Source organism: Maribacter sp. (genome assembly GCF_039974175.1).
GTDB lineage: Bacteria > Bacteroidota > Bacteroidia > Flavobacteriales > Flavobacteriaceae > Maribacter_C.
In genome coordinates this window covers 1-57,671 of record NZ_JBDWJN010000008.1, presented here as the reverse complement: position 1 = coordinate 57,671, position 57,671 = coordinate 1, and the positions used below count along the sequence as shown (strand labels likewise).

The following is a 57,671-nucleotide window of genomic DNA, read 5'->3' as shown; positions in this document are numbered from 1 at the left end:
GAATCGTTTATTCATGCAGGCGCTAACAATGAAGTGAAAGTAAAGGTGCGATCTATACATTCAGCACATATTGCTGGTGATACTATTTTAAAAACCTTACAAGGGCTAGACGGTATTCTAGTTGCGCCGGGTTTTGGTGAACGTGGCATTGAAGGCAAGATAAGGGCCGTTAAATACGCAAGGGAAAATAATATTCCATTCTTGGGAATATGTTTGGGAATGCAAATGGCTGTTATCGAATATGCTCGACACGTATTAGGCCTGAAGGGGGCCAATTCAACCGAAATGGATGAAAACACAGCTCATCCCGTAATTAATTTGATGGAGGATCAAAAAACGATCGTAAACAAAGGGGGAACGATGCGACTAGGAGCATGGGATTGCGAATTGGTAAGTGGAAGTCTTGCCGCACAGATCTACGGAGGTACGGTTGACATCTCTGAACGTCACCGCCATCGCTACGAATTTAATAATGCTTATAAGCAGCAATTGGAAAGTGCAGGACTGAAAGCTACGGGAATAAATAAAGAAACCGGATTAGTGGAAATCGTAGAATTGGTCGATCATCCCTGGTTTATCGGAGTGCAATATCATCCCGAATACAAGAGTACCGTTGCCAATCCACATCCCCTTTTTGTTGGCTTTGTGCAAGCAGCTCTACGACATAAAATGCAACAAACGAATGCCAGTTTGGCATAAACTGCACAATTGGGCATATATTTGCGGATGCTGAACTAGTTTCAGAATAAAAATCAAACTTTTACCAAATCACCTTATTTAAATGGAAGAAAAGAAACTGGATATAAATTCTATAATCGGCTTCGTACTTATATTTGCGATACTCATTTTTATGTTTTGGCAGAACAAGCCAACACCTGAAGAGTTAGAAGCGGAAAAGGCAAAACAAGAACAGGTTGACGCACAACAAAAGGCTGAAGAAAATACCATCAAAGAGAATGTGTCAGCTGCAGCCGCTACTATAAATCTTCGCGATTCAAGCGCAGTTGCGGCCTATAAAAGTAACATTGGCGCCTTTGGTTTTACAACCCCTAACGAGGCTACTACCAAACTGGAAAATGATTTGGTGTATTTAGAGATTAGTAATAAAGGGGGGCAAATCATCGAAGCCCGAATGAAGCAATTTCATACCTATGACTCCATACCCGTATATCTAGTTAAGGATGGAAATGCGGTTTTCGGATTGAATTTTTCAACTTCAGACAATAGAGTGTTACAAACGCAAGATTTGTATTTTGAACCTTCTTTGTCACAAAGTGGCGAAAATCAAGTTCTGTCGATGAAGGCAAAAGTGGCTTCCGACAGGTTTTTGGAGTACCGCTACGAAATGAAACCAGATGATTATTTGGTTGATTTTACCATACGCTCACAAGGATTGAATGGCGTTATTAATGCTGCCCAACCGATGAAGTTAGAATGGAAACTTAAGGGTATCCGTCATAACAAGAGTGTACAGTATGAGAACAGGTACACCGAAATGATGTATAACTATGAAGATGGAAAAATAGATTACTTATCTGCAGCTAGCTCAGATGAAGAAACAGAAGAGGATGTAAAATGGCTGTCGTACAAACAACACTTCTTCACTTCAATCTTGGCCACTAAGAAAAATTTTAAGACCGTAGATATCAGCTCCGAAAACCTAGTGGAAGATGAAGGTAAATCTGTGCTGTTTACCAAGAATTTTGAGGCTTCAATTCCCATAGCAATGGAAGGAGGCGAAATTTCAGAAAATTTGAATTGGTATTATGGTCCTGCCGATATTGATGTATTGAAGAAGTACGAAGAATATGGTCTAGATGATACCATATACTTCGGATGGGGGATTTTTGGATGGATAAATAGGTATGTATTTACGCCTTTCTATTCTTTTCTAAGTTCTTTTTTACCTTACGGAATTGCCATTGTTATTATGACTATACTCGTGCGTTTAGCGATGTCGCCAGTCACTTATAAATCGTATTTATCTCAGGCAAAGATGAAGGTCTTAAAACCAGAGATTGCAGAATTGGGTGAGAAGTATAAAGACAATGCTATGAAAAAGCAGCAAGAAACCATGAAGTTGTACGGCAAGGCAGGAGTAAGCCCTATGAGCGGTTGTGTACCTGCATTTCTGCAGATGCCGATTTTCTACGCCTTGTTTATGTTCTTTCCAACTTCTTTTGCGTTGCGACAGAAATCGTTCTTATGGGCAGAAGATTTATCTTCATACGACAGTATAGCGCAATTGCCCTTTGAGATTCCATTTTATGGTGACCACGTTAGTTTGTTTCCGATCTTGGCTTCAGTGGCTATTTTCTTTTACATGATGATGACAACGGGGCAGAATATGCCAACACAACCCGGTATGCCCAATATGAAGTTCATTATGTATTTAATGCCGCTGATGATGTTGTTCTTCTTTAACAATTATGCAAGTGGCTTGAGTTTATACTACTTCGTATCGAACCTAATTACTATTGGAATTATGTTGGTTATCAAGAACTTCATTCTAGATAATGAAAAGATTCATGCACAAATTCAAGAGAATAAAAAGAAACCCAAGAAGGAAAATAAATTCCAAAGGAAGATGCGAGAAATGATGGAGCAGGCAGAAGAGCAGAAGAAAGCCGGGAAGCGATAAATCTTTCTAACCTAAGCCTTTGCGGAGCGTTTTACGCGACGAAGAAAGGTAGTTATTTAAGGGATTATTTTTCTGAAACGAGATTGCTGCCTTCGCGGAAGTGACAAAAAATGATAAAAAAAGCCCCAACATTTCTGTTGGGGCTTTTAGCATTAAGTAGGTTAAGTTTGGTAAGATCTGGGACTTCAAAGATGCAGTATTACTTCGCTAAAAAAAAAACTTAGTTGTCAAGTCTGCTTTTTTGTATGCTAACCGTTGGTATCGTGATGTTTGAAATTTGATGTGTCTGATTATATCGATGAAATGCATAAAAAAACTTCCAGATTGTAAACCTAGAAGTCTTGATAAATTCTTTCGGAGCAAATTCTAGTTCGTAGTATCAGGAAGCAAAACATTGTTAGCAATACCATGAATTACGCCATTTATTGCTTGAATGTCAACTATTACAACAAGGGCACCTTCATTACCTGAGCCATCAGTGATCTCTAAATTGCCATCTATAGACTGAATAGTTATTTGATCTCCCTCCAATGTAGTGACCATTTCACCAGCAACGATATCGGCAGAAGGTACATTGTCATTCAAAACATGATGTTCAAGCACAGCCGCTAAAAGGTTTTCTTCAATGTCACTCACAAAATTCCAATCAGTATTGGTTGCCAACAGGTTGTCAAAGGCCTGCTCAATAGGAATAAACACCGTATACGGTCCGCTCATGCTATCCTTAACGTCGTTAGGTAGATCAGAAGCAACGGCCGCTGCATCTAATGCGGTGCCGAAAACCTCAAAATTATCATCAGAGGAAATGAAGGTGTCAAGTGTAGGCAATCCGATGACTTGATTCACAACATGAATAATTCCATTTTGTGCAACCACATCAGTTTGGCTTATCGTGGAGATTCCATTAAACTCGATTCCATTTACTGCATCGAAGTACAATGACAATTTTGACCCAGAAGGCCCATCGGCCAATGTCTGCAAATAGTTGCGCTGTAAATTAATTAATGGTGCCGAATCAACTCTTCCACTGACTACATGATTTAATAAAATTTGTTTTAAAGTTTCAACAGGTACAGCCTCTAAATTTGCAAAACCGTTTGCAGATAAAAAACTTGAAAAAGCAGCATCTGTTGGAGCCAACACGGTGTAAGGCCCTGCACCCTTTAAAGTATTTGTTAAGTCGGCCCTCTGTAATGCAGCGACCAAAGACGACAAACCGGCGTTAGTAGCTACCTCGACAATATCCGTCTCTGGTATGGGAATGGTTTCCGATCCGTCATCAAGATTACAGGAGATTGTAAAAAGACCCGTAATGATCAGGATTAAAAAACCTTTTAGTGGCAAGAACTTTTTCATAATTATCAATTTATCTTTCAAAGTTAAACAATTCGCACAGGCAGAACCCTACCTTAGGTAGATGTTCAAAATCACTTAGGGTTGCTTATGGTTTGCTCTCCTTTCTTTAGAAGGAAATCATAGTAGGGGCTTAGGGCTTTAATTTTGTACTTTTGTAGCCCAATTTTAAAATGAAATGAAAAAAGTGGTTGTCGGACTTTCCGGCGGAGTAGATTCTAGTGTAACTGCATACCTTTTGAAAGAACAAGGGTACGAGGTTATTGGCCTTTTTATGAAGAATTGGCACGATGATTCTGTGACTATTTCTGAAGAATGTCCTTGGTTGGAGGATAGCAATGATGCTTTGATCGTAGCTGAAAAACTAGGAATTCCATTTCAAACTGTTGATTTGAGCAAGGAGTACAAAGAGCGAATTGTAGACTATATGTTCAAGGAATACGAGATGGGGCGAACACCAAACCCTGATGTGCTTTGCAATCGCGAAATTAAATTTGACGTATTTCTTAAAATAGCGCTTCAGCTTGGTGCTGATTACGTCGCTACAGGGCATTATTGTCGAAAAGGCATAATTAAGAATGCTGATGGGAGTGAAACTTATCAGTTGCTTGCTGGGGCCGATTCGAACAAAGATCAGTCTTATTTCTTGTGTCAACTCTCGCAAGAGCAGTTGTCTAAAACACTATTTCCTATTGGCGAATTGCAAAAACCTGAAGTTCGACAGATTGCCGCGGCCAATGGCTTGATTACAGCAGATAAAAAAGATTCTCAGGGATTATGTTTTATTGGGAAGGTACGTTTGCCCGAATTCCTTCAGCAAAAGTTACAACCTAAGAAAGGTATTATTATTGAAGTTCCTGCAGAGATGGCACAATTTAATCGTGCTGAAGTGAAATTTGAAACTAAGGCAGAAGAATTGGCTTATACTTCTGAAAAACCTGTTTATCAAGTTGATGATGGCAAGGTCGTGGGTGAACATCAGGGTGCACATTATTTTACCAATGGTCAGCGAAAAGGCTTGGATGTAGGTGGCACAAAGGAACCCTTGTTTGTCATAGCAACTGACGTGGAAGAAAATGTTATTTATACCGGACAGGGAAAGAATCACCCTGGTCTCTATCGTAGAACCCTTTTTGTAACCGAAACGGAACTTCATTGGGTTCGCCCTGATTTGGCCTTAAAAGTTGATGAAACTATGGAGGTAATGGCAAGAATTCGTTATCGTCAAGCGTTAGAAAAGGCTACTTTATATAGGGTTGAAGGTGGGCTTTATGTCGATTTCGAAGAAAAACAATCTGCGATTACCGAAGGGCAGTTTGTAGCCTGGTATCACGAAGATGAGTTAATCGGTTCTGGAGTAATTTCTTAATCTTCTGTCGGTTGGTGCCTCGTTGAGAACAATAGTATATAGGCAACTTCTTTCAACTCCGCTCGCGTTGAATGCAAAATTTATAGGAATGCAAAACAAAATAACAGCACTATTTAAAATTGAATACCCTATCATTCAGGCAGGTATGATTTGGGCCAGCGGTTGGCGATTAGCATCTGCCGTTTCTAACGCTGGTGGTTTAGGTATAATTGGCGCGGGAAGTATGTACCCTGAAGTACTTCGTGAACACATTCAAAAGTGTCAACAAGCTACTCAAAAACCCTTTGGGGTGAACGTACCCATGCTCTATCCTGATCTGAATGAGATTATGGAAATAATTGTTGAAACCGGGGTGAAAATTGTTTTTACATCTGCTGGAAATCCGAAGACATGGACCTCCTACTTTAAAGAAAAAGGAATTACCGTTATACATGTAGTAAGTAGCTTAAAGTTTGCTTTGAAGTCTCAGGAAGCAGGCGTAGATGCGATCGTTGCAGAAGGTTTTGAAGCAGGCGGTCATAACGGACGAGACGAAAGCACCACCTTAACCCTTATTCCGTTGGTAAAAGAGCAAATTACCATTCCAATTATTGCTGCTGGTGGTATTGCCACGGGAAGGGCGATGTTAGCAGCGATGATTTTAGGCGCCGATGGAGTGCAGGTAGGCAGCCGTTTCGTTGCGAGTGAGGAAGCTTCTTCGCACCAACTATTCAAGCAAAAAGTTGTTGAAGCGGGCGAAGGAGATACGCATTTAACCTTAAAGGAATTAGCTCCGGTGCGACTTATTAAAAACAAATTTTATAAGGATATTCAAAAAGTTTATGCCAAAGGAGCCTCTATATCAGAATTAAAGGAAGTACTCGGAAGAGCAAGGGCCAAACGCGGTATGTTCGAAGGTGATATGGAAGAGGGTGAGTTGGAAATCGGTCAAGTCTCCGCCTTGATAAACGATATCAAACCTGCCGCACAAATCATCGAGGTTATGATGCATGAGTTTACAGAGGCAAAGCTAGAGGTTGCCAACTATTAATTTAGCGTCAAAGGTTCCACCACCTTCAAACTTGAAAGGTATTCTATCAAATCGCGGAGCTCTCGTTTACTTATGAGTTTTCCTGCTGCTGGCATAGCTGAGATACTATTTTCCCTTTTTTGAATTCTTGAATGGGCAATTTCCAAAGGTTCCGCATCAGATGTTCTTAAAATTAATTCGTGTTCTGTTTCTTTTTCCAAAATCCCGGTTGCGATTTGACCATCTTTTAAAGTTACCGTTACCGTGCCATAGCCAGGAGCCAAGCGTTTACTTGGTTCTATGAGTGACTCAAGAATCTGTTCTCTAGTTAAGATGTTGGCAATATTGTCTAAGGGTGGGCCAACTTGTCCGCCAGCACCTCCCACGGCATGACAACGAACACATTGGGCTGCAGCATTGCTATTAAAGACAGATCTTCCTCCCCACCAACTACCGCCATTAAGCGTTTCTTTAAATGAATCAGTAGTGTGACCACCACTTTTCAATACACTTAATTGGGCAATTAGGTAAGCAGAGCCAGAAGCCTCAGTAGCCTCAATGAGATCTAGTATTACTCCCCCATTCAACTGATTTTTTCCGGCGCGCTGAATGAGGTTTTGCAAAACATTTTCACTCTTCTCGCTTGGCATTTCTGCTAAGACACCCAAAATTCTTTGTTGTTCACGTACAGAACCTGTTCTAAAAATTGGATTGACCACAGCGGGAAGATCTTCCTTGCTCATATCCAATTCAGCTATCAAGCCGACCGCCGCTTCTCGTACTATTTGTTCTTTATCGCCCATACCCGTTTTCATCGCCCTTTCTATATTTTCAAATTTTAGTTTTCCCAAAGCTGTTAACATGGCCGCCCTAGTTTCGGGATGTTTACTTTTCGAAAAAACAGTGAAAACATCTTTATTGTTATCTTGAATACCTAGATTCTCTAAGGTTTTTGCTACTCCAATCAGAATTTCAGGACTTGTATCGGATAAAAACATCGGAATATCTTGTTGCAATTCTTTTCTCAAGAGACTAGCATCGCGTTTCACTTCACCGCGTAATCGACCATCTACGCGGTCTAGTACTGAAGGAGATTCCCATGTTCCTAACGCAGCTAGAGCTTCACCCCGAAGTACACTTGAGAAAGCGGTATTTTTGGCGAAGGCTATAAGGTTTCTCATTTCCTTATCTCCACCAACTCGAAGTGCCGCATTTATGCTACGTCGGAGCAGTGGCTCCGATTTGAATTTTTCTTGTGTCAGAAGTTCCGCCAAAGCAGGAAGTGCTTCTTCAATAGACCAGTCATCATTAATAGCCCGAGCGGCTTCGGTAACGATATACTCATCAACATCCTTTAAGAAGAGGGCTACTTGCTCATTTTGCAGTCTTCTTAAAACGAGTACCGCAGCAATTCGCAAACTGCGGTTCGGACTATCAACCAAGGCCGTAATGGGTTCGACCTTACCGATTCTTGAAAGTGCTAAAACAGCGGCATGGCGCAAATAGACGTCTTTGTCTGCATTGAAAGCCAACATATCTAATAAGGGCTGCACCGCGGCTTCGTGTTTTATTCTTCCCAAAGCTTGGGCAGCAAAGAACTTTACCCGGTCGTTCTCATGCCCTAGCAAAGGAATGTATTTTAGAGCTGCTTCAGCATAGTTTATATCTCCCAGAACTTTTAGTGCTTGCGCAATGATTTCAGGATCATCATTCGATAATAGCGATACAAGAGGGTCTGCCTTATCCTTGTTATTTGCTGCAATTTGACCAATGCCCCATATTGCATGAATTTTTGCAAATTGATCATCACTTTCTTCTAAAACCGATTTCAATTTGCGATAGCCCCAAAACGTACTCTTGGCCAAGGCAAATTGTGCCTTTTGACGAATTCGCATATCAGGGTAGGATAGGAGTGCTACCAATTCGTCATTTGCTTGATCATCATAATCTAAGGTCATTAGGCGTTCGGTTTCTTCCCGTTCCTTTTTTAGGTCATTTTTGCTTTCAGCAACATCTAGTTTCCAGATTCTGCCATAGTTTTTGGTACCCCAACCATTGATCCAGTCTGCCAGATATAGCGCCCCGTCAGGACCAAATTTGATTCCTGTTGGCAATACACCACTTAGCATGTCGATATCAGTATTTAGTTCAAAAGATGCTCCCTTAGGTTTTAGGTCAAAAGACCAGATATGTGATCTACTTGGATCGCCTACAAACTCAACCAAAAAGAAACGATTTAGCCAGTCTTTGCCTAGAGCGGTTCCTGGATTATAAACCATACCCGTTGGTCCGTTATGAAAATTTTGAATGGGTGGAATGATATATGCTGCCTGACCTTCCCATCGTGGTTTATACAATTCCTCGTCCATCCAAACCTTATAACCGTTGTTCTTCGGATCGGTGTATTTCCCATACTGCCAATTGGAACGCCATCCGGCATCTGAACCTTCTACGATATGAACCAAACGTTCACTCTCGCCTCTATGGTCGCCATCGTTATCAGAAGAAATAATATTTCCATAGGCATCGAAGACGAATTCATGGGTATTGCGAAGGCCTCTGGCATAAACCTCAAAATCACTCCCGTCAGGATTGCTGCGAACAATCATCCCTTGGTTGGGCAAGTGATGCTTTTCTCCTGTTACGGTAGTAAGACTGCCACCTATATCGCCAATACCATAATAGATTTTACCATCTGGGCCTTCAACTGCACCCGACATCCCATGGGCACCAAAACCGATATGCACGGCGAAGCCATGTGCAATGGAAGTTTTCTCGTCTAATACGTCATCTTCGTTAGTATCAGTAAGTCGCCACATGTCTGGTCCAACACCAACAAACACATCTTCATCGCGAACCAGCAAAGCTCCCGCAACATCAGTAATCTCTTCGTTGAAATCTTCTAAAATACGTTTGGAGACATCAGCCATACCATCGTAGTTGGTATCCTCAATCATCCAAACTTCATCTTTTTCTACAGCCAAATCTTTCCAGTCATGGCTACCATCGCCATTCAGGTCAGGAAACCATTCGTTTTCTGCGCTAAGTTCAGGGGCAAAGGTTTTTCGTAAAAAAGCGCGACGGTCTTCCACAGATTGTAAAGAAATAGAGGAGGTCATCCAATGTTGGTATCCACGTATATCAAATTCGGAATTTTTTTGGCGATTGGTGCGGGTGAGATATACTCTTCCTTTGGTATCGATATCCATTGCAATGGGATCTGGAGCCAAGGAATCGGACGCCCAAAGACGCAACTCCAAGCCATCTGCCATTTTAGCCACAATACTCTCACGAACTTCTTTGGCCTTGGCCAATCCCGAAATAGAATCTTCACGAACGGTTAATGGAATTTCTTTTGGTTTGCTGCTTTTTGAATCACAGGAAACCAAAAGGATCAAGATTGCCAAAAAAGAAAGAGAATTACGTACTACAGCATTTAGTTTCATAAGAGGGTAGAGTGCGATTGATATAGTAGAATGGATGCGTTTGTATGGCTATGCGTCTAGGATCTTTTCGGCCTGTTCAAGTTCATCATTATGAACAAAAACTTCAGCCTCACCGAGCATTGATGACGCGAAACCCGCTAAACGTGCCGATTCAGCCTCATCTTTAACAACAGCTACTATACCGATATCTTTCAGACGGCTTACAATACTTTGAGCCTCTGCCGTATTTCCAAAAAATATTCGTGTATAATTCCTATCCATGACCAAATGGTTTTTTAGTTTTACTTACCTAAAATACGAATTTGTTTTCAGATTTTGTTACATCTCAGCCATCCCTTTTACATGTGCATTAAAACGTTTTAAAGTTGAAGAAAGAACACCGATTTGCTCTTGTGCTTCTTTCCAGTCTTTTTGTTCTACCGCTTCGCGTACACTTGGTAAGGTTTTTACACCATATCCGGTGTAGAAACCAGGGGCATAAATTTGATGTTTGTACCAAGAACGTCTAGGTAGACCTTGTGCTGACGTCAGTGCTTGTTCGGCATGTATTAATTTGTCATTCAGCGCGTTGCGTTGGGCCTCGGAAAGTTTGGAAACATCAATTTTTGAAATGGCATCTATGGTCTTTTTTAGGGAGGTCATTTCATTTTGCAAAGGCGTAAAATCTAGATACGGTATGGTTTCTTTTTTCTCAGGTTTTAAAAAGGGTTTTTTCGGATCGGCAGCCAGTGCGTACATATTTTTATCAACCAGCCTATTGTGCTTTTCAACCTCCTTGCGCATTTTTTCTGTTTCCTTCATAATCTCGTCTAGATAACCTGAAACAGTTTTGTGCCATTGTTTGAATTCAAACGGAAGCATGTCAGCATTTGCCAACCGCAAGGTAATCCTCCCTGCTGTGTTTGCAAGGGCCACCCCGTAAGCAAAATCTGGATCTTTGAATCTCTTGTAATGGTCATAAGTATCATAAATGGTATGGTACTCACCGCCCCCATTTTCTCCCCCAAATCCTAAATTTAGAGAGGCTATACCTGCATGTTGAATAAAGGGAGTATAATCGGAGCCTGAACCCAACGCATACAACTCAAAGTCTTCAGTGCCACCACGCACCATATCTACGGCGATTCTTCTTTCTTTTATAGACACCCCTTTTTGCGGGTCGGTAACGGCACCAGCAACTTCACCAACCATGGCCTGTAAGCTATGCGAACCTCCAGCACCTAAGAATCCACGTCCGTTGCCATCGGTGTTGATGTATGCCACTACTTTTTGTTGTAGTTCGGTTTTGTGATCTTCTACCCATTCTGTCGAACCGATGAGTCCTGGTTCTTCGGCATCCCATGCGCAATAGACCAAAGTGCGTTTCGGTTTATTTCCCTTTTTAGCTAGGGCGCCAACGGCTCGCGCTTCTTCCATTAAAGCTACCATTCCGCTGATAGGATCATTAGCGCCATGTACCCAAGCATCATGATGATTGCCACGCATTACCCATTGATCTGGAAAGTCAGTTCCCTTCATTGTGGCAATTACGTTATGAGCGGGTTTCAACTGCCAATCAAATTCCAATTTCAAATGTACTTTTGCGGGCCCTGGGCCAATATGATACGTAATGGGCAATCCACCCCGCCATGATTGAGGTGCTACTGCTCCGTCTAAGGCAGCTAGCAAAGGTTGTGCATCTTCATAGGAAATTGGTAAGACCGGAATCTTGGTAATTGTCGGAGCATCTTTTCTATCCAAACGTTTGGCATCTTTGGTGGCTCCGTAACCCGGAGTTAATACATCACCAGGATAGGTCGGCATGTCCATTACGGAACCTCGCTGCACTCCTGTTTTATTTTTATACGCTCCCTTAGGGTAAACATCTCCGCGACCGTACCCATCATCTGCTGGATCTGAATAGATGATACATCCTATAGCCCCTTTTTCTGCTGCTAATTTGGGTTTGATTCCGCGCCATGAACCCTGGTATTTGGCAATGACAATTTTTCCTTTTACATCGATTCCCAATTTATCGAGTTCTTCATAATCTCTTGGAATTCCGTAGTTCACAAAAACCAATTCCGCTTCTACATCCCCATCCGTGGAAAAAGCATTGTAACTTGGTAGCAGCGCATCACCCTGCGCAGTGTATGCGTCACCTTCAACGGGTACCGCGGTTAATTTTGCAGTGTAGGAAGTCGGCCCAGTTAACTCTAACAAACGTACTTTCGGATAAGGGAATAAAATGTGATACGTTGCAATCTTAGCATCGTAACCCCAAGACTTGAATTTTTTTTGAATCCATTTTGCATTTTTCTCCCCGTACTCCGTACCTACCCAATGCGGTTCAGCAGCCATTAGTTGCATCCATTCATCAAGATTGCCGGCATCGAGTTGCGCTTCAAATGCGGCTTCTAGCTGTTGTTGTTTTTTGGTGTTCTCACTAGTAAAGCCCAAAATAGATTCTTGAGCGTTTAGAAAACCTATAGCAAGGCAAAGTACAAGGGTGAAAATTCGCGTTCTCATATTGGTCGGATTTTAGAAAACTGAAAGTACGATATTTTTTTATTTCAAATCGTAGGTCAAAAATTGAAGTCCACCATCAAATGATGCGCTTGCGACTAAGGTACCTACTAGTGAAGTTTTTGAATTTCCAAAGAGTCGAACGCCTTCGCCAAGCAATATCGGATTTAGCTTTAATTTCAGTTGGTCAATAAGTTTATTATCAAGAAGCCAACCCGCAAATTCACCACCACCACACAGATATACATCTGTTGGAGAGGAGGCTACTATTTCTTTGATACGTTCAACAGTCATCTCTTCAATGTGCACGTTTTTCGCTAGGTCTTTTATTTGAAGCGTTTCTGAAAAGATATAGTGCTCCATATGAGGATATGCCGGTTGCCCGGGTTCAAGTCCGTATTCATATCCGAATTCATAAGTTTTGCGACCCATGATTACGGTCTTGTAGTTTAGTAAATCGGCTTGATATTTTTCCACTGCTTCTCCCTGAAAGGGAAATTTGCTGATATCGCCGTCAACACCTGAAATAAAACCATCTAAGGAAGTTGCTACATAGTAAATGACTTTGTTCATGCTTACTTTTTTAAAAAGTTGATATCATTAGTTAAGCGCTCAATTTCTTCATCCTTTGTGCCATCATAAACCCCTCTGATTTGCTTTTGCCTATCAACCAAAATGAAATTTGGTGTATGTATAAAATCTTGAATCCCACCGTCGCCCTCGTTTACCACCGCAAAATAGCTTTTGCGTGCCAAGTTGTATATATGCTTTTTTTCTCCAGTTGTAATATTCCATTTGCCATCGATGACGCTATGTTTTTCAGCATAGGCTTTTAAAATAGGGATACTATCTAATTCTGGGGTAACCGATATGGAAAGAAACATTACTTCAGCATCGTCGCGAAATATCTTTTGTAGTTGCTCCATATTGTTAGACATGATGGGGCATATGCTCGGACAGCGAGTAAAGAAAAAGTCAGTTACATAGATTTTGTTTGCGTAGTCTTTTTGGGTTATGGTCTTCCCATTTTGATTTAGTAGTTCAAAATCTGCAACCCTATGATTCTCAATCACGTTCTGAACACTAGCATCAACCAATTCAGGGTTGAAATCTGAAGGGTTATAAACGCGTAGTTCTGACTTTGAATGGAATATCAAAAGATAGGCAAAAATCAACCCTGTTATCAACAGTAGGGTTACTATATGTGATTTCCAGTGCTTTATGAATTGACTCATGTTTATTAAGATTATAAGACAGAGGTGCTGATGTCAACATCTGAATGCTGCCAGGCCTTTTCGAATTCTTGCTTGATTGCCTCGGCTTCTTGTAGTTTACCTTGTGCTTTTAAGCTATTGTGAAGGCCCATTAGAGACCATCCATTTTGACGTAATACATCTAAATCTTCCTTGAATATTTTTTCGGCCTCTTCGAATTTTTCAGCTTTCATTAATACAGCACCTAAATTCTGCCGTGTTGGAATATGCCACGCAGCAGGTTCTGTATAAGTGAGACCATCCTCAAAAACAACGGCCCTTTCGAGATGTGCTATGGCCTTAGGTATGTCGCCCTTAAGTGCAGCCAATTCACCGGCTACTATTTCATAGGCAATATTGGCCGAATGAATGGAAGCATTGTTTGCCGTAGCAACTAGGGTTTCGAGCTCCGGGTCATTTTTAAGGGTTGCGATGGCATCCAATTCTTCTTGTGCATCCTTAATATTTCCTTTTCTAATAAAAGCTATACCACGTGCATAATGGTGAATTAGGCTTAGGTGTTTTATGTCTGGACTGGGAGCGGGAATAGTTAGAATTTGATTCCATTTACCAAATCGGGTATATGCCAATAAGGGTGTTGCGGCAAAATCCTGTAAAAAAGGAAGGGTTACTAACTCTCCTGTTGGTACTTTCTCGGCAGTCTTCTTGGCAGCATCAATAGCAGTTTCGCTTGCCCCTAACAAACTCGCCGAAGACCAAAGAAAATGAATGTTGTGCGGGTAATAGGCGAGCGGATAAAGACCTTGAGAAAAGCATTGTGCTATATAATCCTCATCTGCGAGAATCGCAGCCTGGTTTACTTTAACGGCATCTAAATACCTACCCACGCGAATATAAATATGCGAAGGCATATGTACAATATGACCTGCCCCTGGCATTAACGAAGCTAACTTATCGGCACTTTTTACACCCATATCTGGATAAGGTAACTCCACCATGTGTATATAGTAATGATGTCCGCCCGGATTTTCAGGTTCAAGTGTCATAGCGATTTCTAGAGCAGCTTTTGCTTCTTTTATATTTGGGGAAGGATTGCCGTCCTTGTCCCAATAATTCCAGGGTACGGTATTCATAACAGAAGCCGCATATAGTATCTGAATATTCGCATCTTCAGGATACTTTTTAACCACTTTGGCCATTGCCTTCATGTATGCCATATTAAGCTCGGCCACATCGGTGGTCAAGTCTTCGCTGTATCTGGCTGACAGTGCTTCTATAAGCGCCCGTTCTTTTGCAGTTGTTTTGGTAGCTAGATTGCGGGCTTTTGCCATCGCCTCATTGATCTTGTTCTTGCGCTCATCGTCTGGTAAAGGGTCATTGATATTTGGACCCAGCGCAAAAGCCTGACCCCAATAAGCCATGGCCGAATTAGGGTCTAGTCTGGCTGCCTCCATAAAAGAACGATGGCCTTCAGCATGATTAAAGGCATATGATAATTTTACGCCCTGATCAAAGAAAGCTTGTGCCCTTTCGTTCTTTGAAGAAATGGGAAAATGAAGGTTACCCAAATTATTGAATAGTGGCGAAATTTGTTGGGTACTGTCAACAATATCCAACATAAATTTGGTAGGGGTGCATTTGACAAAACTAAAGGAAGCGTTTTGATAATTGCTGTTACGATTTCCATTAGAATCGCTATTCATAAAATGCAATAGCATCAAAAAGGAAGTTCCTAATACGATTAGACCGATTTTTGCTTTCATTGTGTTCAATTTTAAGATTGTAGTATAAACTTTTTGGCTTCGACAACTTCAGGGCGTGTGCTATTCGAATTTTTGGTTAATTCAATAAGTTGATTGAAATAGTGAATCGCTTTCTCTTGATTACCCAATTGTTTTGCAGCTATAGCGGCACCGTAAATTCCATTGAAGCGATTCGGACGTCTTTGAAGATTTAGTTCATAAGCCAATAGGGCCTCCTGGGGCTTCTTAAGCGTTAACAGCATATCAGCATAAAGCTCATCTGCAGGAACTACTTCACCCGGAGTAACGGGATGTTTAGACGTTTTACTTTCCATATCAACAGCCATTTCCATAGATGCCAATGCTTCTTTTTTATTTCCTTTTGCCAATGCCAACCAAGCTTCAGTCATTTTGATTTGTACACCTACCTGATTCGCTTTATAGGCGTCATTCATTTCAATTAATTTTTCTTGAAATGATTTTAAAATGTTCAATTCGTTTTCAGCGGTTTGGAAGTCTTTGGTATGAATGGAACCCATAGCCCGGGTGAAGTGTAAGGTAGCTTTTTCCCATGCAAATGATTCCCAAGCCAAACCTAAATTATTGGGTAATTCAATAGTAGCTGCTTGCTTCCAATTTTTGTTTTCCATTGCAATGCGAGCAGGTATGGCTGCGGCGGTATAGGCTATTTTGAAATTAGGAGGGAAGACTTTTTTAAACGATTTTAAATATTGGTGTTGCTCAATAGCTTTTACATTATCACCAGTTTGAAGATACGAATAAACAAGATATCCCATAGCATGAACCTCTTCGTCCCAATGCGCTCCAGGAGCAATGCTCTCCGCATAACAAATGGCAGAGGCAGCAGAATTGATGTTGGTCTGAATAGACTCTTCCCAGAGTCCCAAGCGGGTAAAAATATGGGAAGGCATATGTTGCGCATGAGCAGAGCTTGGAGCAATTTCGGCGTACCTTCTTGCCGTGGTTAAACCTAGTTCTGCGAGTTCTGGGTAATCATAGGAATGAATGATATAATGTGCAATTCCGGGGTGATTGGGTTCTTTTTCAAATAAAGCTTCTAAGATTTTGCCTGCTTCTCGCTGTACTTTATAAGTTTTATCTGTGGGTACTGCTGATGCTCGAAGTGCAAGGGCATAAAAAACCCCTACTTCTGTATCGTTGGAATTAGCAGCATACATTTCTTTCATTTTTTGGGCATAGCGCTCCTTTCTAGTTTGATTATCCACTGTCTCCCAGTCTTGATAAAATGCCCCAATTGCCTCCAAATAGTGTTCAGCTTTTTTTGATTTTGGAAGTTTCGCGGCAACTTCTAGTAATTTGCTACCCTTTTCTAGAACGTTATTGGGAGGTGGTGCCCACAAACCATGATAAATGCTCATTGCCACTCCCCAGTAAGCCATGGCACATTCTGAGTCTTGGTCAATAACTTGAACAAATGCTTTTTCGGCTTCAGTATACTCGAAAGAATGCAATAAGGCAATACCGAGATTGAACGTATCTCTTGTTTCGTAAGAACAGGATTCTGAAAAGCTGACATCTCCAAATTGGCCATTTCCGCACAGTTGTAAATCACCTCTTAGCAGGTTCAAAGATGCTAGCGCAGGGTTTTGTTTCTGGTCTTTGCATCCCAAAGAAAATAGGAGAACTAACAAGAATATTCCGTTTATTTTTGATTGCATAGTATTGGGTTATTATGGTTGAATACTTTTTTATAGACTTTTGTTGGAGTACCACCAAATTAAAGCCGGTACGGCCAAATTAAATTTTACTACCGGGGGCTTGACAAAGAATTCTTTTCTGGTGCAATTGCTAAGCGATTCTTAGAGTCAAATAGAAGGGGAAACTGCTGGTAAAGAGGTTGTTGTCTGGTTTAATCACGCGAAATTACACTCTTATTCTCAAATACAACGATAATCTGTGTGAAAGGGACAAAAGAAAGGACAATCTGTGCGATTATCTGTGTAATTGGTAGCCTTCAATAGTCCTCTAGTTTCTTTAACTTCCTACTGAGTATGCTATTCGGCTATGCTAACCAAGGCGTCAACCAGTGCATCTATTTGCTTCTTGCCAATGAAAATGGCAAAAGAAAGGCGTACGGCATTCAGACCAAACTTGCTCATCGGACGACTATCAATGCCATACTCATCAAAAAGACGATGCTTTACTTCCTGAACATCTTTGCCTAATACCTCGACGACTTGTATGCCCGCGGAAAGTGAATCAGGTTCTGGAGTCTTGAGCATCAGCTTTGAGTTGTCTCTAATTTTATTCCTAAAATAATGTTTCAATTCATAGGTACGGTCATGTATTTTTTGGGCTCCTATGGCATTTCGATAGTCAAGTGCCGCTCCCAAACCCAAGACTTCGGGTAGGTTTCTTGTATTGTAATTCTCTAATCTGCGAATACTAGTGTCTTCATAACCACGGGCCACAACGAGTGGTTTTAGGTGCTTTTGACTTTCTTGCTTGGCGTAAAAAATACCCACACCTTTAGGAGAAAACAACCATTTGTGAGCACTAACGGTATAAAAATCACAACCGATATCTTTCAAATCGATATTAAACATGCCTGTGCCTTGGGCACCATCGACGGCAACAAGAATCCCCTTTTCATGAGCCATTTTGGAAACTTCCTTGATAGGGAGTATCATCCCATTAGTATTGACCAAATGGCAAATGGAGATCACCCTAGTTTTTTCGGTGATCGCTTTTCGGTAGATTTCTACGACTTCTTCAACACTTTTGGGCAAAATGGGTAGGGTAGGAGTGATTATTTTTATCCCTTTCGATTCTTGCCAATATTTCCATGGATTTAATGCACTGGTATGTTCGTGGTCCGCAGAAATAATCTCATCTCCAGGCTGCAAATCCATACTGCTGGCAATGAGATTCATGCCTTCAGTAGTGTTATGAATCAATGCGATTTCTTCTTTGGTAACTGAAAATAGGTCTGCCGTTTTTTGTCGAACTTCCTCAATTTCATTTTTCCAACCACCCCACATATATTTTGACGGAAAATCGTCTAAGGTATTCTGAAAGTTTATGGTAGCCTCACGAATTGGTTTGGGGCAAGCCCCAAGCGAACCATTGTTAAAATAGGTCAAGCCTTCAGCAAAATGGAATTGCGATTGTACCTTTTGCCATAGGGCTTCAGCTGTTTCGGTAGTTTTTAAATCGCTCAGCGCATTCTGAAAAAGTTGCACTTCTTGCGCCCATATTTTTGCGGGAGTTAATAAGGCACCAGCTGCTCCAATGCTTAGTCTTTTAAGAAATTTTCTTCGGTTGTCGGTCATGTTTTAAAGATACCGAAAAGTGATAACTTTACTTCCTAACCGTATTGATTTTTATCAGATTCGAATGCCCCTTGGCAAGCATTCGCGTTCGATCAGCATTCCAAACTTCACAATTGGTATTCACAATTTGATTCCCGTTTTTGGTGATCGAAGCAACCGCAATAATCGTTTCTCCTGCCTTGGCAGAGGCAAAATAATCTACAGCCAGGTTTACTGTTGTATAGGGGTTTGATTTTCCCAAAGACCAGACCGCCGCTCCTACAGCATCATCAATTATGGCTGCTGTTGTACCTCCATGTAATATACCTAGGGGATTGGTCATTTCTTCGCGTATCACATAAGAGAATTCGAGTTTGCCCGCCTCAGCGCTCAAAAGGGTCGGATTGAGCCAGACGGTTAACGGGCAAATAGATTCGGAAGAATCTTTTCCGACCAAAGACTCAAAAAAGGCAAGAGATTTGTTCATTTTTCTTTAATTTACTGTTGTTTGTCGACGCATAATAGTCATCGGTAAAAGTAGTTTTTTTCAATGGATGAGTTCGCTATATTTACAAATACAATCTATAGAACAAATTTATGAAAGCCAAATTCGTTTTTACCCTTACTAGTCTTTTGTTGACCTCTATTTTCATTGTTGCACAAGATACAAAAGCCCTAGAAGGTACATGGAATCTTACCATCACGGAAGATGGAAAGGAAGAGCCTTCGTGGCTACAAATCAGTCATTCTGGAAACAGCACATTGGTCGGCCGCTTTTGTTATAAATTTGGAAGTGCCAGACCTGTAGCAGAGGTAAAAGTTACCGATGGAAAATTCAGTTTTGCTATTCCTGCACAATGGGAACCCAAAGGCTTTGATATGCAAATTTTAGGAATGCGTGATGGCGACGGACTCAAAGGAACGCTCATTTATACTGATGGCAAAACTCATTCTTGGGTAGCCACCCGTGCACCAAAATTGCCGTACACCAATAACCCCAAGTGGGGTAAAGAAAGGAAACTCTTCAACGAAAAGGATTTGACTGGGTGGACCGCCATGGGCGAAAACCAATGGGTAGTTGAAAACGGGGTTTTAAAGAGTATGAAATCAGGAAGTAATTTGGTTACCGATGAAAAATTTACCGATTTTAAACTTCATGTAGAATTTAAGTATCCCAAGGATAGCAATAGCGGAATTTATCTCCGTGGTCGTTATGAAGTGCAGGTGGCAGACAATGCAGGTTTGGAACCCTCAAGTGTTCTTTTCGGAGGCATCTACGGCCTGCTTACACCCAATGAAATGGTTGCCAAACCTGCGGGTGAATGGCAAGAATACGATATTACCTTAATCGGGCGACGGGTAACTATTGTTGCCAATGGAAAAACCATAATCAGTAATCAGAATATTCCCGGTATGACCGGTGGGGCTCTTGATAATGATGAAGCTGCTCCCGGACCACTTTTAATTCAGGGTGATCACGGGCCTGTTGAATTGCGCAATATTGTGATTACCCCAGTCGTCAAATAATACGATCACAGACTAATTGAGGTAGTCTTGTACATTTACCATTTCGTATTTGGGACTTCTCCGCATAAATTCTCCCAAAAATGCTGTATGACTCCCTCCCGATAGTATGAATACCCGATCTTGAGCTGTCATTGGCAAGCGATTAAGGTTAGAGTAGATACGTAAGTTCCTTTGATAGTACTTTGCGGCCTCATCAGCACCTTCAAAATTATTTTCGGTGCCGGCGAAGGCCAGCATATCAGCGTTAACAGCTATCAAAAAATCTAAAAATTTCGGACTATTGTACAGTTGCAATTTCTCTAGCAGTGATAATTCATCATGGTTGAGGTTGATTTCTGGATGAAAACCAAATGGGTTTTTATAATAATTGTTGTAAGTAACCGAATCTACAGCATTTTCAATTTCTTGACCAATCCTATAGTTGTACTCCATTTTATGGTCTATACCGAATATGGATTTTAATTTACTCAAGCGCCCTACTTCGAAAGCTACCATACCCACCTCTCCATAGTAGGTAGAAACTTTTGATGGGTTGCTTATATACTCTTGATACCTGTGGTGAAGTTCTTCATTCTTGTCCCAGGGCACTTCGACACAGATTATAGTCGGTTTGAATGCAGCGATCATTGCGGCAATTTTTTTGGCGTCTCTTTGGTTTTTTTGATCGTTTTCATCAAAGTCAACGCTGTTTGCATCAGAGGTGGAACCCATATGAAAAGTAGCAAAATTTAGTACTTGCACTTTTCCTACTGCGCTACTAGTGTTTGTAGACAACTTGGGGGTTTCACTTTCAACTGTTTCTATTTCATGCGACGCGGTTTCTTTGCAGCCTAGGTTGACAAGAAGAAATAGCAGTAGTGTATATATTTTCATAAAATCATCTTTGTCTTAATAGACGCAAGATTTTTGTCTTTTGTTACTGATTTGCTTCTATTTTAAAAATCGGGCATGATTTATCACTTTACATGAGTTCTATCGTATCTCGCTTTAGGGTGTAATTAAGATACTATCCTTTTATAGTTGGAAAAGGTATATAGGTATCGTCACCCGGAACTTTAGGGAATCGCTTAGCCTCCCAATCATTTTTGGCCTGTCTCAATCGTTCCTTGCTATACGACACAAAGTTCCAGCTCAAGAAGCGCTCTTCTGGTAAGGGCTTGCCCCCAAAAAGCATGAGTTGTGTGTCATCTGATAGGCTTATTTCACAAGCATCATCTGTTTTGCTTATGAGCATTTGTCCTGCATTTATGGTTTCCCCATCATGCGAAATACTTCCCTTGACAATAACAAAGGCTACTTCGCCCTCTAGCTGGCCATGCAATTGTAGTGTTCTTTCTTCTGCTGCATACACGTCTACCATAAATAATGGCGAAAACCCTTGCAGTGGTGATTTTTTACCGAAGGCATTTCCAGCGGCCAGTTTGAATGAAATACCTTCCGATTGCCATACAGGTATTTCATCGGCGGTAAAATAATCGAATTGTGGTTCCATTTCTTCTAACTCCTTGGGTAGTGCAACCCAGATCTGATACCCGTGTATTAAGTGTGTTTTACCATCGCGCCGAAAAATGGGTGTGCGTTCTGTATGGGTAACCGCCTTCCCCGAGGTCATAAAACCAACGTCACCTGGGTATATTATTTGGTCACTACCTATGCTGTCTTTATGATGTATTTCTCCCTCGAAAAGATAGGTTAGGGTGCTTAGACCAATATGTGGATGCTGATCAACATCCATATATTGACCGGCAACTAAGTTAGTTGGCCCCATGTGATCGATAAAGGTAAATGGACCCACTTGTCTCTTTTTGCGAAATGGTAGCAAGCGTCCTACGATAAAATTACCAATATCTGATTGCCTTTCATTTACCAGAAGTTTGTTATTCATAGCTGTATAGCATTTGGGATTTCAACGCAGATTTATGATTAAAGATAGTGAAATATGGTTTCGAAAAATTTTGCTTCAACCCTCGAAAATGGAGTAAGGTAAATAGGTCAAACACAATTTTATGCCTTTTTCACTTCATTTATGACAAAATTGAATCGGATTTAAAGCCGTTGCAATCGAACTTAATCGCTGAAGGTTATACCAACTACTTCCATCTATGTAATCGGTTTATGCTGCTGGTCATGAGGGCTATTGCTGAGAAGCAACATCACCATGCTACACCAAGTACACTTTAATCAAACCAATTGAATTCTTCAAAAAGATCAAATGCTGCATTTACCTTAGCTCTAGATTTCCCCAGGGGTCGGTTAAATAAGCCTACATAAAGTAAATCTTTAGATGGAAAATAATAGTAGAAAGCATTAAAACCTCCTTGAGAGCCAGTATGATAAATCATATCAATGTTGAACTTTGAATCATTCTTTGGTGAAATAAACCAACCATAACCAAGTTTCGGGTCGTTAGTATCATTCCAGTTTTTGGGTTTGTAAATTGTTCTCGATTCCTGAATCAAAGCCTTGCTCAAGAATGTATGTTCTTGAAGTGCCTTTTCATATGTAGCCAAATCCTTGGTGGTACTCCAGACCCCACCATTACCAGCAGCTGCGAAGGTTGGAACTTCCCCATAATCACTTTCTATATACTTGCCGTTTTTGAATTCGTACCCATGTGCAACACCCTTTTCAGGATAAGATCCATCGGTAATCTTACTATTTTTCATGCCAGCGGGTTCAAATATGTTGCTAACAATAAACTTCTGCCATTTGTCATTGGTCAACTTTTCAATAATAAGTGCTAAGCCATTATAGGCAGGGTTTGAGTATTCAAATTTTTCTCCTGGCTCAAAGTGAAGTTTATGTACACGTTTTAAAGGTTCAAAATTTCCAGCGTCTTTCGCAGTCAAAAAGTACTCAAATTTTTCGTTTACCCGCCGTAAATCTGGTAAACCTGAACTGTGAGACAAAAGATGTTTTATTCTAATATCATCGATAATATGAGGGGAATCAAAATCATCGAAAAATTCAGTTATTTTGTTTTCTACAGATAGCTGTTGTCGTTCTTGTAAAATTAAGATACCATTAGAAACGAATGTTTTGGAAATCGATCCAGTGTTAAATAAGGTGCTCTCGGTGACCTTTTCATTGGTGTCGAGATTAGCAATTCCAAAATGCTGTTCATAAATTACCCGTTCTCCTTTTTTAATTAATATAGAACCGCCTGGTTCCGAATCTTTAAACGCTGTACTAAATAGATCATGGAGTTTGGATTCCATATCATTTTCAAGCGTTTGAGCGCATAGGTTTATACAACTAAGTATTAGTACTAAAATCAAATAATAATTCATCATGGTTTTAGAAACTGTTGATTGAACAGAAAGGTACGTTTTTTACTGGAGATGCCACCCTGTAGAAGTGCAGTATTAAAACCTTGCCCAAGACAATAATTTCATAAATTATCTGTTTGGTAATAAGCGCGTTAGCCAAAAAAGACGGGCTGACCCATTTTACATAAAAACCTACGTCCTATGAAAAGAGTAAACCAATTTTTTGCGTTAGTTAGCATTGGCCTATTATTGACTTCTTGTAGCGCTACCAACCAATTGACAATGAGCGCTGTTGAACCGGCTCCGGTGCATATTGCCTCTGATGTACAACACATCGGTATCATTAACCGAAGTCTTCCTGCCGAAGGCAATAGCGGTCTTGATACCATTGATAAAATATTATCGGCAGAGGGCAAGAATCTTGATAAGCATGGTGCTGAAGCAGCTTTGTCTTCTGTGAAGTCTGAATTGGAACGCTTGCAACGCTTTGATAAAGTGGCGATTCTTGAAGACATTCCTGAAGTTCGTAAAGGTTTGGGTGTATTGCCCTCGGCCTTGACTTGGGATCAGGTGGATAAAATTTGTGAAGAACATGATGTTGATGTTTTGTTTTCCCTAGCTTTTTACGATACCGATACCAAAGCTGCTGTGCAAGCAACAGAAATGGAACTTCCAAATTCGTTTGGGATAAAAACGAAAGTACCTGCGGTAGCGCTTACCCTTAGGACTAGGATTCAAAATGGCTGGAGAATTTATGACCCTGCTACGAAAGAGATTTTAGATGAGTATTCTTTCAACAACAACCTAGTTTCAAGTGGTCAAGGCATCAATCCAATGAAAGCCGTTAAAGCCATCATGAATCGTAAAGAAGAGGTGGTAGAAACTAGCAGTCATGTCGGTGATTACTATGCCAAACGTATTACACCACAGTCACGAAGGGTTACTCGAGATTACTTTGTAAAAGGAACTGATAAGTTCGAAATAGCCATGCGCAGGGCCCAAAGTGGTAAATGGGATAGTGCAGCAGAGCTTTGGAAAGAGGAGGTTTCGAACCCTGATGGAAAGATTGCTGGGCGTGCTTGTTACAACATGGCGATTATCAATGAAATCAATGGTGATTTAGACACAGCTTTAGATTGGGCCCAGCGCTCCTATGCTGATTACGATACGAAAGAAGCCTTGCGATATGTGAATATTCTAAAATATAGAATGGCTCAAAAAAGAGTATTGAAAAGACAATTAGCCAAATAGGTTGAGGTCAAATGATATATAAAACGCCGAGCAACCGCTTGGCGTTTTTTTTTATATTACTTACCTCCCACTTTTAAAGGTTAAGTTTATTCAACTACTGTTTTAACAGGCTGTATAAAGAAATCAGTGCAATACTAGTATCCTTGGCACCAGTTTAAGGAAGTAACGATGGTATGAATTCTCACAAGCTATAGTTGTTCTATTGCCCTTAAATATGCCTCCGCGAGTTGCTCTAAACCAAGCGTATACATTTGCTGTACGTCTTGTCTATTTGATCCAAAAAAAGGTTCTACGATGATTGCAGCAGCTTTCCCTGCAACTAAGGAACGATATCCCCTAGCTCCCTTTTTACGAACCTTCACACCTCTATCGGTCTTTCCAGTTCTGTCAAATAGAGTTACAAGCTCATTTTGTGTTTTTTGGGCAAATAACATCGATTTTCTGCTCCCACTGCTGAGCACTTCTGAACCCAATGCAGTGAATACTGCTGAATTAAAGTGTAGTTCAGTTGAAAAATCGGCATCCCAGGCATCAACTTCGGCATATACTTTTTGAATTTCTTTGTAATATGATTTTTGATATTCTCTATAAAATATAGCTATTTCAAAGGAATATGTTGAGGATTTGGCTAACATTAATTGTGCCAATTCAGAATTAAAATCGAATTCAGAACGACCAATGGGTGCTATAGATAGCGCTCCTTGTTTGATAGGATTATGTCCTACTATAACGGCTATTTTTTTCATAGGTTATGCATTTGTGGCAAGTGCTTGTGATGTGAGTTAAAGGTTGATTCCAGAGGGGGAATCCAATTAAATGGTGGTATATGAGAAGCAACCTAATACTGAAAATTGTATCTAAAAGATACGGATTTTTGGATGTTTAATTATGAAAGCAAAGCTTATATTTTTACTTGTTATTTTGACCTTTTGCACAAGTTGTAGTGATACCGATGACACTATACCTCAAGATCCTCTCGAAGGGGTATGGTATTTGAAAAATGTATATGGAGGAATTCAGGGTATCGATCTCGACTATGATGTTGGTGATGTAGTATGGAATTTTGCAATGGACCAAAGCACATTGCGAGTTGAAACGACATTCCTAACCACCGGCCCGAAAAGTATTTATAAAGGCTTAGATAGTGGAAAGTATACCGTGGGGTTTGACAAACAAGACACTATTCGTACGATACGGATTGAAGGTGTAAGATTTCAAGTTTTACAAATAGACCAATCCAACTTAGTACTTGATGATGGGCTGGCTGCCGATGGTTTTGTAAGAAGGTTCGTTAGATAATAAAAATTCAATTATCACTACTTCCAGTGCGTAGCTTTTTCTTTGTTGAAAAGCGTTTTTCGAAATTCAGAGGGCTTTTTATCATTTAGTAACGCTAGACTGCCCTTCTCTTTTATTAATGCCTGAAAATGCTTTTCTCGCTGCTGGTATTGTGTTTTGTTTGCATAGGTGGTAATCAACATGAGATGAAAAGGAGCTTCTGGTGTTGCTACGGTTTCAATTATTTCATACGATGCTATGTGGCCTCTTTGAACTGCCATTTCACGCAGTATTTTCCAGTTATTTTGATAGTAATATTCAGTTTCCGCAATATCGCCATTTAAGATTTCTACAAAATCAATGGTCGAAGTACGGTCAGATTGTTGTGCCTGAACTAGTAAACCGATAAAAAAGAGCGTAAAAAATAAGGAAACCCGTGCCATTCGAATGCGCATTTTGTTTAGAATTGGTATTAAAGCTAAACAAATGATCTAAAGAAAATAGATAAAGAAATGTTAACTATTTAGAGTTCATCTCTTTTCTCATTCTGGCGTATTCTTGTTTGCCTGCTTTGACCGTAAATATTGCCGCTATGGCATTTGCTCAATATTTACCGCTAGTTCATAACAATAGAGGTAGCAATGCTCTGCGGTCATAATTTGCAAGTTCTTCTATGCCTAAGACTATATTTTATGAGACCTAGTTGCTTCAGTTTTCTTGAGTTCGAAGCCTAATTAATACCCTACGGCACCACTATCAGGTTGAGAAGAATCTGAGGCTCCCGTAAAAATCTTTTTTTCCGAATCGTAGGTAATGCCCATTAAGGCGCCCATGTTGTTCCTTTCCTTTAAGATATGTCCTTTCGATTCAAGCGCTTTTCTAGTGTCGGGAGATAGTAGGTATTTTTCATATACTATTTGATCAGGAAGCCATTGATGATGAATTTTTAATGCTTCAATGGCTTTGTCTATTCGCATGTCAAATTCCAAAACGTTGAGCACCGTTTGAAAGACGGTATTAATAATGGTCCTGCCCCCTGGGCTGCCTATTACCAGGCAAGCTTTTCCATTTTTCCCCACAATGGTCGGCGTCATGCTTGAAAGCATCCTTTTTTCAGGTTCGACCAGATTTGGGGCAGTGCCAATTTGACCGTTACTTTTGGTAATGCCCGGCTGTGGATTAAAATCTCCCATTTCATTATTGAAAATAAAGCCCAATTCATTAGACCCCATTCTAGAACCATAGCTGTATTCTAAGGTATAGGTAAGTGATACTGCGTTTCCATTTTTATCCATTGTAGATAAATGTGTGGTACTTTCGCCGTCAAACAATCTTCCAAATTGTGTCGAATCACTCACCGATGCTTTGGTCATATCGATTTGTTGAAATCGTTTTTTTGCAAAGTCCTTTGAAGTTAACTTCTCTAGGGGCATGTTTAAATTGAAATCTGGGTCACCCAAATGCTCCGCCCGATCTGCAAAGGCCCTGCGCATGGCTTCAGCAACCAAGTGTAAATGCTCGGCAGAGTTGAATTCCAAAGTTTTTAAGTCGGCCAGCTCCATCAGGTTCATCATTTCTACCAGAGCTACTCCACCTGAACTTGGAGGTGGCATCGAATAAATATCAAAACCTTTGTAACTACCCTTAACGGGCTCGCGCTCAACGGCTTCGTACTTAGCCAAATCTTTTTTGGTAATAATTCCTCCGTTTTTTTTCATAAACGTGGCTATCTTTTTGGCAGTTTTACCTTTGTAAAATCCGTCATGACCGTGGTCTCGAATCCTGGTAAGAGTCTCGGCCAATTCGTTTTGCTTCCAGATTTCCCCTGGCTGAACTAGCTTCCCTTCTATATTTCTAAAATACCCATCCATAAAAGCATTTGTATTTCCCTCTTTGCTAAAATAATTGGCTGCATTAAATAGTGACCAATTGAAAACAAAACCTTTGCTTGCTTGATCTATAGCGGGTTGAACCAATTCTTTCCAAGGAAGGCTCCCATATTTTTGATGTGCAAGATATAGGCCCGCCACGGTTCCGGGCACTCCAATAGCTTTTGCGGTATTATGATTTATTCCATCGATGAGATTTCCCTCAGGGTCCAAATACATGTCATTGGTAGCCGCTAGCGGTGCTTTTTCGCGAAAGTCTATCGTCGTGGTCTTTCCTTCGGAATTCATAAAAACAATAAACCCCCCACCGCCAATATTACCAGCAGATGGATGTGTGACCGCCAAGGAAAATGCCGTCGCTATCGCCGCATCGATGGCATTACCTCCTTTTTTAAGAATCAAAGCCCCTATGGCTGATGAATTATTATCTGAGGAAACTACCATTCCATTTTTTGAATAGGTTTGGGCATGAAGTACGGTAGAAGCAGTTGTTAAGAGGGAAAGAAGAACTAGGGTAAGGTACTGTTTTAAAAGAATCATTGCCTTTGGTTTAGAGTTTATTTTCATGAGTAAGAACATAATCCAAGCAGGTCAAGATAGGCAATTATGATCTATTTTGGCATTTGCGATTCGTAAGGTTATAATCGGAAAGTTTCGGTAAGATAGAACAAGCTGCTAGGCTTCAGTTTTAAATTATTTTTTTTTAGTCACGGCAAGTAAAAAAACCAAAATTTAGAGCAAAGTCTTATGTCCAAAATGTATTTTTGGGCATATCAATCGCGACTTATGTTTTATCTGACCATTGATATTTTGGGTACCATTGCTTTTGCCATTTCAGGAGTACTAGTGGCTATGGAAAAGAAACTCGATATTTTCGGGGTTTTTATAATTGCCTTTGTCACGGCTATTGGAGGGGGAACTTTACGAGATATTCTTATTGGAAATACTCCAGTGGTTTGGATGCGTGATTACACTTATGTTTTGGTCGTACTCGCTGCTGTGGTATTCGCAGTACTTTTCGTAAATCAACTCAAATACCTTCGAAAAACACTTTTTCTATTTGATACTATAGGTATCGGTCTTTTTACTATGGTAGGCGTTGAGAAGGGCATTTCTGCAAACTTGTTGCCTATTATGTGTATTGCGTTAGGTACGATTACGGCGTGTTTCGGCGGTGTTATACGCGATATGCTCTGCAATGAAATACCGGTAATATTCAGAAAAGAGATTTATGCAACAGCTTGTATTCTAGGTGCTATAAGTTACTTCGGTTTTCGTGAACTACTGCAAAGCGCTGAATATGCGTTTGTAGGAGCCATACTGATTACGATTCTCATACGGTTGCTTGCCGTGAAATTTAATATAGCCTTGCCGAATATTTATAGGTCGTCAAGATAAAGACTCCGAACTATCTGAGTTTGGCTGCTACTGCAGCACTTCAGCTTTTTCTATGTAAACGTTTTGCTGTGGCCAATCGCCTTTACCTACCGCCACTTTGTTAATTTTATCAACTACGTCCATGCCTTGGATAACTTTACCAAAAGGTGTAAAACCACCGTCTAAATGATAAGAACCAGGTTTGGTCACCACAATAAAGAATTCATAAGGGGAGGCTAATTTATGCGGATTATTAATTTCACTACTCGGCATTGATATGGTACCACGATGATGTTTGTAGCCTTTCCTGGTATCGGGAGGCAATAGATACCTTCCGAGTTTTCTTCTTTTATCTGCTGTTTCATCGTCATCGGCATTACCTCCTTGAATTATAAAATCTTTTACGATGCGATGAAACTGCGTACCGTCAAAATAGCCTTCACGTGTTAGGTAAATGAAATTCGCTTTGTGATAGGGTACATTATCATAGAGTTGAACCGTAAAGCTCCCCATGCTTGTTGTTAATTTTACTTTGTTTTCCTTGAGTCCTTTTTGATAATCAAAGAAAAACTGAATGGAATTCTCTTCGTTAAGTTTAAATTCTTCTTCTAGTTCCCCTTCATTTGGTACAACTTCCACGGTTTGAGTAGTATCTTGAATAGCATCCGTTTGTGGTTCTTTGGATGTTTTCTTTTCGGTTTTATCTTTGCATCCCACTAAAAATAATAGTGTTATTATTGTACCGAAAGCGATTCTCTTGACTGACATGGATTACACTTTTTTTTCAAAACAAGTCTCAAAAATAAAAAATCTACCCTTACCTGGGCAATCGGCCCACTTTAAAATGGCTCCTGAAGTTCGAATTGAAGAGTTGCAGCGCCTAAATCCTGAGCGCAAAAACGCCAGGAAGGCTGGAGTCTTGGCCTTGTTCTATCCAAAGTATGAAAATGTTACACATTTGTTGTTGATTTTAAGAAAAACCTACAAGGGTGTACATTCGAATCAAATCGCATTTCCTGGAGGAAAACTAGAATTGCAAGATCATGACTTACAAGAAACCGCGCTTCGGGAAACAAATGAGGAGGTAGGAGTACCTATTGAACGGGTAGCCATTATAAGATCTTTGAGCAAGGTGTATATACCTCCAAGTAATTTTGAAGTGCAGCCCTTTGTGGGCCTTTACCAAGAACCACAACCTTTTGTATTACAGGAAGATGAAGTAGAATCGGTGGTTGAGGTTTCGCTTGCCGACTTTTTGAATGATGCCAATCTTTTTGAGCAAACCCTATCTACTTCCTATGCAAAAAATATAGCGGTTCCTGCCTTCAGATTAAATGGATATACCGTGTGGGGGGCCACTGCAATGATGCTTAGTGAGGTCAAAGAGTTGCTAAAACAGGTGTTATAAGTAGTAGATTTTGTACATTGCGTTTACTCAAAATCACCTCGCTACCAAATATGAGCTTATTTAAAGAAAATCCTTTTGGACATATTTTATTCTTAAAGAAATGGCTTATCCGAATTCTCGGCGTAATGACCCATCAACGTTATAAACGTTTTAATAAATTAGAAATTGAGGGCTCAGATGTCATTCGCAATTTACCTGATACCAATGTGCTTTTTGTGAGCAATCACCAGACCTATTTTGCCGATGTCGTTGCAATGTTCCATGTGTTTAACGCTAGTTTAAAGGGTAGAGATGATTCTATTAAAGGAATTGGTTATCTCTGGAACCCTAAATTGAATGTGTACTATATTGCCGCGGCGGAGACCATGAAAAAGAGTTTACTGACCAAAATTTTGGCGTATGCCGGATCTATTAGTGTGGAGCGCACTTGGCGTTCTGAGGGAAAAGACATTAATCGTCAGGTAAAAATGAGCGATATTTCAAATATTGGTAGGGCCTTGGAAGATGGTTGGGTAATTACATTTCCGCAAGGAACAACTACCCCATGGAAGCCCTTGCGCAAAGGAACTGCGCATATTATCAAAAAGTATAAGCCTATTGTAGTACCTGTTGTCATTGACGGATTTCGTCGTTCTTTTGACAAAAAAGGCCTTCGCGTTAAGAAAAAGGGAATTCTACAATCAATGGTCATCAAAGAACCACTGGATATTGATTATGAAGAGGAATCATTTGAATCGATTATTGAGAAGTTAGAGTACGCGATTGAGCAGCACCCATCCTTCTTAAAGGTTATTCCCAAAGAAGAATTATTGGCTTACGAAGAAGAGAACCAAGCTCGTAGGTATAGTGCAAAAAACTAGACTTCGAGTTTTTTGAGTTCTTTGTAGTTTTGGTTCAATTTACGCAAAAGAAAACCGTAGATAAGTCGATAAAACAGCCAAATAAAGCCCACCACCAATACCATACCAAGAACTACAATTACCGCGCCAAGTAACCAGAATTTTAATTCAGAACCCTCATCTTTAATAGTCTGAAAAAGCTTCATTACTTTTTCGTCATGCGTAAACATGTCGTAGATGGTATATAAGGTAATTAGAACGGCCATTATTAAATTAAACCCGACATAGTATTGAACAATTTTTCTTGTTCTAAGAATACTTTCCATTAGTGATTTTACATTGTCAACAACCGAAATTCCTCGATACGCTTTGTATAGAAAATAGATGAATACGGCAATTATTACGAATGAGAAGGTATTAGTTACTACGATAAACGTTTGGGTAACACCATTTTCCACACCGCCTAAATTTTCCTGATACGAATCAATAAAGAATGGAGCTGCATTTAATACAATCCAAAAAAGCAGTTCAATAATACTTATATAGAATATCCATTTTACGATAGAAGAAGACTTCTTCCATATCATGGTATAAATTTCTTTGTATGACAATTTTGGAAGATGCTCCTCCTTTTTTTGCCAATCTTTTTTCAATAATTCTAATTCGTCCATCATAATCCTAAGGATTCAATATGGTTCTTAACTTATTTTTAATGCGGTTCATCTTCACTCTGGCATTCACTTCGGTAATACCAAGGGTTTCAGAGATCTCACTATAGTCTTTGTCTTCTAGGTATAAAAAAACCAAGGCCTTATCTATGTCACCCAGCTGTTTTACGGCTTTGTACATCAATTTCAGTTGTTGTTCTTCAGTTTCGTCATATTCTTCGGCTTTTATTTTAAAAATAACCGATTCGTAATCTTGGGTTCGAATACGTCTTTTCGACTTACGATATAAGGTAATGGCAGTGTTCAGCGCAACGCGATACATCCACGTGCTGAATTTAGAATCGCCCCTAAACTTTGGGTATGCTTTCCATAACTGTATCGTAATTTCCTGAAACAGATCATTGTGTGAATCCCTATCATTGGTGTACAATGTACAGACCTTGTGAACAATGTTTTGGTTGTTCTCAAGTTCCGTCACAAATTGATGTTCCAGTTCTTTGTTCACGTAATAGGTTGGTAAGATGTTGTTACGTTAGTAGTGTGTTTTTTGGTTTTGTTACATGTAAATTCAAAAAAAATTGATCTTATAAAATTCATCTTTTGAAAGCGACTTTTCCCGAAAAGCCAATCTGTTGAGTTGGTGTTTCGGCCTTGGGTGTGGCTACCTTGCATATCAGTAGTACAAGAATTCTTTATTCAATGACTTTTTGTTAAGACCGCTATAACTTACTTTCTATAGTCCAAAGCTGGTGGTCGGTCACCCAGTAGTGGAACGTATTTAAAATCGGCACCACGGCGATCGAGAAACTCCTTTTTAGCTTTGGCCACCAGATCTTTGTTCTTAAATAAATCCATGGCAGTTAGCGTAAGTGTTTTAGCTGCTACCATCATTCCTTTTTTTCCGATGGTGGTTCCACCAGCTGCTACGGCCTGCCAACTATGAGCGGAAGTTCCCGGAACCCAGGTAGCCGTGCTAAAGCCAACTGTAGGCACCACAAAACTCACATCACCAACATCGGTAGAGCCATATGCCCGTGCGGTTTCTTTATAGGGTTGCACATTTTTTGCCGTGGCTAAGTCAGCGCCCTGCTGACCCAAGCTAATGGCAATTTTATCAGCAAAGGCTTTTTCTTCATTAGTATACGCAATTCCTCCCACCTTGGTCAAGTTATGGTGTACCACTTTTTGTAACGTAAGGTTTGGCAAAAGTTCGTGTACACCATTTACGATTTCAAAGTCCATGGTTGTACCTGTGCCCATGGCTGCGCCCTCAGCTGCCTTGACGATACGGTCAAATATATTTTTTACCACATCTCTACGGTTGTGGCGTGCATAGTAATAGACCTCTGCGAAATCGGGAACAACGTTAGGTGCTTTTCCACCATCCGTAATGACATAGTGAATGCGTGTTTCTTGTGGAATATGTTCACGCATTAGGTTGACCATATTGTTCATTGCCTCAACCCCATCTAAAGAAGAACGTCCTCTTTCAGGTGCACCCGCGGCATGCGACGAGACACCATAAAACCGAAACTTTGCAGAAATGTTTGATAAGGCTGCGGCAGCACTAGCTGCATTCTGCGAGCTTGGATGCCAGTGCAGTGCAACATCAACATCGTCGAAGAGTCCTTCGCGCGACATATAAACTTTTGCACCACCACCTTCTTCAGCGGGAGTACCGTAAAAACGTATTGTGCCTTTGATTTTGCTAGATACCATCCAATCCTTAACCGCAATAGCCGCCGCGGCAGAAGCGGTACCGAACAAATGATGTCCGCAGGCATGACCAGCTGCCTTTCCTGCTGATTTCTTTTCGGCCACTGCTTCTTGCGAAAGCCCAGGAAGCGCATCGTATTCACCCATTATGCCTATAATAGGGCTTCCACTCCCGTATTCTGCAGTGAAGGCCGTGGGTATGTTTGCAACCCCTGTATGAATGGTAAAACCGGCTTCAGCTAGGGTTTGTTGTAGAAGGGCCGCACTCTTTTCTTCCTGATAACCCATTTCGGCCAAACCCCATATGTTTTGGGCAATTGAACTATATTTTTCTTTTTGACTATCGAGTTTTTGAAGGACATCTTCGGCCTTCTTTTGAGCGTTTAAGGCTGTAAAAGAAAGGATACAGCACATTGAAATACAGTATAGTTTTTTCATGATCATACGAGTTTGTTGGTGGTTATTAGAGTAATAGTTTTTTTCAATGCTTTGGATAATTCTTGTTCGCGAACGGTACCAGCGCAGCATAATATTGCCTTGTTGATACTTCCTTGGGCAAAGTCATTCAGCAAGTACCACAAGTGGGGCATTACCTTGTTGCCTCTAGGTTCGATTTGTATATAAGCTTCCTTATTGCACCAATCAACATCATTGTTGCCCGTTGCTATATTTTCCGTAGCCTTTTCAACATCGTATAAAATTGTACAGGCTTTTCCTTGATGAATGGAAAAGAAAAGAAAGCGTACTCCGGCAAAAAGTATTTTTTGCAAAATAGAAGACCTTTAAAGTGATTTTAAAGATACTAAAATCAACTTGCTAATAGGTGAAGATTTAGTGCAACTTATAAATGCTTGCTTGATAAGGTTTTAGCTCAAATAGCTTGTCATTGGAAAGGGTTTCTACGTCATCGTTTGAAATTACCAATTCGGCTTTCTCAAATTTAATCTCTCCAATAGTTTTGACTACTTTTTCAATAGAAAAGCTCAGCAATACCAAATAACGTTCCGCTCCCAATATTCTGGAATAGGCATATACTTCCTCATCGGCCTGTAAAAGCAAGTGGTAGGAACCATAAACCAAAGCAGGATGGTCTTTACGAACCTCTACCATTCTTCTAAAGTAGTTTAACACAGAATCTTTATTGGCGTCTTGTGCAGCTACATTAATACCCTCGGTGTGGTTTGGATTAACTTTTAACCAGGGTTTTGTTTTAGAGAAACCAGCGTTTTCAGAAGTATCCCATTGCATTGGGGTGCGGGCATTGTCTCTACTGGCCTCTTTTTCATTTTCAATAAATGCCCCTAAATCGCCACCGTTTTGTTCTATGGTTTTATAGCGGTTTTTGGTATTGATATCTTGGTAATCGGAAATTGAATTGAATCTGACATTGGTCATCCCGATTTCTTCACCATAGTAGAAAAACGGGGTGCCGCGCATGCTCAATAAGAAGGTTTGTAGCATGGTTGCCGAGTTATACCAGTGCGTTTTAGAATCATTACCCCAACGACTTACAGTTCTCGGAAAATCGTGATTGTTGAGAAACATACTTCCCCACCCTTTTTCTGCAAAAACGGCATCCCAGTCAGAATGTATTTTTTTGAACTCTGAAAGTTTCCAAGGTTCCTTGGCCATTATAAATGTTTCCCCTTGTTCGCGATCTAAACCCATAAGGTCAAAATGGAAAAACATATTAAGCTCATTTCGGTCTTCATCTACAAAATCTAAAGCACGGTCAATGCCAATGCCGGGGGCTTCTCCGACCGTCATTACATCATATTTGCTGAGCACAGCAGTATTCATTTCCTGTAAATAGTCATGCAGTTTCGGACCATTGGCATAAAACGGTATGAACTCACCCTTGTACGATTCTGGTAGTTCGGGGAAATCAGTATCCTTAGAAATAAATGAAATCACATCCATACGGAAACCATCGATGCCTTTATCAAACCAGAATTGCATCAAATCGTATATCTCTTGACGTACTTTTGGATTTTCCCATTTGAGATCAGGTTGTTTTACTGAAAAGCAGTGTAGGTAATAGGCATCGGTGGCTTCGTCATATTTCCAGGCATTGCTTTCTACATCGAAAAAACTCCATCTTTTTGGTGGAGTTCCCTTTTCCGCTGGCCACCAATGGTAATAGTCACGATAGGGGTTATCTCTAGATTTTTTTGATTCTTGAAACCACGCATGCTCATCACTACTATGGTTTACCACAAGGTCCATAACCAATTTCAAGCCTCTTTCTTTCATGCAGGCCAAAAGTTCATCGAAATCGGCCATGGTGCCAAAGGCTTCCATGATATTGCGATAATCACTGATATCATAACCATTATCGTCATTGGGGGATTCGTAAACGGGGTTTAACCAAATAATGTCGACCCCTAAGCCTTTTATATAATCCAAACGACTTATAATACCCTGAATATCACCTACTCCATTGCCTGAGGTATCCTGAAAACTACGCGGATAAATTTGGTAGACAACACCTTCTTTCCACCATTGCCGATTCAGTTCTTTTTGCATATCAAAATTCTATAAAGCACTAAATATATCATTTAACACTAATAATCTTGTGGGAAAAAAAAAGGAAATTGTACTACAACGTTTGAGGTTAAGAACTTTTCGATGAAATATATCAAAAGCCTTATGCGTAAGGGTATTTTGTCTCAAAAAATAGGTCTTCGTACTATTAGTTTAGCTAAGACTGTAATACAGTTTCCTATAGCATGATATTGTCTTTAATTCTTGAGGCAAGTTGCCTATTGGAACAAGCATTAGGTTATATTCAGCATTCTTTTTTCTAGGGCACATAAGGTTAATAGCAAGAGGTCAAGTGCCTAGTGCAAAAGCTGCACTATAACCATTGGCATAGTGCCGGTACGATGGTAACTGAAGTGGCCTGAATATCAGTACCGGTCTCTTTTCTAGCGTGTAAAGTAGCCTGGCTAAATATGTCTTAATGGGTCTTTCTGGGATGAAATCTGTTCATCACATCGGCCAAATGTGTGCGGTCTACGTGCATATAGACCTCGGTAGTGGTGATACTTTCATGGCCTAACATTTGTTGAATAGCCCGAAGGTCGGCCCCGTTCTCCAACAAATGTGTAGCAAAGGAATGGCGAAAAGTATGCGGACTGATATTTTTGTTCAGGCCTATTTTTTCAGCTAGGCGTTTTATTATTGTAAAGACCATAGCCCGGGTCAACTGTTTGCCTCTTCGGTTTAAAAAGAGAATGTCATCAAAGCCTTTTTGAATCGTCTGGTGTACTCTGATTTCCTTTCTGTAAATACTGATGTATTTCTTATTGATATCACTAATGGGAACAAACCGCTGCTTGTCACCTTTGCCCGTAACCTTAATAAAGTCTTCTTCAAAATACAGGTCTGAGATTTGAAGGTTAACTAGTTCAGAAACGCGCAAGCCGCATCCGTAAAGCGTCTCGAGCATCGCCCTATTGCGCTCACCTTCAGGTTTAGATAGGTCAATCGCTTGAATAAGTGCATTTATTTCTTTTTCGGAGAGTGTGTCTGGCAGCTTACGACCTACTTTGGGAGATTCGATTAAATCCATCGGATTGTCACTTCTGTAGTCTTCAAAAACCAAATAGTTGAAGAAGCTTTTAAGTCCTGATATAATTCGTGCCTGGGATCTCGGGTTCACGGTTTTTGCAATCTCATAGATGAATTGTTGCACGGCCTCTTTTTGAATTTGAATCGGGTTTGCCAATATCGAATTGCGTTCTAAAAAGAGTACTAATTTTTCGACATCGAGTAAATAGTTTGAAATGGAATTATTTGCCAAGCCCCTTTCGATTTTGAGGTAGTGCTCATAGTCTTTTTGGGCAAGTTTCCAATTCATTGTTTAAAGATACACAATCCGCTATTTTATGGGAACAAAGTACAGAAACAACTTGCTCTTTAAAGCCCTTGGAACTTGATTTTTTCGTTGAAATACCAATTTGGTACGTATCTTGATTGTTAAAGTTTTTTATCTTTGAATACAAACACTATAACATTACTATTATGAAAAAAGTACTTTTTACGATTATCCTGTCATTTCTTCTGGTTTCAGGACTTCAAGCGCAAGGCGATTTTAAATTTGGTGCAACAGGTGGCTTGATAACTTCGCGTATCAATAATGAATTGTCTCCTTTGGGAATCAATTTGGCAGACTTCACTGCCGCAAGCGGTACGGGCTTCTATATAGGAGCTATAGCCAATTTGGGAATTTCTGAGAAGATTGGGGTTCAACCTGAATTCATCTACGCTAAAGCCGGAGATTTGGAATACATACAACTACCGATAATGGTCAAGTATTACATCATTGACAAATTGTATGCTCAGGCCGGTCCACAATTTAGCATTTCGACCAATGCTAGTAAAGTCAAAGATATTTTAGAATTAATTGATGCTGAAGATGCAGTGAAAAGTCTTGGTATTGATATTGGTTTTGGGGCTGGTTACGACATTTTGGATAATCTCGCGGTTCAGGCAAGGTTTTCTACAGAACTAACAAATCGCTATGACGGTCCTGGTAACTCTATCAATAGGCTGAAGGCTAATAATTTCATCCTCGGAGTTGCATATTTTTTTTAAAATAAAGCCATAATTCCGTTTTGATCCGTATATTCTTAAAACCCAATATGCTATGAGAAAAATTTTACTACTTATCGGAATTTTGTTTTTTAGTTTACAAACGGGCCTTGCCCAAGTTATTCAAGGTACTAGCAATACTTCCGGCAGTGGTGCAAGTGGAGATATGATGTTTGGGGTAAAAGCTGGATTTGGGTTTTCAACCTTCTTGGAGCGCGATTTTGTAGATATTTCTCCTAAACCTGGTTTTTATGTTGGCGGAGTAGCAGAAATACCTGCGTTTTTCGATGGTTTTTATTTGCAACCCGAACTTTTGATTCAACTTCAGGGTGCAGATATTGGGGTAGAAAACTTAAATCTGCTATACCTGCATGTTCCTATTATGGGAAAGTATCATATCACCGATGCCATTGCGGTTGAATTTGGACCTCAAGTAGGATTTTTAATCGCTGATAATTGGGATGAGGATGTATCGTTAATCGACACAAAAAAGGTAAACATCGGGCTAAATGTTGGTGGGGGATATCGTTTAGACGAAAACTTCTACTTCAATTTAAGAATAAGCCCAGGATTAACTAGAGTCATCGATGCAACAAATACCAAAAATTTTGCTTTTCAGATAGGTGCCAATTATTTCTTTTAAGTCTGATTAGTAGAAAACAATAGAGATAGCCGCTTTATTAGCGGCTATTTTTTGCACTTATCCTGACGATTTTAAACTTGAAACCTACAGTATCTTGGTTTTTAAAGACGGTTTGACTCATTTGACAACAAAAATTGGTAGGTAGGAGGTAATGCCGCTAGCTTTGTTGGTATTCAACCAAACCTAATAAACCAATGAAAAAAGGCATCCTTACTTTAGTATTGATTTTTACTGCATTTGCATTGCAGGCACAACGAAACGTAGATCGCACCAATTTTAGAGCTGGTCTAAACGGCGGTCTGGTTCTTGGCGATTTCTCGGAATCATATAGTTTTGGATTAGGAGTAGATGTCTATCATCATTGGGGTGTTTCTAAAGTCCTTGATATAGGTGTCACAACTGGATTTTTCAATGCTTTTGGAGAAGATCAAACCACAACTGCAAACGGCCAAACTGTTCAAACAGAATTTGGTAACTGGCAATACCTTCCAGTTGGAGCTTCGCTCAGAATATACCCTGGCAAGAATGTAGGCTTTAAATTTGGTGGAGATATTGGTTATGCAGTAGGTATCAATGACGGCAATGAGGGCGCATGGTATTATAGACCTTCCATGGGCATTGATTTGGGTGGTGGCACTTCTGAATTAAACATCTCTTATTTGGCCGTTAATGATGATGTCGCCTTCTCCACAGTACTTTTAGGATATCTGTTTCTTTTTTAACGAGTCAAGGGGTTTTATGATTTTTATGACAGCCAGAAATGAAATCATTTCATTTTTTCTGGAGGCATAATTATTAGTACTTTTAAACCATGAAGATTCTTATACTCAACGGGCCCAATTTGAACCTATTGGGAAAACGTGAACCAGAGGTTTATGGAGACCAAACTTTTGAAGATTATTTTAAGGTATTGCAATCCAAATTCAGTGATGTTCAACTTGAATACTACCAGTCTAATATCGAAGGAGAAATTATTGGTAAAATTCAAGAAGTAGGTTTTTCCTATGATGGAATTGTCTTAAATGCTGCTTCGTATACCCACACTTCTGTGGGAATTGGTGACGCGGTAAAGGCTATTGAAACTCCTGTTGTGGAGGTGCATATTTCCAACACACACAAGCGTGAGGATTTTCGTCATGTTTCCTACATTTCATCGAGTGCCAAGGGTGTAATTTTAGGTTTTGGCCTACAGAGTTACGATTTGGCTCTTGAGAGTTTTATGTAAATTTTCTATGCTTTCATTGGTGCTTTTCTGAAGATTTAATTTTATATATTTATAGAAATGAAATAGCAGCATCATGAACTGGAAAAATCTATTCAACGAGCAAGAATCTCAGCAAGCGATTTCTAGAATTAACGCATTGACTTCTGAAACCCAACCACAGTGGGGGAAGATGAGCGTAGCGCAAATGCTAGCGCATTGCAATGTTGCCTATGAACTTGTTTATACCGATAAGCATCCTAAACCAAAGGGCTTTCAAAAATTTATGATCAAACTTTTCGCTAAAAATGTTGTTGTAGGACCAAAACCATACAAAAAAAATTCACGTACGGCTCCAATGTTTTTGATTACCGACCAAAGGGAATTCGAAACGGAAAAGAAAAGACTTATCGAACATGTGCAGAAAACACAGCAGTTGGGCCCATCGCATTTTGATGGCAAAGAATCACATGCATTTGGTGCCTTATCAGAAAATGAGTGGAATACCTTGTTTTCTAAGCATTTAGATCATCATCTGTCGCAGTTTGGGGTCTAGATTTTAGCGTATATAGTATATAGCAATTGGTATCGGCATCTTCAAACGTTCGTTTTAGCGTATATATGCTTAAACCCCACGCTATGAATAGAATTTTCAAAATTAGCTTTGTCTTTTTGGTAGCCATATTGTCGGCTTGCAACAACTCAGATGATAACAGATCTCCGGATCCAATTCCTCAAAATACGATTGCATTACAAAATGCATTTCCCAATTTAAGATTTGCAAAACCGCTCGATTTACAGAGTCCCTCAGACGGTACCGATAGAGTATTTGTAGTAGAGCAGGGCGGAACCATCAAAGTTTTTCCAAACACTGAAACAGTTTCTGAAAGCACAACTTTTCTAGACATCAGCAATGATCTTATCAGTAGAGATGAGTTGGGTTTGTTAGGGTTGGCATTTCACCCAAATTTTGGTTCAAACGGACTTTTTTACCTTGCCTATACCCCTTCTGCTGATCTTTTGGTAGTATCTAGCTTTCAAGTATCGGATTCAGATTCGAATATGGCAAACTCGAGTAGTGAAACTATCCTTCTCCAGATTCCGCAACCTTTTGCAAATCATAACGGCGGACAATTGGCTTTTGGCTCTGATGGTTATTTGTATATAGCATCTGGTGATGGAGGTTCTGGCGGTGATCCTCAGGGAAATGCTCAAAATTTGACCAATCTATTGGGCAAGATCTTACGCATAGATGTTGATCTTAACGAAAATGGATTAGCGTATGCTATTCCATTAGATAATCCATTTCTAGGTAATACGGCTGCGCGAGATGAAATTTATGCCTACGGGCTGCGTAACCCATGGCGCTTTAGCTTTGATGTACAAACTAATTTCTTATGGGCGGCAGATGTTGGCCAAAATGCGATAGAAGAAATAAATGTCATCGAAAGTGGCGCAAATTATGGTTGGAATACTTTAGAAGGTACCCAGTGCTTTAATTCGTCAAGCTGCGATACCAGTGGTTTTGAAGCTCCAGTTTTTGAGTACGACCAAAGCGCTAATGATAGGTCAATTACTGGTGGTTATGTCTATAGGGGCCAGGCTATAGCTCCACTTCAAGGGTTATATATGTATGCCGATTTCATTTCTGGGAGAGTATGGGCACTCAGTACGAATTTGGGAGGTAGCCTTACCAACCAATTAGTAGTTGAATCAAGACTACCCATTTCCTCATTCGGTACCGATGCCAATAATGAGTTATATATATGTGCCTTTGATGGGGCTATTTATAAGTTTGTAGAAAATTAGTAACTAGTTTGCCAATGGTTTCAAATACTTTTCTTCCACATAAAAAGTAGCAAAAGGGAGAAGCGATGCTACCATTAGAATAAAGCCTCTTTTTAAAGACCACTTTTTCTTAAACCAAAACAAAGCGGCAATAAGTATATAGGCAATAAATAAGACGCCGTGGGCATAACCGACATATTTGTTAGGCATCGGAATATCGGCCAAATATTTCAAAGGCATAGTGACTGCAAACAACGCCAAATACGATATGCCTTCCAGAATGGAGGTAATTCGAAATAGATTTAACATAGCTGTTAGCTAAAGAGAATTAGTATTATTATGGGAAAAATCAATCCTATCAAAGCTAGTTTCCATCCTCTTTTTTTAAAGGTGTTTTTACCCCTTGTTATAATGAACATTCCTGTAAATGCGATGGTCAACATACCAATTCCGAAGATATCAGAATACCAAATCCAGAATTTGTTGGTGGTTTTATGCAAGAACATCGTTTGCCCTAAAAATGGTGTCTTACGCTTGTATTCAACCACACCTTTCCCGGTAGTAATATCGGCATCTAGTACAATATTATCTTTGTAGAAAACACGGAGTTCATTATCACGAATACGATGGCTATCATATGTGGCATCAAGTTTCCATTTTTCTGAAATCCCCTTGATAAATTTCTCAGAAGCAATAGCATCCTTATCTGAAGGAAGTTCCAATTGTACGTCTTTGCTTTCGTAAGTGTAATCCATGGGGTACCAATCCGCACGATGGTTCAAGATAATTCCTGAAAAGGAAAAGGCAATAATTAGACCTATGTAAAAATAGGCGACATCTCTATGTACGTTTCTATTGTCCCACTTCATATCATAGGTGTATAACTTCGTCATAGGCATCTGCCACGGCTTCCATAACCGCTTCACTCATGGTAGGGTGGGGGTGAACGGCTTTTAAAACTTCATGCCCTGTGGTTTCTAGTTTACGTGCTACCACGGCTTCAGCTATCATGTCGGTAACACCGGCACCGATCATATGGCAGCCTAACCATTCGCCGTACTTGGCATCAAAAATCACTTTTACAAATCCGTCGGATGCTCCAGAGGCTTTTGCTTTTCCACTTGCGGAAAAAGGAAACTTTCCTACTTTGATATCGTGCCCAGCTTCTTTAGCCTGAGCCTCGGTCAATCCTACTGATGCAATTTCAGGTGAGCAATAGGTACAACCTGGAATGTTACCATAATCCAGAGCTTCAACATGCATACCGGCAATTTTCTCTACACAAAGAATTCCTTCCGCAGAAGCCACATGAGCTAGGGCCTGACCCTGAGTTACATCACCAATTGCATAATAGCCAGGAATGTTAGTCTGGTAAAAATCATTTACCAAAATTTTATCTCTGTCAGTCGCAATACCAACATCTTCTAATCCAATATTCTCGATGTTGGTTTTAATACCAACTGCTGATAGCACCATATCGGCTTCTAACACTTCTTCTCCTTTGGAAGTTTTTACCGTGGCTTTAACACCATCTCCGGAAGTATCAACCCCCGTAACTTCAGCTGATGTCATTATCTTGACGCCGGCTTTTTTAAAGCTACGTGCTAATTGTTTGGAAACGTCTTCATCTTCAACAGGAACAATTCTTGGCAAATACTCAACAACGGTAACCTCAGTACCCATAGCGTTGTAGAAATACGCAAATTCGATTCCAATGGCACCGCTACCTACAACAATCATTTTCTTGGGCTGCTTATCCAAGCTCATTGCATCACGGTACCCAATTATTTTTTTGCCATCTTGAGGCAAGCTTGGTAGTTCACGACTTCTAGCTCCGGTGGCAATAATTATATGACTCGCGCCGTATTCAGTTTCTTTACCATCTGCGTCTTTAACGGAAACCTTTTTTCCGGTTTTTAGTGTTCCAAAACCATTAAGGACCTCAATCTTATTTTTTTTCATCAAGAATTGAACGCCTTTGCTCATGCCGTCTGCAACTCCCCGACTTCTTTTGACAACGGCGTCAAAATCTTTGTCAACGCTTTCGGCTTTCAATCCGTAGTCACTGGCATGCTGCAGATATTCGAAAACTTGAGCAGATTTTATCAATGCTTTTGTGGGTATACATCCCCAGTTGAGGCAAACCCCTCCTAGGTTTTCTTTTTCAATAATAGCGGTCTTCAAACCTAGTTGAGAAGCCCTAATAGCGGCAACATAACCTCCAGGACCACTACCTAAAACAATAACATCAAAATTGCTCATATTTTTCGTTTTTAATATTCAATCCCTATAGCTATCGGGAGCGAGTGCAAAAGTACGCAATTCGAGTGCCAAAATCCAAGCACCAAAATCCAAAAAAATGTTATAATTGTTGATGTGGAATCCCCAAAGGTCTTCCGAAGTAAAGGAGCTAAATTCTAAAAATCGCGCGGGTGGAAAAAGACACTTTATGAATTAAGCTTTTTTTGATTAAAAGCTGCAGAGTCCCCTTTTGGAATTGATAATGAAACCCATTCCTTTCCTCTGATCATTTTTCCTATATACACTATTTGTCCAACGTGATTGGCATAGTGAGCGAGTTGTCGATTTACAGCTTCAAAAACCGTATGTGATTCGTTTCTAATTTTGATTTTTGAATTAAAGTTGTTGGAATCAATAGACTCCAACGCTTCAAAAAGGCATTGCCAACCTTTTTGCCAGGCCCTTATCATTTCGGCCTTTGTAGTATAAGGATTCTCAAATTCTGTTTCTCGATTGCGCCAGATCTTTTCACCATCTTCGGTAAAGAAATTTGTCCAGCGGCTAAACATATTACCGACCATATGTTTTACAATGATGGCCATACTATTATCATATGCGTTGTTCACCCAATGTATATCGTTCTCCTCGAGTTGATCAAAGGTTTTGTCTCCTAAAGTTTTGTAGCGTTGAAACTCGTAGACCGCACTTTTAATATAGTTTTCTTGATAGTTCATTTTGTCCTAAGATACGAAATGAAACCTCGAAAAAATTCCAAACCCTAGACTTTGGCAAGTCTGAATTTGGAATTTTAAACCCCATTTAGGTTCGGGGAATTTTTCTTAGCCTTATTTTTCGGAAGGAATGAACTTCAATGCTACTCCATTGATACAGTGCCTTTCTCCGGTAGGTTCTGGTCCGTCTTCAAAAACATGTCCCAGATGTCCACCACAGGTGGCGCAATGCTCTTCAGTACGCTTGTAACCTATTTTATAGTCGACGTCATAGGCGACGTTACCTTCGATTTCTTGGTAAAAACTTGGCCAACCGGTACCTGATTTAAATTTCGTTTTACTTTCAAATAGTGGAGTGTCGCAGCCAGCGCAAACATAGACCCCTTCCTTTTTGTTCTCTAGCAATTCGCTAGTAAAGGGGTTCTCTGTAGCAGCTTTTCGCAAAACATAATACTGTTCTGGGGTCAATTCTTTTTGCCATTCGGCATCAGTCTTGGTAACTGCAAAAGTTTTTCCCTGCATTTCGCTGTTTTTGGCCGCCATTTCTTTCTTTTCTTGGGTAGTGCCTTTGCAACCAGTTAGCAGCAGTACCAATACAATAGCAATATTTTTTAACATAATTTCATGCTTTTTAATTCAGACGTACTTTCGAGTGATTCCTTTCAAAAGTAAGACCTAAAATAAAAAAATCCTGCTTTCAGTATGAGAACAGGATTTCAATGCGCGACGAAGTAGAATTTTCTATTTAAGTTTTACCCTTGGTACATCTTTATTTTCTACTCCCAAATGGGCCATAACGGCTTCAATATTTGTGTGGTCTAAATTTGATTTTCCCGACGCCTCTCCAGGTACTACAGCGATACGAAATACTTGATTATCGGTATCACCAGGTAGTAACAAACCTAAGTCAAAATCTGCTTCGAGAAAGATATTTACATCAAAAAAAGTGTGATCAAAGTTATATTGCAATAACCCTTGGTCAACAATTAGAGTTTGTGGTAACAAGCGCCAGATATCAACAGCTTCACCATTGCTATCTTCTGTTTGATCAAATAAAATATACACTAAAACGACATCTGTTTCAAAAACTTCTATGGTATTCGGAAATTCGTAAAAAATACTATAATCATCTTCAGCAGTAAAATCTCCTTCAATATCGATTACCTGCGCGAGAATATTTACCCCGTCTTGGCCGTCAATGCCATCTCTTCCATCTAGTCCGTCTAATCCATCACGACCATCAAGGCCATTTACTTCACAGGAGACCATTAAAAGCGTTATAATTGCGCTGAATAGTAGAGTTGCTTTTTTCATAATAATAGTATTTAGTTTATACGAATTTTTCAAATTTGGAATTTATAATTCAAAAAGCGTTCCACTTTTTAATTTCTAACCTAATTTATCGTAAAAGTTAGTTTTTAAAAGCAAAGTAAGTATTGATTTACTGCCCTATATTAGGCAAACTTGATTAGTTTTGCAGCAAATAAACAACCAAATGGCAAAGGTTATTACGCACAGTCTTTTTTCTGATTTTGATATTGATTTATTTAAATCAGGAAAACATTACAGATTATATGAGAAGTTGGGTTCTCACCCCATGGAGCTTGATGGGGTGCAGGGAACTTATTTCGCTGTATGGGCACCAACTGCCCGTACGGTATCAGTGGTTGGCAACTTCAATGCTTGGGACGATAACGAACATCTACTGCAAGTGCGTTGGGATTCAAGTGGAATTTGGGAAGGGTTTATTCCCAATATTGGTCATGGAGAAATTTACAAGTATAAAATACATTCAAATAACCATGGAATAGTTACGGAAAAAGCAGACCCCTTTGCGCGTTATTGCGAACATCCGCCGAATACGGCCTCAATTGTTTGGGAGGCAGCGTATACTTGGAATGATAAAAAATGGATGGGGTACCGTGCCGATAAAAACGGACTCGATAGGCCCTATTCCGTTTATGAGGTACATTTGGGTTCCTGGAAAAAGAAGAATGGCAATGCATTCTTGTCGTATGAGGATTTCGCCGAAGATTTAGTTCAATATGTAAAGGAGATGGGCTTTACCCATGTGGAGTTCATGCCGGTTATGGAATATCCGTATGATCCCTCATGGGGGTATCAACTTACGGGGTATTTTGCTCCAACTTCACGATTTGGAGAGCCCGAAGGATTTAAACGGCTAGTTGATAAATTACATCAAAATGACATTGGTGTAATTCTAGACTGGGTACCCTCTCACTTTCCCGAAGATGCACATGGTCTAGGTTTTTTTGATGGATCTCATTTATACGAACATCCAGATCGAAGAAGAGGCTACCACCCTGATTGGAAAAGTTTGATTTTTAACTACGGGCGCAATGAAGTTCGCGCTTTTTTAATTAGCAATGCGCTTTTTTGGTTAGACCAATTTCATGCCGATGCCCTGCGTGTTGATGCCGTAGCTTCTATGCTCTATCTCGACTATTCTAGAGAGGAAGGAGAGTGGGAACCCAATATGTATGGTAACAACGAAAACTTAGAGGCGCTGTCCTTTATTCGAGAATTGAATGAGGCGGTTTACGAAAATTATTCAGGTGTTCAGACTATTGCAGAGGAATCAACCGCATTTTCTGGGGTTTCAAAACCGGTAAGTTTAGGCGGACTTGGTTTTGGAATGAAATGGATGATGGGATGGATGCACGATACCTTAGAGTATTTCAAAAAAGAACCTGTATATCGAAAACACCATCAAAACGATTTGACATTTAGTATGACGTATGCCTTTACTGAGAATTTTATGCTACCATTTTCTCACGATGAGGTGGTGTATGGAAAGCAATCATTGGTATACAGAATGCCAGGTGATGAGTGGCAGCAATTTGCAAATCTACGGCTGCTCTTCGGGTATATGTTTACGCATCCTGGAACAAACCTAATATTCATGGGAGGGGAATTTGGTCAAACTTCCGAATGGAACTTCCAGCAGAGTTTAGACTGGCATTTGCTAGATCACAAAGTGCATTCAGGGGTTCAACTATTGGTGAAAGATTTGAATGCCTTTTACAAATCGCATCCAGCTTTGTACGAGAAACAATTTAGCCACGAAGGATTTCAGTGGATTGACTATGGAGACCATGAAAATTCAGTCTTAACCTACATTCGTAAAGGGCATGATGAGAAGAACGATATTTATATCGCATTGAATCTAACCCCAGTTCCAAGGGAAAATTATCGTATTGGTATTCCCAAAAAATCAGGTCTTGTAAAAGAGCTGTTCAATAGCGACGCTCAAAAATATGGCGGCTCTGGCATGGAAACGAATATTTCCAAGTTAAGCTCAAAGGAATGGCATGGTTATAAAAAATCTGTGGAAATGACCATTCCGCCTTTAAGTATTGTCATTTTTAAATAGAAAAACTGACAATTTCGTTATAGTTGGAAAATTCTGCTCTTATCGCTTTATTTTTATGGATTATTAGTCTAATTTTTCCCCTTCAATTAAACTAAATAATGATAACCAATACAGAATTAGAATACAAAGGGAATTTATACCCAAACCAGATAGTCGATTTTCTACAAGACGTTGACAAGTTATATTTCACCTCGGAAAATGGTGTGGTACTACAAATTACAGTGCTCCGCAACAGCATGCTACGCTTTAGATATGCCACTAATTACAATTTTGAACCCGATTTTTCGTATGCCATCAGTAAAGATGGAATTCGCGGTTATGATAAATTAGGAGTTTCGGAAACTAAAACCGAGTACCTAATCGAAACCATTCGTATGAAGGTTTTGGTAGATAAAAAAACGATGCGCGTTCAGATTTCTGACCCCGAAGGAAACATCATAAATGAAGATGAAATTGGTTTCCATTGGGAAGAGAATTACGAATATGGGGGTAATACCGTGAAGATGAGCAAAATTACCCAGACAGGAGAAAGTTTCTATGGACTGGGCGATAAGGCGACACATTCAAATCTAAAGGGAAAAAGGCTTGAAAATTGGGTAACTGACCAATATGCCTATGGAAAAGACCAAGATCCGTTGTATAAGGCAATTCCATTTTATGTCGGATTAACCAATAACAAGGCCTACGGTATCTTTTTTGATAATAGTTTCAAAACCCATTTTGATTTTGCCCATGAAAGACGTACTACCACTAGTTTTTGGGCTGACGGGGGCGAAATGAACTACTATTTTATTTATGGCCCTCAGATGTCAAAAGTGGTTCGCTTATATACAGATCTAACGGGAAAACCTGAGCTGCCACCTTTATGGGCTTTAGGATACCAGCAATCGAAATGGAGTTATTTTCCAGAAAGTAATGTCAAAGAGATCGCCAAGAAGTTTAGAGATTTAAGAATTCCCTGTGACGGTATCTATTTAGATATTGATTATATGGATGGATTTCGCTGTTTCACTTGGGACAAGAAACGCTTTCCTGATCCAAAGCGAATGATCGATGAGCTTGAAGAGGACGGTTTTAAAACCGTGGTTATGATCGATCCGGGAATAAAGATCGATCGCGATTATTGGGTATACCAAGAAGCTATGGAAAATGATTATTTCTGTAAACGTGGTGACGGACCCTATATGCATGGGAAAGTGTGGCCTGGCGAATGTCACTTTCCAGATTTCACCAATCCGGAAGTGCGTAAATGGTGGGCTGAATTGTATAAAGAATTTATGGCCGAAATGGGTGTTCACGCGGTTTGGAATGACATGAATGAACCTGCGGTAATGGAAGTGCCTTCTAAAACGGCTCCCCTAGACACACGTCATAACAACGATGGAAACCCCAGCACTCACAGAAAATCACATAATGTTTACGGAATGCAAATGGTGCGGGCTACCTATAACGGAGTTAAAAAACATTCCTATCCAAAAAGGCCTTTTGTAATTACCAGGGCGGCCTATGCAGGAACACAACGATATGCTTGTACTTGGACAGGCGATAATGTTGCCACCTGGGAACACTTATGGTTGGCTAATGTTCAAATGCAGCGCATGTGTATGAGCGGGTATTCATTCGTTGGCTCTGATATTGGAGGTTTTGCAGAACAACCGAATGGAGAACTTTTCGCTCGCTGGATTCAACTAGGAATTTTTCATCCCTTTTGCCGGGTACACTCTAGTGGTGACCATGGAGATCAAGAACCTTGGTCTTTTGATGATGATGTAACTGATATTGTTCGCAAATTTATTGAGTTGCGCTATCAGTTATTGCCATATCTGTATACCATGTTCTACGACTATGCCAAGAACGGTATTGCTATGCTGAAATCTTTGGTCATGTTCGACCAAGAAGACGTACAAACACATTTCAGAACTGACGAGTTTATTTTTGGAGATCAAATATTGGTTTGTCCGGTTCAAGAACCAAATGCTCAGGGGCGACGCATGTATATTCCTAGAGGGAGATGGTATAATTTCTGGACCGAAGAGGTAGTAGATGGAGGCAAAGAAAAGTGGGTTGCTGCTGACATTGATAAAATTCCATTATTTATAAAAGCAGGTGCCATTATTCCAAAATATCCTGTACAGCAGTTTGTGGGTGAAAAGAAAATCGACCAGCTGATTCTCGACGTTTATTATAAGGAGGGTATTGAAAATTCTATGGTGTACGAAGATGGCCAAGACGGATATGATTACACCAAAGGCCGCTATAGTATGCGCAAATTTAGATTGCAAGCAAAACTCAATAAATTAAGCATCCAACAGCATAAAGATGGCACGTTTATTACTTCTTATGAAACCTTTAGAATTAAGTTTCATGGACTACCTTTTGAAATCAATGGCATAGAGATTGATAATGAGAAGGTAAATTTAAATGATGTAAAGAAAAACGGAAATCATTCGATAGAAGTGAACAAAAACTTTACTACCCTTCACATTACAGGGAAATAATTTTTTTTGTACTTTACAAAAACTAAACACACACTATCATGAGAAAATTAATTCTAGCGCTGGTCATTTTTATTGGCGTTACGGCATGTAAAACAAATCCATTTACGGGGCAAAAAGTATTGAATTTTTATGGGAATAAGCAAATTTTCCCCATGGCGTTTGCGCAATACGATCAGTTTCTAACCGAAAATGCGGTTGTGGAAAATACAGAAGAATCACGAATGATTACAAGAGTTGGTCAGCGTATTTCTTCTGCGGCCGAACGATGGCTTACGGCAAATGGATACCCCGGTTATTTGAAAGATTACCAATGGGAGTATAATTTGGTCAAGGATGAAACGGTAAATGCATGGTGTATGCCAGGCGGTAAGATTGTATTTTACACAGGCATATTACCTATTACGCAGCAAGAAACAGGAGTGGCTGTTGTCATGGGCCATGAGGTAGCACATGCCTTGGCAGATCATGGGGCCCAACGAATGAGTGCTGGCACATTACAACAACTTGGAGCGGTTGCCGGAAATGTTGCAATTCAAGACCCACAGAAAAGAAACATGTTCAATCAGGCCTACGGCTTGGGGTCGACCTTGGGTATAATGCTTCCTTTTAGCAGAAGCCATGAGACCGAGGCAGATCGTATAGGTTTGCAAATAATGGCCATTGCTGGCTATAACCCCGATGAAGGTGCTGAATTATGGAAACGCATGAAAGCAAAAAGTGGTGGTCAAGCCCCACCAGAGTTTATGAGTACGCACCCTTCAAATGATACACGTATATCCAATTTAACACAATGGGCACCCTTGGCTAAAAAAGAAGCTGCAAAATTTGGAGTGACCACCTTTCAATAAATGGTATTTGTAATAATCGTATATTTAAAACCGTCAGCTTAGAGGCTGACGGTTTTTTTATGACCAAACCACACCTATGGCAAGAACTTTAGCAGTTAAAGGAAGCAAAAAACTACTCAACGCTTGGGCCTTTTATGATTGGGCAAACTCTGTATATAGTTTGGTTATTTCCTCAGCCATTTTTCCCATATTTTATGGAGCACTTTTTAGGGTGGCCGAGGTGGAAAAAATCACCATTTTTGGAGGGGAAATTGCCCGAGCTCCACTTATTAGTTATGTCACTTCAGCGGCCTTTTTATTTATTGCTTTCATTACCCCATTTTTATCTGGAATTGCAGATTATTTGGGTAACAAAAAGATTTTTATGCAGTTCTTTTGCTATTTAGGTGGAATCTCCTGTATTGGTCTGTATTGGTTTTCATTGGATAATATTTATATCGGTTTAATCTGTTATTTTTTCGGATTAGTAGGCTTCTGGGTTAGTTTTGCCTTCAATAATTCCTATTTGCCAGACGTAGCTTTTCCTGAGCAACAAGATGCTGTTAGTGCAAAAGGATTTTCAATGGGGTATGTTGGTAGTGTACTTCTCCTACTTTTTAATCTTGCTATGGTGATGAAGCCCAATTTTTTCGGAATTGAAACTGACACCGAGGGAATAGCCGAAATAAAAGCAATGAAGTATTCTTTTTTAACAGTGGGTATCTGGTGGATTATTTTTGCTCAATATACATTCTACCATCTTCCGAAGGGCTATAAAAAAGAAGGAGAAAGAAAGAATATTATTCTCAATGGTTTTAAAGAATTAAAGCTTGTTTGGAAACAATTAGGCAATGAGATAAAACTGAAAAGATATCTGATTGCTTTTTTTGTATATAGTATGGCCGTTCAAACTGTAATGCTCATCGCTACCTATTTCGGGGAGGAGGAAATCAAATGGGGTACCGATAACGAACGTACAACGGGACTAATTGTGAGTATTTTGGTTATTCAAATCGTTGCTATCATCGGGGCAACGGTAACCGCTTGGGCATCAAAGCGATTCGGAAACGTTCAAACCATAATTATCGTCAATTTGATGTGGGTGCTTATTTGTGTGTATGCTTATTTTATGGTTACTCCGATAGATTTTTATATAGGCGCAGGTTGTGTAGGTTTAGTGATGGGCGGTATTCAAGCGCTTTCACGGTCTACCTATTCCAAATTTTTGCCAAATACCACAGATACTACTTCATTTTTTAGCTTTTATGACGTCTCGGAAAAAATTGGGATTGTAATTGGAACATTTATGTATGGTTATATAGCCCAAGTTACAGGAAGCATGCGCAATGCCACTATATTTTTAGGATTGTTCTTTTTAGTCGGCATGCTTTTGCTAATGCGGGTCAATAAAGAAAAAGCCACCATTTAAGGCCAGGCTATTTTTGGCTATTTGACTTTAGCCCTAACAACTGAAGCTTAGCATACCAGATACCTGTGATTCGCAATATGGCCTATTAAGCACACTTTTTTAAATTATTATCCCAAAAAATTATGCTTTCTCAGTAAAGAAAAGCTACTCGAAAGTTTCTTTAAATGCGTACGAATTTTCTATAGCATGTATTGAACAGGATAATCATGCCGTTCATCGAATATCTTAGGCTTTATAGGGCACTACGCTAGCTTTGTAATACCAAAGCCGACCACCATATGAAAAAAAAATACTCAAACAAAAGTTTCGTATTTGTACTGCTGAGCTTTTTGTTGATTGCCGCTATTCCCGCCTTTGTAGATTCAGGGATACCTAACGCGACGCCCATCGAACCCTATTTTGGTAACAAATTTCCCTCAATGCAGCCTACAACGGCAAGTTCAGCGCCTATTTTTTCAAATTACGTAGAAAATATTAACTACAGCGGTGTCTTGGGAGTGACCCAAGCCCCTAATAGTTCCATTATCTATGTTTCGGAGCGAAACGGGTTTATTTATTCTTTCGATAAGGATGCGACAAACCCACAAAAACAGTTGTTTAGAAATATGGAAGACTTGGTGTGGAATGGCCAAGATTCTGGTTTGCTTGGTTTGGCTTTTCATCCTGAATTTAATATACCGGGCTCCTCCAACGCGAATTACCTTTATATTTATTATGTAACACTTAGATCGAATAAAAAATACATAAGAGTATCTCGTCTTACTAGGCATACCGGCGCTGAAGTCTATGATCAGAATTCGGAGCAAATACTTATTGAACAAGATTTAAGTTTTACGTCTACAAACTTGCATCGAGGGGGAGCTTTAGCTTTTGGTGACGACGGTTTTCTTTACATAACTATAGGCGATTTAGGCGTCATAACGAACTCGCAAAATATTAATGAAAGATTGGCTGGGGGCGTTTTAAGAATCGACGTAGATAAAAAGGGAGGTGCAATTTCACATCCATTACGAAGAACACTTCAGCAACTAGGGCAGGGGGTTACAGATAACTATTATATACCTACCGATAATCCATGGGTTAATGCTGATGGTAGTGTTTTTGAGGAATATTTTGCAATAGGTTGTAGAAGTCCGCATAAGATGACAAAAGATGTACTAACCGGTACGATGTACATAGGCAATGTAGGTTCGAATTCTGGGGTTAAAAAAGAGGAAATTAACGTGGTTCAAAAAGGGGCAAATTATGGCTGGCCTTTTCGCGAAGGGGAAACGGATAGACCAGATCTTCTACCAAGACCCGCCAACATTATTGGTACGGTAACCGACCCTTTATTCTATTACGAGCATAACAACGGCAGTGTTTCAATAAACGGAGGTTATGTTTATCGCGGTTCTGAAATTCCCGAATTATATGGAAAATATATTTTTGGCGATTATGGCAGTCGAAAAGTATGGTCGCTTAATTTAGATGGTACAGGCTTCAGTGTAATTGCCACAATGAGTTCAAGTTTTGCCACATTTGGCCAAGATTCCGATGGTGAAATATATATTGGTCAGTTAGGAAACAATAAACCACTACTAAAACTTGCAAATAGCCCCTTATTTTTAACCGGAATAAGCGGTGATTACTTTATACGTTCTAAACAATCAGGCAAATATTTCGACGTTTCGGGGGTGAGTACCGCCAATGGTGCAAATATTCACCAATGGACATTTACTGGTGCTTCTAATCAACAATGGTCTATTGAAAGTGAAGGTGCGTTTGGATACGTGTTGAGAAGTAAAAATAGCGATAAGGTTGCCGAGGCTGCGGCCTTCGGTACTGCCAATGGTACCAATGTTCAGCAATGGGCATATACGGGTACCAACAGTCAAATTTGGACTCTTGAGAAGTCTGATAATGATTACTTTAAAATACGAAACGTTCACAACAACTTATACCTTAACGTTGCCAACACTTCTAATTCTAATGGTGTAAATATTGAATTACGAGAAGACATCGACAATGATACCCAGTTGTGGGAGTTGGTTCACATCAATGGCCCTGCCGTGACACCACCTCGATTTTTATCAGATACTGGAGTGTTTTCTGATTTGTCTAATCTAGTGGCCGTCCCCGGAGTAATTCCGTATGACATAAATGCCCCATTTTGGTCAGACGGAGCAGAAAAAAAGAGATGGGTAATATTGCCGAATGATGGTGCTTTTAATAGCGTTGATGAGCAGGTTGATTTGGACCGTGAAGATTTATGGGCATTTGATAGAACTAGAGGGCAGTGGAGCTTTCCTCCCGGCACCGTATTCGTCAAACATTTTGAGATACCACTCAATGAAAATACCCCTGATCAGCGAAGAAAATTAGAGACTCGTTTTATGATTTTGCAGGAAGACGGCAAAATAGAAGGATTAACCTACAAATGGAATAATGCTGGAACTGACGCAGAACTTATTTTTGATGGAACTACAGAAGATTTTACTATTACACAAACCAATGGAGGCACCCGTAATCAAAAGTGGACTTACCCTAGCAGATCAGATTGCATTAGCTGTCATACCGAAGCGTCTGGTGGCGTTTTAGGTACACAAACAAGTCAATTGAATGGCAATTTTATGTACCCGTCCACTGGATTAACTGCAAATCAATTAACCACTTGGGATCACCTCAATATTTTCGATGAAGCCATAGATGTAAATGCAGTGAATAAGTATATAACGTCAATGCACATTGACGATGAAAGCGCATCTTTAGAGCAAAGGGTGCGATCTTATTTGGATGTAAATTGCGCTAGTTGTCATCAGCCAGGAGGTGGAACGAGAAGTGATATGGATCTACGCTTAGAAACCAATCTTGATGGACAACAGTTGATCAACGGTGAAGTAATTTCGAATTTAGGCATACCCAACGGAAAGACTATTGTGCCGGGAAGTCCAGAAAATTCTATTCTTTATCAGCGTGTTAATCAGGTCAATACGTCAACTGCTATGCCTCCATTGGCTAAAAATCATATTGATACAGAAGCCGTACAGCTTATCGAAGATTGGATTAATGCCCTAAACCCGGCAATTGATGGTAATGGGTGGAATGCGACTTACTTTACTGACCTTGAGCTCACTGAGCCTGCCTTTACTAGGGTAGATAAGGCCATTGACTTTAACTGGGATACAAATCCACCTCAGAGCGGTTTTCAGCTCGAGAATTACGCTGTAAGATGGCAAGGTTTGTTAGAAACACGCTTTGATGAGTTATATACGCTGTCCTTATTGTCAGATGACGGAGTGCGTTTATGGATAGATGGAGAACTACTAATCGATGAATGGAACGTGCAAACGCTAACCGAAAATTCGGTACAGGTACAGCTTAATAAAGGAACCCATGAAATAAAAATAGAATACTACCAAGCTGCCGGAACTGCCAGAATACATTTCTTTTGGGAGAGTAATAGCCAGTCAAGAGAAATGGTTCCAACAATGTATGTTGAACCGAGTGAAGGCTATGCAATTGCAGTTACCGGGGTTACCGTTGATCCAATAGAAGCATCGATGTTAGTCGATGACCAATTGTCATTAACTGCAGCAGTTGCTCCATCAAATGCAGATGATACTTCAGTGGTTTGGTCCTCGAGTGATACAGGCATAGCAACGGTAAGTGTTGACGGAATGGTCACTGCTATTTCAGAAGGCATGGCTACCATTACTGTTACCACTACTGACGGTAGCTATCAGGCAACATCGGCAATTACCATCGAAAATCAGCCCATAAATGTTGAGGGCGTGAGTGTTGTTCCGCCATCGGTTGCCTTGGTTGAAGGGGAAATTCAACAATTGACTGCGATGGTTGAGCCTGTCGATGCTGACGATAGTTCAGTGAGTTGGTCTTCTAGTGATACAGCGATAGCGACAGTTACAACGGATGGGTTGGTCGTGGCCGTAGCAGAAGGAACAGCGATAATAACGGCAACTACCACTGACGGTGGCTATGAAGCGACATCTTTAATTTCTGTTGAAGGGGCGACCGTGAGCGTAACTGGCGTCAGTATTGCGAGTACTGTAACGAATCTTGAGATTGGAGCAACCCAACAACTTACGGCTACGGTATCGCCACCAGATGCTAGTAATCCATCAATAGGGTGGTTTTCAAGCAATAATGAAATTGCTACAGTTGATATGAATGGTTTGGTAACTGGGGTTGCAGAAGGTATGGTAACCATATCAGCTATAAGCGACGAAAACAACATTTCAGATAGTCTGGACATAACAATTCTTCCCCAACCTCCGCTATGTTCACCTATAAGTACATTGACTTGTAGTGATATTGTTGTTACCCTGCCCTATGATCTTGATTTCAGTGGTTCGGTAGCCAATACTATGAGTGAGGAGAGTGGTCACGGAACAGGATTCACGATGGTATTGGACCATTCTGAGACGAGAAGGTCTGGCGATCTTTCGGTATCTGATCCTAACGTGATTGGTTATGAACCATCCTTGTTAAGCCTTACTGGAGGCAGTCTGGCTTTCACGAGTCAACGA

At 40.1% G+C, this 57,671-nt stretch carries 50 protein-coding genes (1 of these 50 running past the window's edge); 21 read left to right on the top strand and 29 right to left on the bottom strand.

Features of this window, described 5'->3' with window-relative positions; all coding sequences use genetic code 11:
• Positions 1 to 699 carry the final stretch of a CTP synthase gene (locus ABJN95_RS06130; RefSeq protein ID WP_348369312.1) on the top strand. 939 nt of this gene lie to the left of the window's left edge, so the window shows 699 of its 1,638 coding nt (coding positions 940-1,638); its start codon lies off the left edge, out of view; its stop codon occupies positions 697 to 699.
• Between the two features lie 82 nt (positions 700 to 781).
• The gene (gene yidC / locus ABJN95_RS06125) at positions 782 to 2,641 is read left to right on the top strand and encodes a membrane protein insertase YidC (RefSeq protein ID WP_348369310.1); all 1,860 of its coding nucleotides are present in this window, start codon (positions 782 to 784) and stop codon (positions 2,639 to 2,641) included.
• A 366-nt stretch (positions 2,642 to 3,007) separates the two neighbouring features.
• Here the strand turns inward: yidC and ABJN95_RS06120 are convergent, their stop codons facing one another.
• A complete protein-coding gene (locus tag ABJN95_RS06120) occupies positions 3,008 to 3,997 on the bottom strand; it encodes a fasciclin domain-containing protein (RefSeq protein WP_348369308.1) in 990 nt (329 codons plus the stop codon).
• A gap of 175 nt (positions 3,998 to 4,172) precedes the next feature.
• Here ABJN95_RS06120 and mnmA point away from each other — a divergent pair, with 175 nt between their 5' ends.
• Both mnmA and ABJN95_RS06110 read left to right on the top strand, forming a co-directional pair.
• Positions 4,173 to 5,363, top strand: coding sequence for a tRNA 2-thiouridine(34) synthase MnmA (mnmA, locus tag ABJN95_RS06115; RefSeq protein WP_348369306.1), 1,191 nt, complete (start codon positions 4,173 to 4,175; stop codon positions 5,361 to 5,363).
• 88 nt (positions 5,364 to 5,451) lie between these two features.
• Complete coding sequence (locus ABJN95_RS06110) at positions 5,452 to 6,393, top strand: nitronate monooxygenase (RefSeq protein ID WP_348369304.1); 942 nt, start codon at positions 5,452 to 5,454, stop codon at positions 6,391 to 6,393.
• Here the strand turns inward: ABJN95_RS06110 and ABJN95_RS06105 are convergent.
• From ABJN95_RS06105 to ABJN95_RS06065, 9 genes are all read right to left on the bottom strand, one after another.
• Positions 6,390 to 9,818, bottom strand: coding sequence for a HEAT repeat domain-containing protein (locus ABJN95_RS06105; RefSeq protein WP_348369302.1), 3,429 nt, complete (start codon positions 9,816 to 9,818; stop codon positions 6,390 to 6,392). The genes ABJN95_RS06110 and ABJN95_RS06105 overlap by 4 nt on opposite strands.
• A 48-nt stretch (positions 9,819 to 9,866) precedes the next feature.
• On the bottom strand, positions 9,867 to 10,079 hold the full coding sequence (locus ABJN95_RS06100; protein ID WP_348369300.1) for a DUF2007 domain-containing protein: 213 nt from the start codon (positions 10,077 to 10,079) through the stop codon (positions 9,867 to 9,869).
• Positions 10,080 to 10,136: 57 nt separating this feature from the next.
• Complete coding sequence (locus tag ABJN95_RS06095) at positions 10,137 to 12,326, bottom strand: transferrin receptor-like dimerization domain-containing protein (protein WP_348369298.1); 2,190 nt, start codon at positions 12,324 to 12,326, stop codon at positions 10,137 to 10,139.
• 39 nt (positions 12,327 to 12,365) lie between these two features.
• Complete coding sequence (locus ABJN95_RS06090; protein ID WP_348369296.1) at positions 12,366 to 12,896, bottom strand: dihydrofolate reductase family protein; 531 nt, start codon at positions 12,894 to 12,896, stop codon at positions 12,366 to 12,368.
• A 2-nt stretch (positions 12,897 to 12,898) separates the two neighbouring features.
• Positions 12,899 to 13,558 carry an SCO family protein gene (locus ABJN95_RS06085; RefSeq protein WP_348369294.1) on the bottom strand — a complete coding sequence of 220 codons (660 nt, stop codon included), beginning with the start codon at positions 13,556 to 13,558 and terminating at the stop codon, positions 12,899 to 12,901.
• Positions 13,559 to 13,569: 11 nt separating this feature from the next.
• Positions 13,570 to 15,300 (bottom strand): hypothetical protein, encoded by a 1,731-nt coding sequence (locus ABJN95_RS06080; protein ID WP_348369292.1) that lies wholly within the window; start codon positions 15,298 to 15,300, stop codon positions 13,570 to 13,572.
• Between the two features lie 11 nt (positions 15,301 to 15,311).
• Entirely contained in the window at positions 15,312 to 16,979 is a 1,668-nt protein-coding gene (locus ABJN95_RS06075) for a hypothetical protein (RefSeq protein WP_348369290.1), read from the bottom strand.
• Between the two features lie 336 nt (positions 16,980 to 17,315).
• Complete coding sequence (locus tag ABJN95_RS06070) at positions 17,316 to 18,593, bottom strand: aminotransferase class V-fold PLP-dependent enzyme (RefSeq protein WP_348369288.1); 1,278 nt, start codon at positions 18,591 to 18,593, stop codon at positions 17,316 to 17,318.
• A 28-nt stretch (positions 18,594 to 18,621) separates the two neighbouring features.
• The gene (locus ABJN95_RS06065) at positions 18,622 to 19,059 is read right to left on the bottom strand and encodes a PaaI family thioesterase (RefSeq protein WP_348369286.1); all 438 of its coding nucleotides are present in this window, start codon (positions 19,057 to 19,059) and stop codon (positions 18,622 to 18,624) included.
• Between the two features lie 110 nt (positions 19,060 to 19,169).
• Between ABJN95_RS06065 and ABJN95_RS06060 the strand changes: the two genes are divergently transcribed.
• Positions 19,170 to 20,099, top strand: a complete 930-nt coding sequence (locus ABJN95_RS06060; RefSeq protein ID WP_348369284.1) for a DUF1080 domain-containing protein — start codon at positions 19,170 to 19,172, stop codon at positions 20,097 to 20,099.
• 12 nt (positions 20,100 to 20,111) lie between these two features.
• On the opposite strand, the gene ABJN95_RS06055 is transcribed toward ABJN95_RS06060, so the two are convergent.
• The 3 genes from ABJN95_RS06055 to ABJN95_RS06045 form a co-directional block, all read right to left on the bottom strand.
• On the bottom strand, positions 20,112 to 20,972 hold the full coding sequence (locus tag ABJN95_RS06055; protein WP_348369282.1) for a DUF5694 domain-containing protein: 861 nt from the start codon (positions 20,970 to 20,972) through the stop codon (positions 20,112 to 20,114).
• A gap of 133 nt (positions 20,973 to 21,105) precedes the next feature.
• On the bottom strand, positions 21,106 to 21,984 hold the full coding sequence (locus ABJN95_RS06050; protein ID WP_348369281.1) for a pirin family protein: 879 nt from the start codon (positions 21,982 to 21,984) through the stop codon (positions 21,106 to 21,108).
• A gap of 292 nt (positions 21,985 to 22,276) precedes the next feature.
• Positions 22,277 to 23,317 (bottom strand): serine hydrolase domain-containing protein, encoded by a 1,041-nt coding sequence (locus tag ABJN95_RS06045; RefSeq protein WP_348369279.1) that lies wholly within the window; start codon positions 23,315 to 23,317, stop codon positions 22,277 to 22,279.
• A 252-nt stretch (positions 23,318 to 23,569) separates the two neighbouring features.
• Between ABJN95_RS06045 and ABJN95_RS06040 the strand changes: the two genes are divergently transcribed.
• Positions 23,570 to 24,619 carry a DUF6340 family protein gene (locus tag ABJN95_RS06040; RefSeq protein WP_348369277.1) on the top strand — a complete coding sequence of 350 codons (1,050 nt, stop codon included), beginning with the start codon at positions 23,570 to 23,572 and terminating at the stop codon, positions 24,617 to 24,619.
• Between the two features lie 188 nt (positions 24,620 to 24,807).
• On the opposite strand, the gene ABJN95_RS06035 is transcribed toward ABJN95_RS06040, so the two are convergent.
• Positions 24,808 to 25,365 (bottom strand): N-acetylmuramoyl-L-alanine amidase, encoded by a 558-nt coding sequence (locus ABJN95_RS06035; protein WP_348369275.1) that lies wholly within the window; start codon positions 25,363 to 25,365, stop codon positions 24,808 to 24,810.
• Between the two features lie 142 nt (positions 25,366 to 25,507).
• On the opposite strand from ABJN95_RS06035, the gene ABJN95_RS06030 reads away from it, so the two are divergent.
• Positions 25,508 to 25,918: a lipocalin family protein gene (locus tag ABJN95_RS06030; protein ID WP_348369273.1), complete on the top strand. Its 411-nt coding sequence runs from the start codon at positions 25,508 to 25,510 to the stop codon at positions 25,916 to 25,918.
• Between the two features lie 17 nt (positions 25,919 to 25,935).
• Here ABJN95_RS06030 and ABJN95_RS06025 read toward each other — a convergent pair whose 3' ends face one another.
• Both ABJN95_RS06025 and ggt read right to left on the bottom strand, forming a co-directional pair.
• Positions 25,936 to 26,352, bottom strand: a complete 417-nt coding sequence (locus ABJN95_RS06025; protein ID WP_348369271.1) for a hypothetical protein — start codon at positions 26,350 to 26,352, stop codon at positions 25,936 to 25,938.
• 279 nt (positions 26,353 to 26,631) lie between these two features.
• A complete protein-coding gene (ggt, locus tag ABJN95_RS06020; RefSeq protein ID WP_348369269.1) occupies positions 26,632 to 28,326 on the bottom strand; it encodes a gamma-glutamyltransferase in 1,695 nt (564 codons plus the stop codon).
• A gap of 246 nt (positions 28,327 to 28,572) precedes the next feature.
• Here ggt and ABJN95_RS06015 point away from each other — a divergent pair, with 246 nt between their 5' ends.
• Complete coding sequence (locus tag ABJN95_RS06015; RefSeq protein ID WP_348369267.1) at positions 28,573 to 29,184, top strand: trimeric intracellular cation channel family protein; 612 nt, start codon at positions 28,573 to 28,575, stop codon at positions 29,182 to 29,184.
• A gap of 27 nt (positions 29,185 to 29,211) precedes the next feature.
• Here ABJN95_RS06015 and ABJN95_RS06010 read toward each other — a convergent pair whose 3' ends face one another.
• Positions 29,212 to 29,931, bottom strand: coding sequence for a peptidylprolyl isomerase (locus tag ABJN95_RS06010; protein ID WP_348369266.1), 720 nt, complete (start codon positions 29,929 to 29,931; stop codon positions 29,212 to 29,214).
• Here ABJN95_RS06010 and ABJN95_RS06005 point away from each other — a divergent pair.
• Together ABJN95_RS06005 and ABJN95_RS06000 are read left to right on the top strand one after the other, a co-directional pair.
• Complete coding sequence (locus ABJN95_RS06005; RefSeq protein ID WP_348369264.1) at positions 29,930 to 30,571, top strand: CoA pyrophosphatase; 642 nt, start codon at positions 29,930 to 29,932, stop codon at positions 30,569 to 30,571. The two genes, ABJN95_RS06010 and ABJN95_RS06005, sit on opposite strands and share 2 nt — an antisense overlap.
• A gap of 50 nt (positions 30,572 to 30,621) precedes the next feature.
• Positions 30,622 to 31,431, top strand: coding sequence for a lysophospholipid acyltransferase family protein (locus tag ABJN95_RS06000; protein ID WP_348369262.1), 810 nt, complete (start codon positions 30,622 to 30,624; stop codon positions 31,429 to 31,431).
• Here ABJN95_RS06000 and ABJN95_RS05995 read toward each other — a convergent pair.
• The 6 genes from ABJN95_RS05995 to xerD all read right to left on the bottom strand — a co-directional run bounded on the left by ABJN95_RS05995 (position 31,428) and on the right by xerD (position 37,656).
• The gene (locus tag ABJN95_RS05995) at positions 31,428 to 32,084 is read right to left on the bottom strand and encodes a hypothetical protein (protein ID WP_348369260.1); all 657 of its coding nucleotides are present in this window, start codon (positions 32,082 to 32,084) and stop codon (positions 31,428 to 31,430) included. The two genes, ABJN95_RS06000 and ABJN95_RS05995, sit on opposite strands and share 4 nt — an antisense overlap.
• A 4-nt stretch (positions 32,085 to 32,088) precedes the next feature.
• The gene (locus ABJN95_RS05990) at positions 32,089 to 32,583 is read right to left on the bottom strand and encodes an RNA polymerase sigma factor (RefSeq protein WP_348369258.1); all 495 of its coding nucleotides are present in this window, start codon (positions 32,581 to 32,583) and stop codon (positions 32,089 to 32,091) included.
• Positions 32,584 to 32,804: 221 nt separating this feature from the next.
• On the bottom strand, positions 32,805 to 34,232 hold the full coding sequence (locus ABJN95_RS05985) for an amidohydrolase (protein WP_348369256.1): 1,428 nt from the start codon (positions 34,230 to 34,232) through the stop codon (positions 32,805 to 32,807).
• Between the two features lie 2 nt (positions 34,233 to 34,234).
• A complete protein-coding gene (locus ABJN95_RS05980) occupies positions 34,235 to 34,564 on the bottom strand; it encodes a hypothetical protein (RefSeq protein WP_348369254.1) in 330 nt (109 codons plus the stop codon).
• 61 nt (positions 34,565 to 34,625) lie between these two features.
• Positions 34,626 to 36,320 carry an alpha-glucosidase gene (locus ABJN95_RS05975; protein WP_348369252.1) on the bottom strand — a complete coding sequence of 565 codons (1,695 nt, stop codon included), beginning with the start codon at positions 36,318 to 36,320 and terminating at the stop codon, positions 34,626 to 34,628.
• A 433-nt stretch (positions 36,321 to 36,753) separates the two neighbouring features.
• Positions 36,754 to 37,656, bottom strand: a complete 903-nt coding sequence (xerD, locus tag ABJN95_RS05970) for a site-specific tyrosine recombinase XerD (RefSeq protein ID WP_348369250.1) — start codon at positions 37,654 to 37,656, stop codon at positions 36,754 to 36,756.
• Between the two features lie 164 nt (positions 37,657 to 37,820).
• On the opposite strand from xerD, the gene ABJN95_RS05965 reads away from it, so the two are divergent.
• From ABJN95_RS05965 to ABJN95_RS05940, 6 genes are all read left to right on the top strand, one after another.
• On the top strand, positions 37,821 to 38,393 hold the full coding sequence (locus ABJN95_RS05965) for a porin family protein (protein ID WP_348369248.1): 573 nt from the start codon (positions 37,821 to 37,823) through the stop codon (positions 38,391 to 38,393).
• A gap of 52 nt (positions 38,394 to 38,445) precedes the next feature.
• Positions 38,446 to 39,033, top strand: a complete 588-nt coding sequence (locus tag ABJN95_RS05960; RefSeq protein WP_348369246.1) for a porin family protein — start codon at positions 38,446 to 38,448, stop codon at positions 39,031 to 39,033.
• A gap of 194 nt (positions 39,034 to 39,227) precedes the next feature.
• Positions 39,228 to 39,755, top strand: coding sequence for a hypothetical protein (locus ABJN95_RS05955; protein WP_348369244.1), 528 nt, complete (start codon positions 39,228 to 39,230; stop codon positions 39,753 to 39,755).
• An 89-nt stretch (positions 39,756 to 39,844) separates the two neighbouring features.
• Positions 39,845 to 40,258 (top strand): type II 3-dehydroquinate dehydratase, encoded by a 414-nt coding sequence (aroQ, locus tag ABJN95_RS05950; protein ID WP_348369242.1) that lies wholly within the window; start codon positions 39,845 to 39,847, stop codon positions 40,256 to 40,258.
• A 73-nt stretch (positions 40,259 to 40,331) separates the two neighbouring features.
• Entirely contained in the window at positions 40,332 to 40,790 is a 459-nt protein-coding gene (locus ABJN95_RS05945) for a DUF1569 domain-containing protein (RefSeq protein ID WP_348369240.1), read from the top strand.
• Positions 40,791 to 40,873: 83 nt separating this feature from the next.
• Positions 40,874 to 42,043, top strand: coding sequence for a PQQ-dependent sugar dehydrogenase (locus ABJN95_RS05940; protein ID WP_348369238.1), 1,170 nt, complete (start codon positions 40,874 to 40,876; stop codon positions 42,041 to 42,043).
• A gap of 3 nt (positions 42,044 to 42,046) precedes the next feature.
• Here ABJN95_RS05940 and ABJN95_RS05935 read toward each other — a convergent pair whose 3' ends face one another.
• From ABJN95_RS05935 to ABJN95_RS05910, 6 genes are all read right to left on the bottom strand, one after another.
• Positions 42,047 to 42,331 carry a DUF3817 domain-containing protein gene (locus ABJN95_RS05935; protein WP_348369236.1) on the bottom strand — a complete coding sequence of 95 codons (285 nt, stop codon included), beginning with the start codon at positions 42,329 to 42,331 and terminating at the stop codon, positions 42,047 to 42,049.
• Positions 42,332 to 42,336: 5 nt separating this feature from the next.
• On the bottom strand, positions 42,337 to 42,915 hold the full coding sequence (locus tag ABJN95_RS05930) for a PepSY-associated TM helix domain-containing protein (RefSeq protein ID WP_348369234.1): 579 nt from the start codon (positions 42,913 to 42,915) through the stop codon (positions 42,337 to 42,339).
• Positions 42,893 to 44,284 (bottom strand): dihydrolipoyl dehydrogenase, encoded by a 1,392-nt coding sequence (gene lpdA / locus ABJN95_RS05925; protein ID WP_348369232.1) that lies wholly within the window; start codon positions 44,282 to 44,284, stop codon positions 42,893 to 42,895. The genes ABJN95_RS05930 and lpdA overlap by 23 nt, the downstream gene beginning before the upstream one ends.
• Positions 44,285 to 44,469: 185 nt before the next feature.
• Complete coding sequence (locus ABJN95_RS05920) at positions 44,470 to 44,997, bottom strand: DUF1572 family protein (protein WP_348369230.1); 528 nt, start codon at positions 44,995 to 44,997, stop codon at positions 44,470 to 44,472.
• Positions 44,998 to 45,108: 111 nt separating this feature from the next.
• On the bottom strand, positions 45,109 to 45,612 hold the full coding sequence (msrB, locus tag ABJN95_RS05915) for a peptide-methionine (R)-S-oxide reductase MsrB (RefSeq protein ID WP_348369228.1): 504 nt from the start codon (positions 45,610 to 45,612) through the stop codon (positions 45,109 to 45,111).
• 123 nt (positions 45,613 to 45,735) lie between these two features.
• On the bottom strand, positions 45,736 to 46,308 hold the full coding sequence (locus tag ABJN95_RS05910; protein WP_348369226.1) for a collagen-like protein: 573 nt from the start codon (positions 46,306 to 46,308) through the stop codon (positions 45,736 to 45,738).
• Positions 46,309 to 46,489: 181 nt separating this feature from the next.
• Here ABJN95_RS05910 and glgB point away from each other — a divergent pair, with 181 nt between their 5' ends.
• From glgB to ABJN95_RS05885, 5 genes are all read left to right on the top strand, one after another.
• Complete coding sequence (gene glgB / locus ABJN95_RS05905) at positions 46,490 to 48,388, top strand: 1,4-alpha-glucan branching protein GlgB (protein ID WP_348369225.1); 1,899 nt, start codon at positions 46,490 to 46,492, stop codon at positions 48,386 to 48,388.
• Between the two features lie 98 nt (positions 48,389 to 48,486).
• Positions 48,487 to 50,886 (top strand): glycoside hydrolase family 31 protein, encoded by a 2,400-nt coding sequence (locus ABJN95_RS05900; protein ID WP_348369223.1) that lies wholly within the window; start codon positions 48,487 to 48,489, stop codon positions 50,884 to 50,886.
• A gap of 38 nt (positions 50,887 to 50,924) precedes the next feature.
• Positions 50,925 to 51,734 (top strand): M48 family metallopeptidase, encoded by an 810-nt coding sequence (locus ABJN95_RS05895; protein WP_348369221.1) that lies wholly within the window; start codon positions 50,925 to 50,927, stop codon positions 51,732 to 51,734.
• Positions 51,735 to 51,810: 76 nt separating this feature from the next.
• The gene (locus ABJN95_RS05890) at positions 51,811 to 53,142 is read left to right on the top strand and encodes an MFS transporter (RefSeq protein WP_348369219.1); all 1,332 of its coding nucleotides are present in this window, start codon (positions 51,811 to 51,813) and stop codon (positions 53,140 to 53,142) included.
• A gap of 278 nt (positions 53,143 to 53,420) precedes the next feature.
• Positions 53,421 to 57,671, top strand: a 4,251-nt coding sequence (locus ABJN95_RS05885; protein ID WP_348369217.1) for an Ig-like domain-containing protein, incomplete at its 3' end; no start/stop codon positions are given.

Excerpts from the sequence above, each read along its gene's own strand:
- yidC (WP_348369310.1), top strand. The coding sequence starts at position 782 with ATGGAAGAAAAGAAACTGGATATAAATTCTATAATCGGCTTCGTACTT.
- ABJN95_RS06120 (WP_348369308.1), bottom strand. The coding sequence starts at position 3,997 with ATGAAAAAGTTCTTGCCACTAAAAGGTTTTTTAATCCTGATCATTACG.
- mnmA (WP_348369306.1), top strand. The coding sequence starts at position 4,173 with ATGAAAAAAGTGGTTGTCGGACTTTCCGGCGGAGTAGATTCTAGTGTA.
- ABJN95_RS06110 (WP_348369304.1), top strand. The coding sequence starts at position 5,452 with ATGCAAAACAAAATAACAGCACTATTTAAAATTGAATACCCTATCATT.
- ABJN95_RS06105 (WP_348369302.1), bottom strand. The coding sequence starts at position 9,818 with ATGAAACTAAATGCTGTAGTACGTAATTCTCTTTCTTTTTTGGCAATC.
- ABJN95_RS06100 (WP_348369300.1), bottom strand. The coding sequence starts at position 10,079 with ATGGATAGGAATTATACACGAATATTTTTTGGAAATACGGCAGAGGCT.
- ABJN95_RS06095 (WP_348369298.1), bottom strand. The coding sequence starts at position 12,326 with ATGAGAACGCGAATTTTCACCCTTGTACTTTGCCTTGCTATAGGTTTT.
- ABJN95_RS06090 (WP_348369296.1), bottom strand. The coding sequence starts at position 12,896 with ATGAACAAAGTCATTTACTATGTAGCAACTTCCTTAGATGGTTTTATT.
- ABJN95_RS06085 (WP_348369294.1), bottom strand. The coding sequence starts at position 13,558 with ATGAGTCAATTCATAAAGCACTGGAAATCACATATAGTAACCCTACTG.
- ABJN95_RS06080 (WP_348369292.1), bottom strand. The coding sequence starts at position 15,300 with ATGAAAGCAAAAATCGGTCTAATCGTATTAGGAACTTCCTTTTTGATG.
- ABJN95_RS06075 (WP_348369290.1), bottom strand. The coding sequence starts at position 16,979 with ATGCAATCAAAAATAAACGGAATATTCTTGTTAGTTCTCCTATTTTCT.
- ABJN95_RS06070 (WP_348369288.1), bottom strand. The coding sequence starts at position 18,593 with ATGACCGACAACCGAAGAAAATTTCTTAAAAGACTAAGCATTGGAGCA.
- ABJN95_RS06065 (WP_348369286.1), bottom strand. The coding sequence starts at position 19,059 with ATGAACAAATCTCTTGCCTTTTTTGAGTCTTTGGTCGGAAAAGATTCT.
- ABJN95_RS06060 (WP_348369284.1), top strand. The coding sequence starts at position 19,170 with ATGAAAGCCAAATTCGTTTTTACCCTTACTAGTCTTTTGTTGACCTCT.
- ABJN95_RS06055 (WP_348369282.1), bottom strand. The coding sequence starts at position 20,972 with ATGAAAATATATACACTACTGCTATTTCTTCTTGTCAACCTAGGCTGC.
- ABJN95_RS06050 (WP_348369281.1), bottom strand. The coding sequence starts at position 21,984 with ATGAATAACAAACTTCTGGTAAATGAAAGGCAATCAGATATTGGTAAT.
- ABJN95_RS06045 (WP_348369279.1), bottom strand. The coding sequence starts at position 23,317 with ATGGAATCCAAACTCCATGATCTATTTAGTACAGCGTTTAAAGATTCG.
- ABJN95_RS06040 (WP_348369277.1), top strand. The coding sequence starts at position 23,570 with ATGAAAAGAGTAAACCAATTTTTTGCGTTAGTTAGCATTGGCCTATTA.
- ABJN95_RS06035 (WP_348369275.1), bottom strand. The coding sequence starts at position 25,365 with ATGAAAAAAATAGCCGTTATAGTAGGACATAATCCTATCAAACAAGGA.
- ABJN95_RS06030 (WP_348369273.1), top strand. The coding sequence starts at position 25,508 with ATGAAAGCAAAGCTTATATTTTTACTTGTTATTTTGACCTTTTGCACA.
- ABJN95_RS06025 (WP_348369271.1), bottom strand. The coding sequence starts at position 26,352 with ATGCGCATTCGAATGGCACGGGTTTCCTTATTTTTTACGCTCTTTTTT.
- ggt (WP_348369269.1), bottom strand. The coding sequence starts at position 28,326 with ATGATTCTTTTAAAACAGTACCTTACCCTAGTTCTTCTTTCCCTCTTA.
- ABJN95_RS06015 (WP_348369267.1), top strand. The coding sequence starts at position 28,573 with ATGTTTTATCTGACCATTGATATTTTGGGTACCATTGCTTTTGCCATT.
- ABJN95_RS06005 (WP_348369264.1), top strand. The coding sequence starts at position 29,930 with ATGGATTACACTTTTTTTTCAAAACAAGTCTCAAAAATAAAAAATCTA.
- ABJN95_RS06010 (WP_348369266.1), bottom strand. The coding sequence starts at position 29,931 with ATGTCAGTCAAGAGAATCGCTTTCGGTACAATAATAACACTATTATTT.
- ABJN95_RS06000 (WP_348369262.1), top strand. The coding sequence starts at position 30,622 with ATGAGCTTATTTAAAGAAAATCCTTTTGGACATATTTTATTCTTAAAG.
- ABJN95_RS05995 (WP_348369260.1), bottom strand. The coding sequence starts at position 32,084 with ATGATGGACGAATTAGAATTATTGAAAAAAGATTGGCAAAAAAAGGAG.
- ABJN95_RS05985 (WP_348369256.1), bottom strand. The coding sequence starts at position 34,232 with ATGAAAAAACTATACTGTATTTCAATGTGCTGTATCCTTTCTTTTACA.
- ABJN95_RS05975 (WP_348369252.1), bottom strand. The coding sequence starts at position 36,320 with ATGCAAAAAGAACTGAATCGGCAATGGTGGAAAGAAGGTGTTGTCTAC.
- xerD (WP_348369250.1), bottom strand. The coding sequence starts at position 37,656 with ATGAATTGGAAACTTGCCCAAAAAGACTATGAGCACTACCTCAAAATC.
- ABJN95_RS05965 (WP_348369248.1), top strand. The coding sequence starts at position 37,821 with ATGAAAAAAGTACTTTTTACGATTATCCTGTCATTTCTTCTGGTTTCA.
- ABJN95_RS05960 (WP_348369246.1), top strand. The coding sequence starts at position 38,446 with ATGAGAAAAATTTTACTACTTATCGGAATTTTGTTTTTTAGTTTACAA.
- ABJN95_RS05955 (WP_348369244.1), top strand. The coding sequence starts at position 39,228 with ATGAAAAAAGGCATCCTTACTTTAGTATTGATTTTTACTGCATTTGCA.
- aroQ (WP_348369242.1), top strand. The coding sequence starts at position 39,845 with ATGAAGATTCTTATACTCAACGGGCCCAATTTGAACCTATTGGGAAAA.
- ABJN95_RS05945 (WP_348369240.1), top strand. The coding sequence starts at position 40,332 with ATGAACTGGAAAAATCTATTCAACGAGCAAGAATCTCAGCAAGCGATT.
- ABJN95_RS05940 (WP_348369238.1), top strand. The coding sequence starts at position 40,874 with ATGAATAGAATTTTCAAAATTAGCTTTGTCTTTTTGGTAGCCATATTG.
- ABJN95_RS05935 (WP_348369236.1), bottom strand. The coding sequence starts at position 42,331 with ATGTTAAATCTATTTCGAATTACCTCCATTCTGGAAGGCATATCGTAT.
- ABJN95_RS05930 (WP_348369234.1), bottom strand. The coding sequence starts at position 42,915 with ATGACGAAGTTATACACCTATGATATGAAGTGGGACAATAGAAACGTA.
- lpdA (WP_348369232.1), bottom strand. The coding sequence starts at position 44,284 with ATGAGCAATTTTGATGTTATTGTTTTAGGTAGTGGTCCTGGAGGTTAT.
- ABJN95_RS05920 (WP_348369230.1), bottom strand. The coding sequence starts at position 44,997 with ATGAACTATCAAGAAAACTATATTAAAAGTGCGGTCTACGAGTTTCAA.
- msrB (WP_348369228.1), bottom strand. The coding sequence starts at position 45,612 with ATGTTAAAAAATATTGCTATTGTATTGGTACTGCTGCTAACTGGTTGC.
- ABJN95_RS05910 (WP_348369226.1), bottom strand. The coding sequence starts at position 46,308 with ATGAAAAAAGCAACTCTACTATTCAGCGCAATTATAACGCTTTTAATG.
- glgB (WP_348369225.1), top strand. The coding sequence starts at position 46,490 with ATGGCAAAGGTTATTACGCACAGTCTTTTTTCTGATTTTGATATTGAT.
- ABJN95_RS05900 (WP_348369223.1), top strand. The coding sequence starts at position 48,487 with ATGATAACCAATACAGAATTAGAATACAAAGGGAATTTATACCCAAAC.
- ABJN95_RS05895 (WP_348369221.1), top strand. The coding sequence starts at position 50,925 with ATGAGAAAATTAATTCTAGCGCTGGTCATTTTTATTGGCGTTACGGCA.
- ABJN95_RS05890 (WP_348369219.1), top strand. The coding sequence starts at position 51,811 with ATGGCAAGAACTTTAGCAGTTAAAGGAAGCAAAAAACTACTCAACGCT.